This is a genomic window from Arthrobacter sp. NPDC056691 (assembly GCF_042791415.1).
GTDB lineage: Bacteria > Actinomycetota > Actinomycetes > Actinomycetales > Micrococcaceae > Arthrobacter.
Window position 1 is genome coordinate 1 of sequence record NZ_JBHTXX010000038.1, and the last position, 48,986, is coordinate 48,986.

The 48,986-nt window shown below is 67.3% G+C and carries 44 protein-coding genes; 20 read left to right on the forward strand and 24 right to left on the reverse strand.

Annotated elements, in window-relative coordinates; genetic code table 11:
* Positions 1 to 184: 184 nt before the first annotated feature.
* Both ACFRAU_RS22415 and ACFRAU_RS22420 read right to left on the reverse strand, forming a co-directional pair.
* The gene (locus ACFRAU_RS22415) at positions 185 to 832 is read right to left on the reverse strand and encodes a pentapeptide repeat-containing protein (protein ID WP_377996848.1); all 648 of its coding nucleotides are present in this window, start codon (positions 830 to 832) and stop codon (positions 185 to 187) included.
* A 41-nt stretch (positions 833 to 873) separates the two neighbouring features.
* Positions 874 to 1,332 carry an SRPBCC family protein gene (locus ACFRAU_RS22420; RefSeq protein ID WP_378001544.1) on the reverse strand — a complete coding sequence of 153 codons (459 nt, stop codon included), beginning with the start codon at positions 1,330 to 1,332 and terminating at the stop codon, positions 874 to 876.
* A gap of 137 nt (positions 1,333 to 1,469) precedes the next feature.
* Here ACFRAU_RS22420 and ACFRAU_RS22425 point away from each other — a divergent pair, with 137 nt between their 5' ends.
* Together ACFRAU_RS22425 and ACFRAU_RS22430 are read left to right on the forward strand one after the other, a co-directional pair.
* Positions 1,470 to 1,646 (forward strand): CsbD family protein, encoded by a 177-nt coding sequence (locus ACFRAU_RS22425; RefSeq protein WP_003797692.1) that lies wholly within the window; start codon positions 1,470 to 1,472, stop codon positions 1,644 to 1,646.
* A gap of 113 nt (positions 1,647 to 1,759) precedes the next feature.
* The gene (locus tag ACFRAU_RS22430) at positions 1,760 to 2,500 is read left to right on the forward strand and encodes a dienelactone hydrolase family protein (RefSeq protein ID WP_378001545.1); all 741 of its coding nucleotides are present in this window, start codon (positions 1,760 to 1,762) and stop codon (positions 2,498 to 2,500) included.
* Positions 2,501 to 2,614: 114 nt separating this feature from the next.
* On the opposite strand, the gene ACFRAU_RS22435 is transcribed toward ACFRAU_RS22430, so the two are convergent.
* A complete protein-coding gene (locus ACFRAU_RS22435; RefSeq protein WP_378001546.1) occupies positions 2,615 to 4,078 on the reverse strand; it encodes an amino acid permease in 1,464 nt (487 codons plus the stop codon).
* Positions 4,079 to 4,501: 423 nt separating this feature from the next.
* Between ACFRAU_RS22435 and ACFRAU_RS22440 the strand changes: the two genes are divergently transcribed.
* Together ACFRAU_RS22440 and ACFRAU_RS22445 are read left to right on the forward strand one after the other, a co-directional pair.
* A complete protein-coding gene (locus ACFRAU_RS22440; RefSeq protein ID WP_378001547.1) occupies positions 4,502 to 4,969 on the forward strand; it encodes a hypothetical protein in 468 nt (155 codons plus the stop codon).
* Positions 4,966 to 6,978 carry a hypothetical protein gene (locus ACFRAU_RS22445; protein ID WP_378001548.1) on the forward strand — a complete coding sequence of 671 codons (2,013 nt, stop codon included), beginning with the start codon at positions 4,966 to 4,968 and terminating at the stop codon, positions 6,976 to 6,978. The genes ACFRAU_RS22440 and ACFRAU_RS22445 overlap by 4 nt, the downstream gene beginning before the upstream one ends.
* A 166-nt stretch (positions 6,979 to 7,144) precedes the next feature.
* On the opposite strand, the gene ACFRAU_RS22450 is transcribed toward ACFRAU_RS22445, so the two are convergent.
* Complete coding sequence (locus ACFRAU_RS22450; RefSeq protein WP_378001549.1) at positions 7,145 to 8,941, reverse strand: ABC-F family ATP-binding cassette domain-containing protein; 1,797 nt, start codon at positions 8,939 to 8,941, stop codon at positions 7,145 to 7,147.
* Positions 8,942 to 9,231: 290 nt separating this feature from the next.
* Here ACFRAU_RS22450 and ACFRAU_RS22455 point away from each other — a divergent pair, with 290 nt between their 5' ends.
* The 5 genes from ACFRAU_RS22455 to ACFRAU_RS22475 all read left to right on the forward strand — a co-directional run bounded on the left by ACFRAU_RS22455 (position 9,232) and on the right by ACFRAU_RS22475 (position 13,745).
* On the forward strand, positions 9,232 to 9,996 hold the full coding sequence (locus tag ACFRAU_RS22455) for a CPBP family intramembrane glutamic endopeptidase (RefSeq protein WP_378001550.1): 765 nt from the start codon (positions 9,232 to 9,234) through the stop codon (positions 9,994 to 9,996).
* Between the two features lie 131 nt (positions 9,997 to 10,127).
* Positions 10,128 to 10,568, forward strand: a complete 441-nt coding sequence (locus ACFRAU_RS22460) for a VOC family protein (RefSeq protein WP_378001551.1) — start codon at positions 10,128 to 10,130, stop codon at positions 10,566 to 10,568.
* A gap of 21 nt (positions 10,569 to 10,589) precedes the next feature.
* The gene (locus tag ACFRAU_RS22465) at positions 10,590 to 11,543 is read left to right on the forward strand and encodes a 1,4-dihydroxy-2-naphthoyl-CoA synthase (RefSeq protein WP_378001552.1); all 954 of its coding nucleotides are present in this window, start codon (positions 10,590 to 10,592) and stop codon (positions 11,541 to 11,543) included.
* Positions 11,544 to 11,603: 60 nt separating this feature from the next.
* Positions 11,604 to 12,773, forward strand: a complete 1,170-nt coding sequence (locus tag ACFRAU_RS22470; protein WP_378001553.1) for an AMP-binding protein — start codon at positions 11,604 to 11,606, stop codon at positions 12,771 to 12,773.
* 90 nt (positions 12,774 to 12,863) lie between these two features.
* Positions 12,864 to 13,745, forward strand: a complete 882-nt coding sequence (locus tag ACFRAU_RS22475; protein WP_377996746.1) for a 1,4-dihydroxy-2-naphthoate polyprenyltransferase — start codon at positions 12,864 to 12,866, stop codon at positions 13,743 to 13,745.
* Between the two features lie 16 nt (positions 13,746 to 13,761).
* Here ACFRAU_RS22475 and ACFRAU_RS22480 read toward each other — a convergent pair whose 3' ends face one another.
* Positions 13,762 to 14,085, reverse strand: a complete 324-nt coding sequence (locus ACFRAU_RS22480) for a DUF4229 domain-containing protein (protein WP_377996747.1) — start codon at positions 14,083 to 14,085, stop codon at positions 13,762 to 13,764.
* Between the two features lie 231 nt (positions 14,086 to 14,316).
* On the opposite strand from ACFRAU_RS22480, the gene ACFRAU_RS22485 reads away from it, so the two are divergent.
* Together ACFRAU_RS22485 and ACFRAU_RS22490 are read left to right on the forward strand one after the other, a co-directional pair.
* A complete protein-coding gene (locus ACFRAU_RS22485) occupies positions 14,317 to 14,832 on the forward strand; it encodes a PLD nuclease N-terminal domain-containing protein (protein WP_377996748.1) in 516 nt (171 codons plus the stop codon).
* Between the two features lie 192 nt (positions 14,833 to 15,024).
* On the forward strand, positions 15,025 to 16,014 hold the full coding sequence (locus ACFRAU_RS22490) for a hypothetical protein (RefSeq protein ID WP_378001554.1): 990 nt from the start codon (positions 15,025 to 15,027) through the stop codon (positions 16,012 to 16,014).
* A 101-nt stretch (positions 16,015 to 16,115) separates the two neighbouring features.
* Here ACFRAU_RS22490 and ccsB read toward each other — a convergent pair whose 3' ends face one another.
* Genes ccsB through ACFRAU_RS22515 form a run of 5 tightly spaced genes read right to left on the reverse strand, consistent with a single transcriptional unit; the run spans position 16,116 to position 21,030 of the window.
* Positions 16,116 to 17,213 (reverse strand): c-type cytochrome biogenesis protein CcsB, encoded by a 1,098-nt coding sequence (ccsB, locus tag ACFRAU_RS22495; protein ID WP_378001555.1) that lies wholly within the window; start codon positions 17,211 to 17,213, stop codon positions 16,116 to 16,118.
* Positions 17,213 to 18,988 (reverse strand): cytochrome c biogenesis protein ResB, encoded by a 1,776-nt coding sequence (locus tag ACFRAU_RS22500; protein WP_378001556.1) that lies wholly within the window; start codon positions 18,986 to 18,988, stop codon positions 17,213 to 17,215. Before ACFRAU_RS22500 ends, ccsB begins: the two co-directional genes overlap by 1 nt.
* A complete protein-coding gene (locus tag ACFRAU_RS22505; protein WP_378001557.1) occupies positions 18,988 to 19,743 on the reverse strand; it encodes a cytochrome c biogenesis CcdA family protein in 756 nt (251 codons plus the stop codon). Before ACFRAU_RS22505 ends, ACFRAU_RS22500 begins: the two co-directional genes overlap by 1 nt.
* 6 nt (positions 19,744 to 19,749) lie before the next feature.
* Positions 19,750 to 20,361, reverse strand: a complete 612-nt coding sequence (locus ACFRAU_RS22510; protein ID WP_378001558.1) for a TlpA family protein disulfide reductase — start codon at positions 20,359 to 20,361, stop codon at positions 19,750 to 19,752.
* A 3-nt stretch (positions 20,362 to 20,364) separates the two neighbouring features.
* On the reverse strand, positions 20,365 to 21,030 hold the full coding sequence (locus ACFRAU_RS22515; protein WP_378001559.1) for a histidine phosphatase family protein: 666 nt from the start codon (positions 21,028 to 21,030) through the stop codon (positions 20,365 to 20,367).
* Between the two features lie 197 nt (positions 21,031 to 21,227).
* On the opposite strand from ACFRAU_RS22515, the gene ACFRAU_RS22520 reads away from it, so the two are divergent.
* From ACFRAU_RS22520 to ACFRAU_RS22530, 3 genes are all read left to right on the forward strand, one after another.
* Entirely contained in the window at positions 21,228 to 21,776 is a 549-nt protein-coding gene (locus ACFRAU_RS22520) for a YceI family protein (RefSeq protein ID WP_378001560.1), read from the forward strand.
* A 129-nt stretch (positions 21,777 to 21,905) separates the two neighbouring features.
* A complete protein-coding gene (locus tag ACFRAU_RS22525) occupies positions 21,906 to 22,553 on the forward strand; it encodes a hypothetical protein (protein ID WP_378001561.1) in 648 nt (215 codons plus the stop codon).
* 204 nt (positions 22,554 to 22,757) lie between these two features.
* A complete protein-coding gene (locus ACFRAU_RS22530; RefSeq protein ID WP_378001562.1) occupies positions 22,758 to 23,657 on the forward strand; it encodes a hypothetical protein in 900 nt (299 codons plus the stop codon).
* Positions 23,658 to 23,710: 53 nt separating this feature from the next.
* Here the strand turns inward: ACFRAU_RS22530 and ACFRAU_RS22535 are convergent, their stop codons facing one another.
* Positions 23,711 to 24,406: a redox-sensing transcriptional repressor Rex gene (locus tag ACFRAU_RS22535; protein ID WP_377996758.1), complete on the reverse strand. Its 696-nt coding sequence runs from the start codon at positions 24,404 to 24,406 to the stop codon at positions 23,711 to 23,713.
* Between the two features lie 86 nt (positions 24,407 to 24,492).
* Positions 24,493 to 24,750: a glutaredoxin family protein gene (locus ACFRAU_RS22540; protein WP_378001563.1), complete on the reverse strand. Its 258-nt coding sequence runs from the start codon at positions 24,748 to 24,750 to the stop codon at positions 24,493 to 24,495.
* Between the two features lie 81 nt (positions 24,751 to 24,831).
* On the opposite strand from ACFRAU_RS22540, the gene ACFRAU_RS22545 reads away from it, so the two are divergent.
* The gene (locus ACFRAU_RS22545) at positions 24,832 to 25,650 is read left to right on the forward strand and encodes an HAD family hydrolase (RefSeq protein WP_377996760.1); all 819 of its coding nucleotides are present in this window, start codon (positions 24,832 to 24,834) and stop codon (positions 25,648 to 25,650) included.
* A gap of 155 nt (positions 25,651 to 25,805) precedes the next feature.
* Here the strand turns inward: ACFRAU_RS22545 and ACFRAU_RS22550 are convergent, their stop codons facing one another.
* The 8 genes from ACFRAU_RS22550 to ACFRAU_RS22585 form a co-directional block, all read right to left on the reverse strand.
* Complete coding sequence (locus tag ACFRAU_RS22550) at positions 25,806 to 25,904, reverse strand: 30S ribosomal protein bS22 (protein ID WP_003792170.1); 99 nt, start codon at positions 25,902 to 25,904, stop codon at positions 25,806 to 25,808.
* A 220-nt stretch (positions 25,905 to 26,124) separates the two neighbouring features.
* Positions 26,125 to 26,337 (reverse strand): helix-turn-helix domain-containing protein, encoded by a 213-nt coding sequence (locus ACFRAU_RS22555; RefSeq protein ID WP_003797758.1) that lies wholly within the window; start codon positions 26,335 to 26,337, stop codon positions 26,125 to 26,127.
* A gap of 95 nt (positions 26,338 to 26,432) precedes the next feature.
* Positions 26,433 to 27,569 carry a 3-deoxy-7-phosphoheptulonate synthase gene (locus ACFRAU_RS22560; protein ID WP_378001564.1) on the reverse strand — a complete coding sequence of 379 codons (1,137 nt, stop codon included), beginning with the start codon at positions 27,567 to 27,569 and terminating at the stop codon, positions 26,433 to 26,435.
* 338 nt (positions 27,570 to 27,907) lie between these two features.
* Entirely contained in the window at positions 27,908 to 29,215 is a 1,308-nt protein-coding gene (locus ACFRAU_RS22565) for an MFS transporter (protein ID WP_378001565.1), read from the reverse strand.
* Positions 29,216 to 29,305: 90 nt separating this feature from the next.
* Positions 29,306 to 30,802, reverse strand: coding sequence for a rhamnulokinase family protein (locus tag ACFRAU_RS22570; RefSeq protein ID WP_378001566.1), 1,497 nt, complete (start codon positions 30,800 to 30,802; stop codon positions 29,306 to 29,308).
* Entirely contained in the window at positions 30,799 to 32,838 is a 2,040-nt protein-coding gene (locus ACFRAU_RS22575) for a bifunctional aldolase/short-chain dehydrogenase (protein ID WP_378001567.1), read from the reverse strand. The genes ACFRAU_RS22570 and ACFRAU_RS22575 overlap by 4 nt, the downstream gene beginning before the upstream one ends.
* Before the next feature lie 5 nt (positions 32,839 to 32,843).
* Positions 32,844 to 34,010, reverse strand: a complete 1,167-nt coding sequence (gene rhaI / locus ACFRAU_RS22580) for an L-rhamnose isomerase (protein WP_378001568.1) — start codon at positions 34,008 to 34,010, stop codon at positions 32,844 to 32,846.
* A 61-nt stretch (positions 34,011 to 34,071) separates the two neighbouring features.
* Positions 34,072 to 34,440: an L-rhamnose mutarotase gene (locus ACFRAU_RS22585; protein ID WP_378001569.1), complete on the reverse strand. Its 369-nt coding sequence runs from the start codon at positions 34,438 to 34,440 to the stop codon at positions 34,072 to 34,074.
* Positions 34,441 to 34,620: 180 nt separating this feature from the next.
* Here ACFRAU_RS22585 and ACFRAU_RS22590 point away from each other — a divergent pair, with 180 nt between their 5' ends.
* Positions 34,621 to 35,646 carry a LacI family DNA-binding transcriptional regulator gene (locus ACFRAU_RS22590; protein ID WP_378001570.1) on the forward strand — a complete coding sequence of 342 codons (1,026 nt, stop codon included), beginning with the start codon at positions 34,621 to 34,623 and terminating at the stop codon, positions 35,644 to 35,646.
* Between the two features lie 55 nt (positions 35,647 to 35,701).
* Here the strand turns inward: ACFRAU_RS22590 and ACFRAU_RS22595 are convergent, their stop codons facing one another.
* Entirely contained in the window at positions 35,702 to 36,364 is a 663-nt protein-coding gene (locus ACFRAU_RS22595) for a rhamnogalacturonan acetylesterase (protein WP_378001571.1), read from the reverse strand.
* Positions 36,365 to 36,585: 221 nt separating this feature from the next.
* Between ACFRAU_RS22595 and ACFRAU_RS22600 the strand changes: the two genes are divergently transcribed.
* Both ACFRAU_RS22600 and ACFRAU_RS22605 read left to right on the forward strand, forming a co-directional pair.
* Positions 36,586 to 38,622, forward strand: coding sequence for a DUF6807 family protein (locus tag ACFRAU_RS22600; RefSeq protein WP_378001572.1), 2,037 nt, complete (start codon positions 36,586 to 36,588; stop codon positions 38,620 to 38,622).
* A 29-nt stretch (positions 38,623 to 38,651) separates the two neighbouring features.
* Positions 38,652 to 40,667: a beta-galactosidase gene (locus tag ACFRAU_RS22605; protein ID WP_378001573.1), complete on the forward strand. Its 2,016-nt coding sequence runs from the start codon at positions 38,652 to 38,654 to the stop codon at positions 40,665 to 40,667.
* A gap of 166 nt (positions 40,668 to 40,833) precedes the next feature.
* Here the strand turns inward: ACFRAU_RS22605 and ACFRAU_RS22610 are convergent, their stop codons facing one another.
* The 3 genes from ACFRAU_RS22610 to ACFRAU_RS22620 all read right to left on the reverse strand — a co-directional run bounded on the left by ACFRAU_RS22610 (position 40,834) and on the right by ACFRAU_RS22620 (position 44,227).
* Complete coding sequence (locus ACFRAU_RS22610) at positions 40,834 to 42,180, reverse strand: ABC transporter substrate-binding protein (RefSeq protein ID WP_378001574.1); 1,347 nt, start codon at positions 42,178 to 42,180, stop codon at positions 40,834 to 40,836.
* Between the two features lie 138 nt (positions 42,181 to 42,318).
* Positions 42,319 to 43,290: a carbohydrate ABC transporter permease gene (locus ACFRAU_RS22615; RefSeq protein ID WP_378001575.1), complete on the reverse strand. Its 972-nt coding sequence runs from the start codon at positions 43,288 to 43,290 to the stop codon at positions 42,319 to 42,321.
* Complete coding sequence (locus tag ACFRAU_RS22620) at positions 43,283 to 44,227, reverse strand: carbohydrate ABC transporter permease (RefSeq protein WP_378001576.1); 945 nt, start codon at positions 44,225 to 44,227, stop codon at positions 43,283 to 43,285. Before ACFRAU_RS22620 ends, ACFRAU_RS22615 begins: the two co-directional genes overlap by 8 nt.
* Before the next feature lie 1,408 nt (positions 44,228 to 45,635).
* Between ACFRAU_RS22620 and ACFRAU_RS22625 the strand changes: the two genes are divergently transcribed.
* Entirely contained in the window at positions 45,636 to 47,804 is a 2,169-nt protein-coding gene (locus ACFRAU_RS22625) for a DUF6807 family protein (RefSeq protein WP_378001578.1), read from the forward strand.
* On the forward strand, positions 47,801 to 48,937 hold the full coding sequence (locus ACFRAU_RS22630) for a M24 family metallopeptidase (RefSeq protein ID WP_378001577.1): 1,137 nt from the start codon (positions 47,801 to 47,803) through the stop codon (positions 48,935 to 48,937). Before ACFRAU_RS22625 ends, ACFRAU_RS22630 begins: the two co-directional genes overlap by 4 nt.
* Positions 48,938 to 48,986 lie beyond the last annotated feature (49 nt).

Sequence of the window (48,986 nt, forward strand, 5' to 3'; positions counted from 1 at the left end):
CCACCACACCAGCCCCACCCAGCCACGCCGGAATCAACCTACCCGAAACAACCAAACAACCAGCCCAGTGACTCCACACAGCTTGACAACCTGCGCTGTCGTGGGTTAGAGCGCCTCGAAGTCGTGACAAGTGGACAAAAACTCCTCAGCCCCGGAGCAGGGGTGCCTCATCGGCTTAGGCCCGTCAGGCCACCACGACACCCAAATGCGCCGCCAGCAGCGGGGCCAGGAGCCCGAGCTGGTATTCGTCGATCACGACGCCGGCAAGACTGCCCAGGCCGCTGATGCTCCGGAAGTCGGTGCCGCGCAGGTCGAAGTCCTTCAGCTTGGCGCCGGTGAGGTCCAGGCTTCCGATGGTGCAGTTTTTCAGCGCCACCCGGGCGGCGGTGGCGGAGCCGAGGTCCAGTTCGCTGATGATGCAGTCACTGATCTGCACGTCCGCCAGACGCGATCCCCGCAGGTTCAGGTAGTCGATCTTGCCGCCATCGATCCGCACCGACTGCCAGCCGCCCTCGTACAGCTCCGCCGACCCCCACCTGGGGTTGCTGAAGACGACGTCGTGCATCGTGGACCGGGCGGCGTTGAGGACAGGGGCAAAGGCCTCCTCGACAACGCAGTCCCGGAAGGTGGCGCCCCGCAACTGGGCTTCATTGAAGGAGACGCCGGCGAATTCACATTCGGCGAAGGTGATGCCGCTGAGCTCCAGCCCGTCGGCGGCAGCGCGGCTGTACCGCACGCCGTCGTACCGGTCGGCACGCCTGAAGTCCGGCGCGTCGTCATCCCTGAGCCCGTCCAGGGTGACCGGCGCCAGCCTCGGCGGGGTAACCTTCAATGCCGCACCCTGCCGGGGTTTGCCCGCAGACCTTCCCGCCACTAGAGCTGCTCCGCTTTCGCCGCGATCTCGGCCAGATCCTTCGCCAGCGCCTTGCGCGTCAGGTTCATGCCCATCCGTCCAAACAGTGCGAGCATCAGCCGGCTGAATACGGTGGGCCTGAGGACGTCCGCGCCGAAGGTCATGGTCAGGTCAGTCCCGCCGCCGCTCTCTTCCAGCGTGAAGCGGGACGTGTAGTCGGCTCCCCCCTGCAACGCTTTGACCGTAGTGCTGTGCGGCGGATCCGCCTGGGACACCCACATTTCCACGGTTTCGCGCCGGCCCATCATGGACCGCGTCTCCTTCCAGCGGGTCCCTTCGCCGTACGGCCCCTCGCTGACCATCTGGATGGACTCGACCCCGGACAGCGTGGCGGCGGACCCCGGAACATCCGAAATCACCTGCCACACCTTCTCCGGACTGGCGTTGACGTGCTGACTCAGGCTGATGCTGTGATCCATCCTTCGAGCCTAACCGCGGCACCGACATTCTGGGCGCCACAGAAAACGTGGGACCGGGGCTTGAAATAGTAAGCATGCTTCGTGTTAGGCTGAAATGGCTTTGTCAGATCAACCGGCAACGGAAGGTGGTTCCCACCATGGGCATCGGAGACAAGATCCAGAACGCTGCAGAGGACTTCGGCGGCAAGGCGAAGGAAGCCGCCGGCAACGCCACGGACAATGACCGCCTGAAGGCAGAAGGCCAGAAGGACCAGGTGGTGGCCGACGCCAAGAAGGTCGGCGAAGACGTCAAGGACGAATTCAAGCGGGATTAGTACACCACGCTCAACGGCGACGCCGGACTCCCTTGGGGGGAGCCCGGCGTCGCCGTTTTTGCGTCAAGCTCGGGCCTGCCACCCCGCACGGCGGACCGTGCAAGACTGTGCCCATGACGTACGCAGATCTGGGCGGGCCAGGCGAGTCAGCCGGCGGCTCCAAGAACCTTCGCGGCTACCTCGCCACACCGTCCGGGCCGGGCCCCTTTCCCGGCGTCGTGATGATCCACGAGGCGTTCGGCCTTAACGACCAGATCCGCCGCCACGCCGACCGGCTGGCGGCGGCCGGTTATCTCACCCTCGCCGTCGATCTCTACAGCGACGGCGGCCCGCGCCGCTGCCTCGTTGGAACCATGAAATCCATGATCACCGGCGAAGGGCGGGTCTTCGCCGACATCGCTGCGGCGCGGTCCTGGCTGCAGGCATCGCCCGTTTGCACCGGCAGGACGGGTGTCATCGGCTTCTGCATGGGCGGCGGGTTCGCGCTGCTGGCAGCCAACGACGGCTTCGACGCCGCCTCCGTGAACTACGGCCGCCTCCCCCGCGACCTCGAGCCGGCGCTCCGCGGCGCCTGCCCGCTCGTCGCGAACTACGGCGCCAGGGACCGCACCCTGCGGGGCGCCGCCGCCAGGCTGGAAGCCGCCCTGGATGCGGTGGACGTTGAACACGACGTCAGGGAGTTCCCGACGGCGGGGCACTCCTTCCTGAACGACCAGGAGGAAGGCCCACGGGCCCTTCGCCCGCTGACGCGCGTGATGGGGATCGGCCCGGATCCGGCCGCCGCCCCGGAGGCGTGGCGCCGGATCGAGGAGCATTTCGCGAAACACCTGAGATCCCCATCGATTGCTCCATAAACGCCCTTTTGGGCGCTCAAAAGGGCGTCTGCGGAGCAATCGATGGAAAGAACGACGGCGGCGGGCCGCCTTTCGCAAAAGGTGACCCGCCGCCGTCGTGATCAAAACTGGAACCTAGTTGAAGAGATGGCTCTTCGGCTCGTTGTTCTTGACCTTCTGCCAGCCCAGCCACAGCACCACGGCGAAGAACGGGATGCTGGCCAGGGTCCAGAGGCCCAGCAGGAAGACGTCGCCCGTGGCCTTGTCCGTCATGGTGTCGAAGCCGATCAGCACGGTGATGGCCAGCAGCGCCACGAGTCCGGCCCAGCTGGTCCACGGCGAACCCGGCATGGGCAGGCTGGAGACGGTGCCCTTCTTCTCGCGCAGCGCGATCTGGCTGGCAAAGATGGAGCCCCAGGTGAAGATGACGCCGATCGAGGCGGTGTTCAGCGCGAGATCGAAGGCGTGCGAACCGCCCAGCCAGATATTGAGCAGGATGCCCACGAGGTAGACGGCGGCGATGGCCAGGATGGCGGCGTACGGCACGTGGCGGCTGGACATCCTGGTCAGCCACTGCGGGGCGTGGCCGTTGTTGGCCATGGTGCGGAAGATCCGGCCAATCGAGTACAGGCCGGAGTTGCAGGAGGACAGCGCGGCGGTGATGACGATCATGTTCATGACGTCACCCATCCACGGCAGCCCCATCTGGCCGAACACGGTGACGAACGGCGAGATGCCGGCCTTGTACTGGTCCGAGGGCAGCAGCATGGCCAGCAGGGTCACGGAACCCACGTAGAACACCACGATGCGGATCACGACGGCGCGGATCGCCTTGGGCACTTCACGTTCCGGGTTTTCCATCTCGCCGGCGGTGATGCCCACGAGTTCGATGGCGTTGTAGGCGAAGATGACGGCGTTGAGCACCAGGATCATCACCAGGGCGCCCTTGGGGAACATGCCGCCGTCGCCGGCGAAGAGGTTGACCGGCGACGCATGGCCGGCGCCCACCTTGGCGTTGGTGACCACCATGAAGGTGCCCACGGCCAGGAAGATCAGGATGGCGGCCACCTTGAGGCAGGACGCCCAGAATTCGAATTCGCCGAACGCCTTGACGCTGAGCAGGTTAACGGCCACCAGCAGCACCAGCGCTGCGATGGCGGAGAGCTCCACGGGGACATTGGGGAAGAAGAACTGGAAGTAGAGGCCGATCGCGATCAGCTCAGCGATGCCGGTCATGGCCCAGTTGATGAAGTACATCCAGCCGGACAGGTAGGCGCCCTTCTTGCCGAACAGCTCGCCGGCGTAGCTCACGAAGGAGCCGGAGGTCTGGCGGTACATGATGAGCTCGCCGAGCGCGCGCATCAGCAGGTAGGCGATGACGCCGGCGATGGCGTAGGAGAAGATCAGGGCGGGGCCCGTGGAAGCCAGCCGGCCGCCGGCTCCCATGAAGAGGCCCACGCCGATGGCGCCGCCCATCGCGATCATGGTGACGTGGCGCCGGCTCAGGGTCTTCTTGTAGCCCTCGGCGCTGAGGGTCGAGTCGACGGCGGCGGATGGAGCCGTCGGGCTCATAAGTTCTGTGGGGGTACTTTGAGGCACAACTGTTCCTTGCAGGTCGGGGGTTGCCTTTGGGTAGGGCACTGCCGGTTCCGGAACCTGGAGTTTTTGTACAGATAATTCGGCTTTTAGCCCCTTTTGAGGACGGTATCTGTACAAAAACTCGTAGAGCATCGAAGGTTCGCACGGCCCATCCATCGTACAAGATTTCCGGGCTGCCCCGTGACGCGGGCAACATTCCGCGGCGTCCGGCCCTGCCTTTCCCGGCGTCCGGCAGCGTCCGGAGACCGGCCTGATACGGCCCTCACCTGCGGCAACGAAACAGTAATCGAATGGAGAAAAGGCTCCCTCAAGAGCCCGGATTGCGGCTACTCTGAGCACCATGGCCGGGGATTCGTTTCCGGCCATGGTGTCCGCACCGTCTCATGCGGAGGCCGGCACTCGCGCCATTCTTCAGGGGGGACTATGAGAAAGAGAGTTCTACTGCTGCCCGCGGCCTTGCTGCTGGCAGCCTCGGGGTGTTCCGGCGGGGGCACAGCCCCTCCCGGACCGGGCGCGTCACCATCGGCAACCAGTACGACGGCGGTGTCCCAGCCGCCGTCGGAATCCCCACCACCCACGACGGCCCCATCCCTGCCCACCGATGTGTCCACATCGCTGAACGCGATCGACGCCCTGCAGGAGCACACCTGCGCGGCCGGTCCGGACGGCCAGTGGACGTTCAAGGGCACCCTGGTCAACTCCTCGGATAAAGCCAAGACCTACACAGTGGCCATTGCAGTCACCGTCGGCGCGGCTGTCCAGGGGCACACCCTGATCACCGAAACGGTCCAGGCAGGGAAATCGGCTGAAGTTTCTGCAAAGAACTTCGCCAAAACCACGGGCCAGGCCGGCACGTGCGAACCGGTTGTGTCGGTGGAGGATGCTTCGTGAAAAAACCAATACTTGCGGCTGCCCTGCTCCTGAGCCTGGCGGCCGGACCACTCGCGTCTTCTCCTGCCCTCGCCGTCGGCTCCGGGACGCCGCCCAGCCAGGCAACTGACTCTTCCTCCCCCGCAGCCGAAACCACAGGCGCCACTGCGGACACCACCGGCCCGGCCACTGCCCCCGCTGCTGACCCGGTACCCGATCCCGTTACTGACCCAGGCACCGATCCGGCAACCGGCCCGGCAACGGGGGCGGTGACTGACCCGGCCACCGCTCCGGTGACGGACCCCGCGGCCCCGGAGCCGCCGTCGGACCCGTCTGTAACTGGTCCCGCTGTCACAGATCCGTCTGTAACTGGTCCCGCTGTCACAGATCCTGCCCTCACGGATCCGGCGCCTGGCCCCGACCCCGAATTTGTCACCGCCGGCGGCATCGGCGCCAAGTGGCGGAGCCTTGGCGGGGCGGGCGGCGTACTCGGCGAGCCGACGGCAAACGAGCAGTGCTCGGCCGGCCTCTGCGTGCAGACCTTCACCGGCGGCTCGATCTACTGGACGTCCAAGTCGGGCGCCCATCCGGTCCTGCTGTCCTCCGGGCGCACCGGTCCGCAGTGGACAGCGGGCGGCGGCCTCGCGGCCTTCGGCTACCCCATCGGCGACGAAATCGCCCTGGGGGTACGGTCCCTGCAGAAGTTCTCCACCGGCAAGGTGATCATCTGGACCGGCACCCGGTTCCTCAACTTCTCCACCGGGACGGGCATCGGCAGCCGCTGGGCAGCGTCGGGCGCCGAGTCCGTGCTGGGCCTGCCGTCGGCCGGTGAAACCTGCGGCCTGAAAAACGGGGGCTGCTCGCAGGCATTCGACAACGGCACCATCTACTGGTCGCCGCAGATCGGAGGCCAGGTGATCCGGGGCGGCGTGGGCTCCCGCTGGCGCGCCGCCGGTGCGCAGAACGGCGTCTTGGGCTACCCCACCACCACAGAAGCCTGCGGCCAGGTTGCAGGCGGCTGCCTCCAGCGGTTCCAGGGCGGCAGCATCTACTGGTCGCCCGCCACAGGCGCCTGGATCACGCGCGGCGGCATCGGCACCAGGTACATCCTGACCGGCGGCAACCGGAGTTCCCTGGGCTATCCCGTGGCCAACGAGGCCTGCGGGCAGGCGGCCGGCGGGTGCATCCAGCGGTTCCAGGGCGGCGCCATCTACTGGTCTCCGCTGACCCCGGCCTGGATTGTCCGGGCAGGCATCGCCCAGCGGTACGCCACCAACGGCGGCGCCGGCGGCTGGCTGGGCTACCCGACGGCGAACGAACGGTGCGCCGGCGACCAGTGCATCCAGTCATTCCAGCGCGGCTTCATCGGCTACACCAAAGCTGGTGGCACCCGGCCATACGGAATCACCGAGTGCCAGAAGCTGAACAACGGGCGGTCCCGGTACTCCACCTACGGCGCCAACCGGGTGCTGCTCACATTCACCCAGGGCTACGGCCAGTCGTATGCCACCAACGTCTACTGCGTCCGGATGGCCGGAACGTACGTCCAGGACTGGCGGACGGACGGTTACGTGGGCGCCTCCGGTTTCAAGGCGCCGGGTGTCCCGTCGGGGCCCACCCGCTACCTGTACTCACCCACGGGCTCGTACTCGGTGACGGAGGCCTTCGGCCTGGGCAACCCCGGAACGGCGCTCCCCTACCGCACCCTCAACGCCCGCTCCCGCTGGGGCGGCAACCCCTGGACCGCGACGTACAACAAGTACTTCGAGTCCTCCTCGTGGGTGGGCTGGGACGAGAACATGTGGTACTTCGCCACCCGCGCCACGCATGACTACCGCCAGGGCGTGGTGGTCAACTACAACCGTCCCAACATCGTGCAGGACGCCGGCTTCGCCATCTTCCTGCACATGAACAAGGTCCCGACGGCGGGCTGCATCTCGCTGGACGACTGGGCCGTGGTGGATTACATCAGGAAGTCCACGCCCGGCGACCGGATCATCATGGGAACGTACAGCGCCCTGTTCCGGTAGGTCCTGGGTTCCCCGTTCCGCCTGCGGCGCACACGGCGGACGCGAAAACCCAGGCCCGGCAACCCGCCGGGCCTGGGTTTTCTCTTTGCTTGCACAGGCCTGGGGACGGCGCATGCTTGTCCGCCGCGGGGGCTCAGCCGGGCCCGCTGGGGCTGCTTCGCGAGGCTCAGGCGGGCAGCGCCACCTCCTCCAGCGTGCCGTCCGCCATCGTGTACCTGAGCCATGTCCCCGAAGCACCTTCGTGGGCCCGGACCCGTGACCGGCCCGCGCAGCCGTCGAACCACTCGCCCAGGGCCCGGTCGTGGCTGACCATCACGACTGTTCCGCCGAACTCCGCGAGCGCCGATTCCAGCTCCTCCACCAACGCGGGAGCCAGATGGTTGCTGGGTTCGTCGAGGAGCATGATGTCCTTGTGGCCGAGCAGCAGCCGCGCGAGTGCCAGCCTGCGCTGCTGGCCTGCCGACAGGGCACCCACGGGAACATGGAATTCGCTGGTGCGGAAGAGGCCCAGCCGCAGCAGCGCCTCGGCGTGGTCGTCGATGTTCCCGCCAAGCCCTGCGGCGAAGGCCGGCAGCAGCCGCATGGACGGGTGCTCGGGCAGCTCCAGCTCCTGCTGCAGGTAGCCGATCCGGCCGTGGCGCACCACCTGTCCCGCGGCCGGCTCGAGAGTTCCCGCCAGAACAGAGAGCAGCGTGGACTTCCCGGCACCGTTGGGCCCGGTGATGAGGATTTTCTGCCCTCGGTCCACGCGGAACTCGGGAACGTCCAGCCGGCCGGGCACCCGGGTGTTGCGGGCGTGAAGGACCCCATCGGCGGCCTCCTCGCGTCCGCTCCCGGTACTCCCGCCAGCGCTCCCGCCGGATCCTAGGGCGGCCCCCGGGGCGGCCCCTCGCCCGGCGTCGAACCCGCCGTCGAGCTTGCCGTTCGCGCCGCCGTCGAGCCCGGCGTCGAGCTTCAGCCGTTCTGGCGGGCGCTCCACGGGGTTGTCCTCCAGGCGGCGCAGCCGCTCCTGTGCATTCCGAATCTTGCTGGCAGCGGCGCGCTCCCAGGTTCCGGTCTTGAAGTCGAAGGCCGCCTTGTCGTTGTCCCGCCGGCGGGCATAGCCCATCCGGCCGGCCACGGTGTCCGCCTGCCGCCGCTCGGCCGCCATGGCGTCGATCCAGCCGTGGTACTGCTGCACCCAGCGCTGGCGTTCTGACCGCTTCTCCTTCAGGTAGCCGTCATAGCCGTTGCCGTAGCGGTTCACCGTGCGGCGCTCGGCGTCGACCTCGATGACGGCGGCTGCGACCTTCCGCAGCAGCACGCGGTCGTGCGAGACCACCACCACGGCTCCCCGGTGCGCTGCGAGGCGGCCTTCCAGCCATGCTGTGCCGCTGGCGTCCAGGTGGTTCGTGGGCTCATCCAGGAGCAGGATGTCCGCGGGATCGGCCAGCAGACAGGCCAGCGCGACGCGCTCCTGCTCCCCGCCGGACAGCGACCCCAGCGTCCGGCCGCGGTCCAGGCCACCCAGGCCCAGCCGGTCCAGCGCCGCCTCCACGCGGGACTCCGCGGCGTAGCCCTCGCGCAGCTGGTACTGGGTCTGCAGGTTCCCGTAGGCCTCCAGCTCGGCCGGCCCGGCCGATGCCAGGCCGGCCTCAAGCCGTTCCAGCTCAGCTTCCATTTCCCGGAGTGCCCGGAGCGCATCATCGATGGCGTCGGCCACGGTCAGCCGTGCGGAAAGTCCGGACGTCTGCGCCAGGTAGCCCACCCGGCCATGCCGCTGGGCCGTGCCTTCGGCGGGCGGCTCGATACCCGCGAGGATCCGCAGCAGCGTGGATTTGCCCGCACCGTTCTCGCCCACGACGGCGGCGTGTTCCCCCGCGGCGATCACCAGTTCGACGCCGGTGAAGAGTTCGCGGTCCCCGTAGCCGTGGGATACACCGGACAGATACAGCTGTTCGGTACGGAAATGTGGGTCAGTCATGGGAAGTCCTCGCAGTCCAAATGGCGGCCCCGGAGACCGGTGCACACGTCTCGGTGCATTCCTCTACAGGGCCTTGTCTGTGGCCAGGTCAACACCGAATGCCTTGGCGCGAAGCTGCGGGCGGGCAAAAGGCGGGTCGACAGATCCAGGTAACGGATACAGGCCGGAACATGGTCGACGCCGGACAATGCCGGCGTCGTGGTTAGGACTTCATGGGTCAAGCCTGCCCGCGGGCGGCCGGCCCCGTCAAGCTTCGCACCGCCGTCGGGCAAGCGCACTACGCTGGAGGCATGGTGAATACCAGACGCATGCTCCCTGCTCCGCGGCCGGATCTCTACCGGTTTTCGCCGCTGGACCTCACCGCCGTGGGGCTTTATGTGGCCGTGGCCGCGTTCTTCGCGCTGGCCGGGGAACTGATCCTGCCGCTACTCCGGGCACTGGCCCCGACGCCGGCCGTCGCCTCCTACGGCGTGAACCTCCTGTTCTACGGCTGCGTCGGCGTCCTGGCACTGTTTGCCGCCCGCGCGGTGGTGTCCCGGGACCTCAAGGTGCTTGCCACCCGGCCCTGGTTTACGCTCGCGATGGTGCCGCTGGCCGTCGTCGCCATGATGATTGTCACCGCCGTCCTGGTGGCCGTGGGTGGCACCACGCAGACATCCGTAAACCAGGCCGAGCTGCAGGCGCTCATGCGGCAGGTGCCGGCCTGGCTGATGGTGCCGCTGATTGTCGTGGTGGGCCCGTTCGTCGAGGAGTATGTGTTCCGGCACCTGCTGATCGGCAAACTGAGCCGGCGGGTCAACATCTGGGTCTGTTGCGGGCTGTCCGTGGTCCTCTTCGCCGCCCTGCATATCGTGGGCCAGGAAGCGCTCACGCTCCCCGCGCTCATGCCGTACCTGGCGATGGGCGGCACGCTGGTGTTTGTCTACATGTGGACGGGGCGGAACCTGATGTTCTCCTACTTCGTCCATGCCGCCAAGAACCTGCTGGCCGCGGTCTTCCTGTACACCATCCCGCCGGAGCTCCTGGACCAGCTGCAGCGGGCGGCGCAAGGCTAGCCCGGCCCGCCGTCCGGCCCATCGAGATGACAGATCGCGGCAGTGTTGGCCAGTGGGACTGCCGCGAACTGCCACCTCGTCGCGGGCCCTGCCCCTATCCGGGGGCGGCGCCGCCGTCGTAGCTTGGTGCCATGGGACTCAACATTCAGATCGCCATCGACTGCAAGCACCCGCACGACCTCGCCGACTGGTGGGCCGAAACACTGGACTGGTCCGTGGAGCCCCAGGACGAGGGCTTCATCCGGTCCATGATCAGCCAGGGCTTCGCCACGGAAGACCAAACCATGACGCACAACGGCAAGCTCGTGTGGAAGGACGGCGCGGCGATCCGGCCCACCGAGGAACTCGACGCCAAGGCACCGGAACGGCGGCTGCTGTTCCAGACCGTGCCGGAGCAGAAGACCATCAAGAACCGGGTGCACTGGGACGTCCGCCTCGATGGCCGGGACAAGGACGATGTCCGGGCCGAACTGGAAGCCCGCGGCGCCACCTTCCTCTGGACAGCCAGCCAAGGGCCCCACGAATGGCACACCATGGCGGACCCCGAAGGCAACGAGTTCTGCATCAGCTGAGCCGATTACTAGACTTGGACGGTGAGCAACGAATTCCCCGCCAAGGTGTCCGACGTCTTTGACCCGTCCCGCTGGCGCACTGTGTCCGGCTTCGACGACTTCCAGGACATGACGTACCACCGGCAGGTGGAGCGCTCCGAGGACGGCACAGTGGTGCGGGACCTGCCCACCGTCCGGATCGCCTTCAACCGCCCCGAGGTCCGCAACGCCTTCCGCCCGGGGACCGTGGACGAGCTTTACCGTGCCATGGACCACGCCCGGATGACGCCGGACGTGGCCACCGTGCTGCTCACCGGCAACGGCCCTTCCCCCAAGGACGGCGGCCACTCGTTCTGCTCCGGCGGGGACCAGCGGATCCGCGGGCGCGACGGGTACCGCTATGCCGACGGCGAAACCCAGGAGACCATCGATCCCGCCCGCGCCGGCAGGCTCCACATCCTGGAGGTCCAGCGGCTCATGCGGACCATGCCCAAGGTGGTCATCGCCGTCGTCAACGGCTGGGCGGCCGGCGGCGGGCATTCCCTGCACGTGGTTTCCGACCTGACCATCGCCTCGCGCCAGTTTGGGAAGTTCAAGCAGACGGATGCCACCGTGGGCAGTTTCGACGCCGGCTACGGCTCGGCGCTGCTGGCCCGGCAGATCGGCCAGAAGGCCGCCCGGGAAATCTTCTTCCTCGCCCGTGAATATTCCGCTGAGGACATGGTTCGGATGGGAGCCGTGAACGAGGCCGTTGACCACGAGCGCCTCGAGGAGGTGGCCCTGGAGTACGCCGCGGACATCGCCCGGCAGTCCCCGCAGGCCATCCGGATGCTCAAGTTCGCCTTCAACCTCGCCGACGACGGCCTGGCCGGCCAGCAGGTGTTCGCCGGCGAAGCCACCCGGCTGGCATATATGACGGACGAGGCCGTGGAGGGCAAGGAAGCCTTCCTGCAAAAGCGCGACCCCGACTGGTCCCGGTTCCCGTACTACTTCTAAGCCCGTACTCGTCGGAAGGCACCCCATGCTCCCCAGGCCCGCGCATCCCAGGCGCACGCAATGAATATCGAGCCCGCCCTCAAGGCGCTGGCGGCCGCCCTCCACGGTGAGGGTCCCGCCGTCGAACTCTCCGCCGGCCCCGACGGCGATCCGGTGGTGAGGCCGGTCCGGACGCCAGGGTTCGAGGACGCCGTAGTGGTGGTCCGCACGTCCGGGTCCACCGGGGCGCCCAAGGCCACCGTCCTGACGGTGGACGCGCTGGCGGCGTCGTCGATGGCCACCGCGTTCGCGCTCAAGGGCGAAGGGCAGTGGCTCCTGGCGCTGCCGCTGCAGTACGTGGCCGGCGTGCAGGTGCTGGTGCGGTCGCTGTTTGCGGGCACCCGGCCCTGGGCGATGGACCTGTCCGCGGGCTTTACCGCCGATGCCTTCACCGCGGCCGCGCTGGAGCTGACGGACAAGATCCGCTTCACGTCGCTGGTGCCCACGCAGCTGCAGCGCCTGCTCGCTGAACCGTCGGCGGACACGCTTGCCGTGCTGCGCCGCTTCAACGGCATCCTGCTCGGCGGCGCCCCGGCCTCGGCCGAGCTCCTCGAGTCCGCGCGCGACGCCGGCCTCCGGGTGGTCACCACGTACGGCGCGGCGGAAACCTGTGGCGGCTGCGTATACGACGGCTATCCACTCGAAGGCGTGGCCCTGCGGCTCGCCGAAGACGGCAGGATCCACCTGGGCGGGGCCACCCTCGCGGCGGGATACCTGGACGCGCCGGGGCCGACGGCCGAGGCCTTCGTCGAGGAGGACGGCGGCCGCTGGTACCGGACCAACGACCTCGGCACCCTGGACGCCGACGGCCGGCTCACCGTGCTGGGCCGCGCCGACGACGTCATCATCACCGGCGGCGTCAAGGTCTCCGCCGCGCACGTGCAGGCTGAGCTGGAAAAGTCCGACGGCGTGACGGCGGCTTTCGTGGCCGGCGTCGAGTCCGCGAAATGGGGCCAGGCCGTGGCGGCCTATGTGGCCGTGTCCGGCACCGCGTCCGGTACGTCCGGCGGCGCTGGTGCCGGTGGTGCTGCGCGGGACGGGGCGGCGTGGGCCGAGGAATGGCACCGCACGCTGGGGCTGCTGGCCCCCAAAACCGTCCTTCCGGCCGGCGAGCTGATCATGCTGCCCAACGGCAAGCCGGACAGGCTGGCCATGATTGAACGCCTCAACGCGCTCCATCAGGGAAAATAGAATGTCCTGCCGCGCCGCTGCGGCTTCCGCGTGCCCAGCGCACGCCACGCATTTTTGAACGTATCACCGACCCAACACGAGGTACTCACCGTGGCAACAGCCGCACAATGGATCCAAGGCGCCCGGCTCCGCACCCTGCCGGCCGCGATCGCCCCTGTCCTGATCGGCTCGGCGGCGGCCTATGAGATGGGCTCCTTCCGCCCGCTCAATGCAGTCCTGGCGGCCCTCGTGGCGCTGCTGCTGCAGGTCGGCGTCAACTACGCGAACGACTACTCCGACGGGATCCGCGGGACGGACGAGAACCGCGTCGGGCCGCTGCGGCTGGTCGGCTCCGGTGCCGCCCGCCCCGAACATGTGAAGTATGCCGCGTTCGGTGCCTTCGGCCTGGCCATGCTCGTGGGACTGGGGCTGGTCCTCATCACCCAGACGTGGTGGCTGCTGCTGGTGGGCGTGGGCTGCGTGATGGCGGCCTGGGGCTACACCGGCGGAAAGAACCCATACGGCTACATGGGCCTGGGCGACGTCTTCGTGTTCGTGTTCTTCGGGCTCGTGGCCACGCTCGGCACCACCTACACGCAGGCGGGGCAGATCGGCCTGCCTGCCGTGATTGGCGCGATCGGCACGGGCCTCATCGCGTGCGCCCTGCTCATGGCCAACAACGTCCGGGACATCCCGTCGGACATCCAGGCCGGGAAGAAGACCCTGGCGGTGCGGCTGGGCGACAAACACGCCCGCGAGAGCTACGTCCTGATGCTGGCCGTTGCCATCCTGCTCGTGGTTATTTTGGCTCCCACACGGCCGTGGATGCTGATTGTGCTGCTGCTGATCCCGGCCTGCCTGATGCCGGCCTGGCTCATGATCAACGGGCGGAAGCGCAAGAGCCTCATCCCGGTCCTGAAGCAGACAGGCCTCATCAACCTCGGCTATGCCGTGCTGTTCTCGCTGGGACTCGTTCTGAGCGCCGGATTGTAGGCAGCGGGCTGTAAGCCTAGGCGTCCCCGGCGCGGGGTTCGCGCTTCTTGACGTCGTTGCGGATGGTGACGTCCGGATGCGTGTCGACCAGGTGGTCCTCGGCCCGGGCATCATCGATCTCCCCGGCGCTGCGGATCGGCTTGGCGCGGCCGGAGAAACGGGCGTGCAGTGACGCGGTCGCGGCATCGCGCTGCCTCTGGAAGAAGAGGTAGCTGATGGCGAAGGAAATTAGCCCCGCACAGACGACGGCCAGAAACCACCCCAGCTGCAGGAGGACGAACAGCACAAACAGGGGCAGGAAGATCGCAAACCGGATCAGGGAGTATTTCAGAAAAGCCACTATCCAAGTTTAGCCGTCCTGCCTGAACGTATCCTGCCGGTGCCATGGACCCTCCGCGCCCTTGGCCTTCCGGCCGTTTCGGGGCACCTTGCCTGGCGCGTTAACCGGGGCAGCGCCTGTTGCCTGGGGCAGCTCCGGCGACATCTGCGGCTCGGGTTCGGCGTTTTGCTGGCGCCTGACTGTGGGCATACTGTAATCTCCGCCGGGGCGCACGGCGGCTAGACTGATTGCATGCCTCGTGTTGCCATCGCAGTCGCCATTCTCGCCATCTACGTCTACGGACTGGTGGACGTGATCCGGACTGACAGGCATCTCACCCGCGGGTTTTCCAAGACAACCTGGATCATCATGGTTGCCCTCCTCCCGCTCATTGGCGCCGCGCTGTGGTTCCTGATCGGCCGACCCCGCGCATCGGCAGTGGCCCAGCCTGTCTACCAGCACCACCCCACCGCCCCTGACGACGACCCCGACTTCCTGCGCAACCTCGAGCAGCGCCGCCGCCAGGCCGAGGCGGAACGCCTCCGCAAGCTGAGGGACGACGCCGCCCGGAAGAACCAGTCCGACGGCGGTCCCCACCGCACGGGCGCTGCGGGCACGAGTAGCACTGGCACGGGCGGCACGGGCGCAGCTCCCGGCACCGGCAGCGGCAGTTCAAGCGCCAGCGGCCCGGCCGCGGGTGAGCCGGGTCCACGCAAGCCGGGCACCGCAGGCGAGGCCAACGCCGAAGGCAATCCCGAGGCGAAGTAGCCCCCAAGGCACTCACCCGTCGACTTACCAAAAACGGCCGCTTCGAACCACCACTGAGCGGCCCTTTTTGGCAAAACGCCCGAGCAACACGATGCCAACACGGCGAAGCGGACACCGCCCACTATTCCTCCACATCGGACCTAAATTGTGGACAACGGAATGCATGCCCGCTCCGGGCAGCAGAATGCTCCTATGCCGCGTCCACGCCCCCTTCCTCCCGCCCTGCAGGCACAGCCGTTCACCATCCGCCAGGCCACTGCAGCCGGCCTGACCCGCAGGCGTGCCCGCGCCCTCGACCTGGCAATTCCGTGCCACGGCGTACGCGCGCCAGCGGCCGTGGAGATCACGCTCCTTGTTCGCGCACGGGGTCTTGCACTCGCGACCGGAGCCGTCGTCAGTCACCTCTCCGCCGCTGCGCTCTGGGGTTTCCCTCTGCCTCTGCGTTTCGAGGACCATGCCGTGATCCATCTGACCAGCCGAGACGGCGCCAGGGCCGTGAGGCGGAAGAACGTCTGCGGCCACCGGTTTGCGCTCCCGGACGAGGAAATCGTCGATGGCCGTTACGTGGCCTGCACGTCACCGCTCCGGACGTGGTTCGATCTGGCCGGAATCCTCTCCCTGCAGGAACTCATCATTGCCGGCGATTTCCTGTTGCAACGCAGGGCTCCCCTCGCCACGCCGGGGGCATTGGATGCTTTCCTCGCTGGTAAGCAGGGCAGGGCTGGGTACGCCAAGGCAACGAAGGCCCGGGCTCTCATCCGCGCGAACACCGATTCACCGAAGGAGACCGAGCTGCGGCTTCTGCTGATAGGTGCAGGGCTCCCCGAGCCAGCCATCAACGTACCCATGTTCAACGAGACAGGCGGCTGGGCGCAGGACCCCGACATGTCCTACGAAGAGTTCATGATTGCCATCCAGTACGACGGCGGCCACCACGCCACCCCGGCCCAGCGGAGGAGCGACATCTACCGTGACGAAAACGCCAGGGGACTCGGCTGGCTCGTCCTGGTTCTGACGCAGTTGGACTTGAACCCCTTGGTACCGGGCATGGAGCCCAGCGCCATCACCAAGGTGCGCAGGGCCTTAACGAGCCGTGGCTGGAAGCCTGCACGCCAGTCCACGTTCCGTCCCACCGCGCCACGTCACGCGAGACCCGACGACGGCCGCGCGTTCACCGTCTAACCAGAAAGGGCCGCCCAGCAAGCGTGCCAGGCGGCCCTTTTTGGTCAATCAACGAACCCGCAGGTAAGCGACTGCGCCTCCGAGGAACGCCCCAGGAACCCCTACAGCCCCGAGTAGGAGTGCAGTCCGTTGAAGAACTGGTTCACGATGGTGAAGTTGAAGACCACGCAGAGGTAGCCCACGATCGACAGCCAGGCCGCGCGGGTTCCCGTCCAGCCGCGGGTGGCACGGGCGTGCAGGTAGCCGGCGTACACCACCCAGATCACGAAGGTCCAGACTTCCTTGGTGTCCCAGCCCCAGAACCGCCCCCAGGCCTTCTCAGCCCAGATGGCGCCGAACATGAGGGTGAAGGTCCAGCCGATGAAAGCGATCGCATTGATGCGGTAGGACAGGTTCTCGAGGCTCAGCGCGGACGGCACCAGGCGCATGAAGCCCAGCTTGTCGGCACCTCCGGCGGCGATGGTTCTCTGCCGGTGCGACTGCACCAGCTGCAGCGCGGACATGGCAAACGTCAGGGTGAACAGCGCCGAGGACAGCACTGCGATGGACACATGGATGACCAGCCAGTAGCTCTGCAGCGCGGGCACCAGGTGGCCGACGGGCGTCCAGAACGCCACGGAGGCGGCCACCAGCATGATGATCACCAGGCCCACCACAAACGTGCCCAGGAAGCGCAGATCGCGGCGGACCAGCACCAGCAGGAACACCGCCGCGACCAGGAACGCTCCGGTGGTGAGGAACTCGTACATGTTGCCCCACGGCACGCGCCCGGCGCCCACCGCGCGGGTCAGCACGGCGGCGGCGTGGATCGCGGCGCCCAGGACGGTCAGTGCCACAGCCACACGTGCCGGTGCGCGGCGCTCACCGTAGCGCATGCTGTCGTCGGCGGTCTGCCCTGCGGCACCGGCGCCGGAAGAGTACGACGACGGCCGCTCGGCACGGTCTGCCGGTCCGGACAGGCGGTCCCCGCCGCTGCCCGCGGTCCGCGACGGGGCTGCCGACGCTCCCGCCGCCACCGGCACCTTGGCCGGCGCAGCCGGTGTAACGGAAGCAGCGGCCTTGAGGTCGATCGCCTTCAGGGCCTTGCTGCTCTTGGCCAAATCCCACGCGAACGCGATGAAGGCGACGGTGTAGGTGCCGGCCGCAAGCAGCATGAAGAGCTCGCTGTACTGGCCCATGGTCTCGTTGATGGGAAACATTACTGGTCCTTCTTCGGCTCGGGCGAGCCTGCTGGTGAGGAGTTGGAAGGTGCTGTTTCGGGATCGTCGGCGTCCAGGTTCCACGTGCGCGACAGGAGGCCGCGCAGCGTTGCCGCCTCGCCGGCCAGCCGGTGGTCCTCGCCGCGGGCCAGGAGGCCGTACTCCACCATGGTCCTGCCGTCCTCGTGGGTGCCTGTGCGGACCCAGGCGCGGCGCCGATTCACGTACAGCGAGACGATGAGTCCGGCCACCGCAAGCAGCGCGAAGATCAGCGCGGAGAGCTGCCCGGGGTTGTGGTGGATGTCCACACCCACGTACTTCTTCACGCCGTCGAACGTGATGGAACCCTTGCTCTCAGGCAGCGTGTAGGTGTTGCCCGGCGCGAGGGTGATGCCGCCGGCCTTGAGGTTCCGGCTGTTGAGTTCCTTGAGGTTCTTGACGTCGAGCTCAAAGACGTTCTGCGGGGCGCCCTTGTCCAGGCCAAGGTCGCCGTAGAAGGAGTTCAGGCTCAGCTGCGGGTTGATGAGGTCGGGGTCGCCGCTGAAGGAGATGCCCTTATCGGTCACCAGCGCCGTGGGCAGGAAGAAGCCGACGAACCCCAACTGGTCGGGCTTCGCGTCGGGCACCTTGATCACCACGGACGAGTAGTAGTTCTGCCCCTGCAGCTTGGCCACCACAGGACCCTGGAAGGCCACGTTGCCCTTGCCATCGCGTACCGTGACCACCGGGGCGTAGCCGTTGCCCGTCAGGTAGATGCTGGTGCCGCCGAGGTTGACCGGGTCGTTGACCTTGAGGACTTCCTTCTTGGCCGGAGCCAAGGGGTTGTCCTTGGTGGTGACGTCCGCCGTGAAGTCGATGGGCTGGCCGTACTTGCCCTGGGATTCACGGTCGAAGGTGGCCTGGAACTTATCCAGCTGGATCGAGTAGGGCTGGAGCTGGCTGCTCTGGAAGTTGGTGCCGGGGTTGAACTGGTCGTAGCCCACCAGGGTGTTCACGAAGGTGTCACCCTCCACCAGGATGCGCTGGCCGCTGTACCCGAACAGCCCGCCGATGGCCACGGACACCAGCACGCCGATCAGCGAGGTGTGGAAGACAAGGTTTCCCACTTCCTTCAGGAAGCCGCGCTCGGCCCCCAAAGACGGCCGCGCGCCGTCGTCGTGCCTTACCTCAACGCGGTATCCGCGTTTCTTCAGCAGCGCCGCTGCGTCCTCAATGGCGTCCGACGCCGGGATGCCGGCGTCCGCGGGCAGCACCAGGGTGCCGTACTCGGGCAGGCGGGACAGGCGCTTCGGGGTGCGCGGCGGCTGCGACCGCATGGCCTTGTAGTGGGCGATGGCGCGGGGCACCACGCAGCCGATCAGCGAGATGAACAGCAGGATGTAGATGGCCGAGAACCAGGCCGAGGAGTAGACGTCGTACAGCTGAAGCGAGTCCAGCAGCTTTCCGTAGTCCGGGTGGTCCTTGATGTACTGCGTGACCACTGAAGGGTTCGCGGGCCGTTGCGGGAACAGCGACCCGGGGACTGCGGCCACCGCGAGGAGCAGCAACAGAAACAGTGCCGTTCGCATGCTGGTCAGCTGGGTCCAGGCCCAGCGGAACATGCCGACGAAACCCAGGGACGGGAGGGCGGCCCCGGCCTTGGCGGCCTTCACGGCGTCCTTGGCCTTCTGCCCCTCAGGCGCCGCGGCGTCCTTGGCAGCGTCGGTCTGGGCAGGCCCGGGCTGCGGGGCGTCCTCTGCCGGGGAATTCTCGGTTGACTTCACACGCTCGCTCATCAGATCGGCAACTTCACATCGGTTTGGAACCAGTACTGCAATTCGGTGACCCAGGTTCCCCACAGACCCGTGGCCATCAGGATGCCCAGGGCAATCAGGACACCCCCGCCGGTGCGCTGGATGGCCAGCCGGTGCTTCCGGAAGAAGGACATCACGCCCGCGCCGCGGCGCACCGCGAGGGCGATCAGCAGGAACGGAATGCCCAGCCCAAGGCTATAGACGAAGGCCAGGAACGCGCCCTTCGCGGCGGACGACCCGCCGGAGAGGCTCAGCAGCTGGACGGCGGAATAGGTGGGGCCGATGCAGGGCGCCCAGCCGAGGCCGAACGTGATGCCCAGCAGCGGCGCGCCCCAGAGGCCCGCCGGCGGTTTCGCGTGGATCTTCGCGTCGCGCTGGAACCAGGAGAATCCGCCCATGAACACCACGCCCATCAGGATCACCAGGACGCCCAGGACCTGCGTGATCCAGGAGTTCTGCCCGCCCGAGATCAGGGAGCCCAGCTGCCCGAACGCACCGCCGAGCAGCACGAAGATCACCGAGAAACCGAGAACGAACAAGCCAATGCCCGCCAGCATCCGGCCGCGCTTCTGCTTCTGCAGGTCCACCCCCGTGAGCCCGGTGACGTAGCCCAGGTAGCCGGGAACCAGGGGCAGCACGCAGGGCGAGAGGAAGGACACGAGACCTGCCAGCAGCGCCACGGGAATGGCGAGCAGCAGCGAACCGTTCAGGATGGCTTCGGCGAAGGGGCTGTTCACGGGAAGTTACTCTGCCACGGCAGACTGGATGAGAGCTTTGAGTGTGCCCTTCTCGATCTCCCCCAGCACACGCGACGCCACCCGGCCCTGTTTGTCCACCACGAGCGTCGTAGGGACGGCGCCCGGGGGCACCAGGCCGGACACGGCCAGCAGCACGCTGCCGTCCTTGTCGTCGAAGCTCGGGTACGTCAGGCCGAAAGTCTTGTCGAAGGCATCAGCCGTGGCCTTCTCATCCCGCAGGTTCACACCGAAGAACTGCACGCCCTTGCCCTTGAACTCCTGGTGCAGGGCTTCCAGGGACGGCGCCTCCACCCGGCAGGGTGCGCAGGCGGCGAACCAGAAGTTCAGCACGGTGACCTTGCCCAGGAAGTCCTTGGGGGTCACAGCGGTGCCGTCAAAAAGCTTGCCCTGGATTTGGATGGCGGACTTGCGGTCCGCTGCGGTGAATTCGGTCACCGAGCCGTCGCCGGCCACGTAGTTCTTGTTGTCCCCGGCCTTGGCCTGCTTGGCCAGGGCGTCCTCCTGGGCGCAGGCGGACAGGCCCAGCGTGATCGCCGTGAGGGCCAGGCCGCCGGCGGCGAGGACGCTGCGGCGGGAACTCTTGGGTGTTTCAGTCATGACTTAGGCTCCGGGGGTGCTCGAGGCACCGGGAAGAAGGGCGGCCGCGGGTTCGCTGTACTCCACGCGCAGCAGGGCGCCGTCGTCGCCGAAAACCAGGGAGGTGAGGGAGGTCAGCGTGCATTCGCGTTTCCGCGGATCGTGCCACAGGGGCTTGCCTTCGGCGCTGAGCCGGGTGGCCCAGATGGGCAGCTGGTGGCAGACCAGGATGGCCTCGGCTCCGTCGCCGCCCAGTTCGAGGGCCTTGGCACGGGCCTCCCGGACGGCCTCGGTCACGCGGGCTGCCTGCTGTTTGTAGGGTTCACCCCAGGACGGCCGGAACGGGTTGACCAGGTGCGGCCAATGTTTAGGCTTCCGCAGTTCCGCCTTGGTGACCTTAAGGCCCTCAAAGTAGTTCTCGGCCTCGATGATGCGGGCATCCGTGTGGATGTCCAGCCCCAGCGCTTCCGAGGTGGGCTGCGCGGTTTCCTGGGCACGGGTGAGCGGCGACGCCACCAGATACACAATGTTGGCGCCCTGGGAGACGCGTTCGCGGAAGTGCTCGGCGAGCGTCTGAGCCATCTGCCGGCCAAGTTCGGAGAGGTGGAATTCAGGCAGCCTGCCGTACAGGACACCTTCGGGGTTGTGGACCTCGCCGTGGCGGAGCAAATGGACAGTGGCTTGGGGCATGTCTACCAGTTTCTCAAAGGGCAGGGGTAATGACGAAATCTTCTACATCAAGTAGAACTCAAAAATTTTTCAGAAAGTTCCCGACCGGTGGAATAAAAGATGCAAATGCATGTTTATACTGGATGCAGCAGTTAGTTGAGACTTCAACAAAAGCTTCAACGATCACCCGGTACACCACTGATACAAGGAGAAGCACCATGGCACTTTCCACCGAGCTCACCCGCGGCACCTGGACCCTCGACAACTCCCACAGCGAAATCGCGTTCACCGTCCGCCACGCCGGCATCAGCAAGGTCCGCGGCCAGTTCAAGGACGCCGCCGCCACCCTGAACCTCGCCGACGACGTCACGGCCAGCAAGATCCAGGCCACCATCCAGACCGCCAGCTTCGACTCCGGAGACGCCAACCGCGACGGCCACGTCCGCGGCGAAGACTTCTTCGACGTCGAGAAGTTCCCGGAGATCTCCTTCGTCTCCAACGGCCTCGTTGCCAGCGGCGACGGCTACGAACTCCAGGGCGACCTGACCATCAAGGGAGTCACCCGGCCTGTCTTCCTCGAGACCGAGTTCAACGGCGTCGCAGTGGACCCCTTCGGCAACACCCGCGCCGGTGTTTCCGCCGAGACCACCATCAGCCGCAAGGACTTCGGCCTGACCTGGAACGCCGTGCTGGAAGCTGGCGGCGTCCTGGTCAGCGACAAGGTTGCCATCAACCTCGAACTGGCCTTCATCGCACCTTCAGCCTAGGTTTCAGCGCGGTTCCCGCAGCCACAGTGAGTGGCAGCGAAACGCCCCGTCCGCGGACTTTCCGCAGGCGGGGCGTTCGGCGTTCCGGACCTCTGGAATTGGCAGAATCCCGGGCTTAAAGTGAGTGCCATGAGCACCCCCAGCGATGAACCGGACCCCCGTGATCCCGGGGCCGAGCGGCCGTCCGGCCAGTTCCCGGCCCGGCCGGGCAGTCCGACGCCGGGACCGCAGTTCCCGGGGCAGGAACCGGCCCAGCAGTACCCCGGTCAGCAGCCGAACGCCGGTGGCGGCCGGTTCGCTTTCGAGATGCCGGCGGACCGTCCCCGGACCTTTGGCGAGGTGTTGCCTCGGGGCGGCTTGTCCGGCCTCTTCGACGTGACGGGCCTGCCCACGGAGCTCAAGGTGTCCTACTGGATCTGGGTGATCGGCGGCCTGCTGGGGCTGCTTGGCGGCGTGATCGGCCTTTTCGGTGTGCTGGTGCTCTTTGCGATCCTTCCCGGCGTGGCCATCCTGGTGTTCCTGCTCGTGCTGGTGGCTCTGGCGGTGGCGGCCGCGGAGATCGTGCTGGCCCTGAAGCTAAAGGAAGGCAAGGAGTGGGCGCGACTGGCCCTGACTATTGTGGCAGGGGTGTCGTTGCTGCTGGCCATCGTCAGCTCGAGTTTTCCCGCGGGCCAGGACGGGAACTGGCTGGGATTCCTGGTCAGTCTCGTGGCCACCGCGCTGATGTGGGTGCCCAATTCGCAGAACTGGTTCGCTGCGGCACGGGGCCGCCCCTGATCGGCGTCCGGCAGGGCCGCTGGTTACTGGCCGGACCATCCCCTGCCGGGCAACGTTTCCGCAGGTTGGCGCGGCTTTGGAATACCTCTCCGGAATGATCCACGGCACACGGGCTGAGGGGTACGGTGGGAAGTGAACCATGCTGGGGAGGGCAGGCGTCTGAACCGGTAGCCGATTCAGACGTCACTACGCAAAGGACCGCTCATGAGCAATCCTCCAGTCCCGCACTCCAATGACCCCGGCTCCAACGAGCCGGGCTCTAACGAACCGGGCAACGGTTCCCAGCCGAGCAACGGGCAGCCCCGCTACGGCCAGGAAGCGCCCCAGTACGGGCAGAACACTCCGCAGTACGGGCAGAACGCTCCGCAGTACGGCCAGAACGCACCCCAGTACGGCCAGAACCCGCCGCAGTACGGACAGGCCGGACAGGGCGGGGCACCGCAGTACGGACAGTCCCCGTACGGTCAGAACGCGCCCCAGTATGGACAGGCACAGTACGGGCAGCCGCAGTATGGTCAATCCCAGTCCGGCCAGTCGCCCTACGGCCAGAGTCCCTATGGCCAGTCCCCCTACGGGCAGTACCCGTCCGAACAGGTGCAGGCAGCAAGCCAAGGCGTGCGCCCACCACAGGTGGACTTGGCATTCTGGCTCATAATAGCCGCAGGTGTACTTTCGGGCCTGAGTGCTCTTGTCTTAGCCTTCACTGGCCGGGACACCTTCATGGCAATGATGGAAGAAGAAGCGGCACGGCAGGGCCAAGCACTTCCACCCGGATCCACGGAGATGCTGCAAAGCACGGTAGTTGCAGGCAGCATTATCGGAGCCATCGTTACTCTCGGCCTGTATGCCCTGGTGGCGTTTCCAGTTCGAAAGGGCAAGAACTGGGCGAGGATTCTCGGCACGGTCTTCGCAGCCATCTCCCTGTTCGGACTCTTCGGCGGCTCGTTTGCACTCGGGCCGGTCTACGGCATCATCCAAATCCTGGTGATTCTCCTGGGCGCAGCAGGCATCGTTCTGCTCTACCTTCCTGCCAACTCGCCGTACTTCCAGAAGCCGCAGCCGTTCGCCAACCCGTACTCCCAGCCGGGCCCCTACGGCCGCTAGCCACAGGCCGGGCACCAAACCGCCAACGGGCGCGGATTCCTGGAACGCCGGAGTTACTCCGGCTGACCGGGGGTCTGCGCCCGTTGCGCGTGGTACGCCAGGATCTGCAGCTCGGTGGCCATGTCCACCTTTCTCAGCGTCACGCCGTCGGGCACCTGGAGCATCACCGGAGCAAAGCTGAGGATGCTCCGCACGCCGACGTTCACCACCCGGTCGCACACGCTTTGCGCCACGGCGGCCGGCAGGGCCAGCACCACCATGTTGGTCCCGGTCCGCTCCAGGACGGTTTCCAGGTCCGCAACGTCGCTGACCCGCAGCCAGCCCACCTCGTTGCCCACCACCATCTGGTCGGCGTCGAAGATGGCAACCACGTCAAAGCCCCTGGATTCGAAACCGCCGTAGCGGGCCAACGCCTTGCCCAGGTTACCGGCGCCCACAATCGCGACTTTCCAGTCATGCGTCAGCCCGAGTGCGGCGGCGATGTGGCGGCTCAGGTACTGCACCTCGTAGCCCACCCCGCGGGTGCCGTACGAACCCACATGGGACAGGTCCTTGCGGAGCGTCGAGGAGCTGACCCCGGAAAGCTCAGCCAGTGACTCGGAGGACACCCGTTCGGTGCCTTCGGACAGCAACGAGTTCAGGGCGCGCAGATAGATCGTCAGCCGGGCCACGGCTGCCGGCGGAATCTGCTTTCCGGCGGCCCCGGTAGGCCCGGGCAGGGACTGGGGTGGTGAATCGAGCGAAGTCACTATCTGCTCCGTTGCGTCGCGTTGTGAGTCCACTCTAGATCCCCATCAGTTATGTCAACAAAGCCACTGCCATTGTTCGAAATTGGCTAATCCCCCGCGATGGCACGGCGCAGGACACGCTCCAGGCGCGCCTCGTCGATCTTCCAGAAGTCGCGCTGGATCCCGTCCACCAGCACCACGGGGATCTCCTCGGCGTAGCGGTCGCGCAGCTCGTCGTCGGCGTCCAACTGCCGCTCCGACCACGAAAGTCCCAGCCCGGCAGTCACCCGCCCGATGGCGTCGCGCGCCGCGGCGCACAGGTGACAGTCAGCTTTGGTGAGGAGAACGACGTCGGGGTTTGCCATGCTTCAACCGTATCGCCGTTCCCGGCGCCGGGCGACGGGCGCCGTCCGGCGTGGGGTACGGCATTGACTAGACTCAGTGGCATGCCCGAGGAGAAGTACGTCGCTGTGGCCCACCGTCCGGTTGCGAAGCAGCAACACGGCGAGGCAGCATTCTTCGACGTCGACAACACCCTCATGCGCGGCGCCAGCCTGTTCCACGTGGCCAGGAAAATGCACCAGCGCGGAGCCTTCACAATTGCCCAGGCGGCGGGCATGGCGTGGAAGCAGCTCAAGTTCGTGCTCCGGGGTGAGAACCTCAATGACGTCCACGCCGTCCGGGACTCCGCGCTGAGGCTCGCCGCCGGCATCACGGAAGAGGACATCAAGGCGCTGGGCGAAGAGGTCTACGACGAGATGATCGCCTCGCGGATCTGGCCCGGCGCAAAAGCCCTGGCCGAGCAGCACCTGCGGGTGGGCCGGAAGGTCTGGCTCGTCACGGCGACGCCGATCGAGGTGGCCACGGTGATTTCCACGCGGCTGGGACTCACCGGCGCCCTGGGAACCGTCGGCGAGACCAAGGACGGCTTCTACACGGGCAGGCTCGTCGGGGACATCCTGCACGGCGCCGCCAAGGCCGTGGCGGTCCAGGGCATCGCGGACGGGCACGGGCTGGATCTGAAGCGGTGCTGGGCGTACAGCGACTCCTACAACGACATCCCGCTGCTGACGATGGTGGGCCATCCCGTGGCGATCAACCCGGACGCCCGCCTGCGCAAGCACGCGAGGGAACACAACTGGCCGGTCTACGACTTCCGCTCAGGCCGCCGGGCAGCCACCCTCGGCCTCAAGGCAGCCACAGCCGGCGGAGCGGTCTACGGCCTGTGGCGGGGCTACACCCGGTTCCGGGGCCCGCGCGCCTGACGCGCTTCTTGCCGCGCGACGCGCAGATTGCCCCACGATCCGGTAATTCCCGGTGCCCCAGGCCTTTTGCGCGTCGCCAGTCAGCTTGCGCGTCGCGGGACGCAAAAATGCCCGCACCCTCGAAAGGGAACGGGCATTGACGCGTAGAGCGGACTCTACTTCTTATTGCGGCGCTGGTGGCGGGTCTTACGAAGCAACTTGCGGTGCTTCTTCTTGGCCATACGCTTGCGACGCTTCTTAATAACTGAACCCACGAAAGTTCCTTACAAACTAGATGCAGTACCTGTCTGATGGAAAAGGTCCGTGGACTGAGCAACAGACTGAACAACTGACAGATTCTTACAATGACGTAAAACGTTCCTTAACAGCGTACCGCTTATCCGGAGCATCCCCTGACCAGCACAGCCCCGTGGCGTGCAGCGGCCCCCAAGGCGGCTGCAGCAACCACGGATCGGTGCGGTCAGTCGGGTCCCGTCAGGCGGTGCCCGTGTGACCGTCAACGACAGCACCCTTGAGGTACTGTTCGACGGCGGTCTCCGGGACCCGGTAGGAGCGGCCGAACCTGACGGCGGGCATCTCCCCCGAATGGACAAGGCGGTACACGGTCATTTTGGAGACACGCATTACCTCAGCCACCTCGGCCACGGTCAAGAACTTGGCGTTCGAGAAGTTCGACTCTGCGGACATACCCATATTCCTTTGCTCTCAGCAACGACGCCGGTCTATCAGCGGTGCGCCGACGCTGAGCCATCGAACAACCGTGTTCTAGTTACTCTAGATGCTCACGTGGCCATTGTGAAAGCCCGCCGTTTCCGCGACGACGCCGCCAGTTGCTCGAGGACAGACGCCGTCACATCCCACTCCATGCACGCATCCGTGACGCTCTGGCCGTAGACCAGGTCCGACCGTCCGCCGGCATGTTCGGCCACGTCGAGGTTCTGCGCGCCGCCCACGAGGAAGCTCTCCAGCATGACGCCGGCGATCGCTCCCGCGGCCGTTCCCGCGTCCTCGAGCTGGGCGCCGATCTCGAGGGCCACCTCGGCCTGGCGGTGGTGGCTCTTGCCGCTGTTGGCGTGGCTGGCGTCCACGATCAGCCTCGGGTTGAGGTTCTTGGCGGCGAGCTTGGCGGAGGCCGCCTCGACGTCGGCGGCGGAGTAGTTGGGGCCCTTCCGGCCGCCGCGGAGGATCACGTGGGTGTCGGGGTTGCCTGCGGTGGACACCAGCGCGGCCCGGCCGTCGCCGTCGATGCCGAGGAAAGCCTGCGCTGCGGCGGCGGCGCTGCAGGCGTCGACCGCCACCTGGAGGTCGCCGTCGGTCCCGTTCTTGAAGCCGATGGGCATGGAGAGCCCCGAGGCCAGCTGGCGGTGGATCTGGCTTTCCGTGGTCCGCGCGCCGATGGCGCCCCAGGAAATCAGGTCGGCCATGTACTGCGGGCTGATGGGCTCGAGGAACTCGGTGGCGGTGGGGAGACCCAGGGCGGTGACCTGCTGCAGGAAGCTGCGGGCCGCGCGAAGGCCGCCGGCGATGTCGTGGCTGCCGTCCAGGTGCGGGTCGTTGATGAGGCCCTTCCAGCCCACGGTGGTCCGCGGCTTTTCGAAGTAGGCGCGCAGGACGATGAGCAGGTCTTCCTTGTGCTTCTCGGCCTGGCTTACCAGCCGGCGGGCGTATTCCAGGCCGGCCTTGGGGTCGTGGATGGAGCACGGGCCGACTATCACCAGCAGGCGGTCGTCCACGCCGTCCATGATGGCCCGGACTTCATCGCGGCCACGTTCGACGACGTCGGCCGCCTTCGCGTCCAGCGGCAGTTCCGCCATCATTTCCTGCGGTGTGGGCAGGGCGGTGATCTCGCTGACCCTCAGGTTCGACGTCGACGGGCGTTTCGACGACGGCTGCTGGGTTTCGGTGGCTGTTGCGCTCATTTTCGGGGTCCTGTTCCGGATGGGAGCGGGCCCCTGATCAGAACCCGCCGTAGAAATGGCGAAGGGCAGAGAATGATCTCTGCCCTGTTGGCTCTGAAGGAAAGTTGGATGCGTGTCAGTTAGACGCGGGCCCCTCCAGAGCCAACGAAAAATACGCATACCAACGGTTAGTCATGGAAACGACCATAAACCCGCCCTGACGGATCGCCAAATCTGCCGCGTCACATTCGGACCGCGCGTCAACCCACCTCGGCGGAAACGCGAACGTACACTTGTGGCCCTTGGGAAGCGTTTCCCATGGGCCACAAGTGTACGTTCGCGCTTGTCTGGCGCCGGGGTTAAGCCGTGGTTTGTTCCACCGACTGCTTGGCCGGTTCGCCGTAGCGTTCCTGCTCGATCTGTTCCAGGCTCTTGCCCCGGGTGTCCGGCGCCCAGACAATGCCGATGATCATGGCAGCCACCAAAGCCCCGATCATGATGGCACCGACAAAGGGCACGCCCTGCTCGGCGAGCAGCGTCGGGAACCAGTAGCTCAGCAGGCCGACAACGATGCGGGCAACGAAAAAGAGCACCCCCTGCGCACTGGCCCTGTAGCGGGTCGCGAACATTTCGGCCGCCCACAGGGCGTAGAAGGCCTGGGCGCCGATGCCGGCCGAAATCCCCCAGAGTGCCGCGAAAAGAATCAACACCGGCATGGTCACGTGGACAAAGACCAGCAGGACCCAGGCGGCAAGGCCCAGCACTGCGCCGATCCCGTACAGCAGGCGGCGGTCAACGCGGTCGCCGTACTTCATGAAACCGAAGTACGTCGCCACCACCGTAAGCGTCCACAGCAGCACCTGCAGCAGGTTCTGCTCAGCGGACGATCCAACCCCGGAGGACTCGTAGACCCGCGGCATGAAGATGCCCATCTGCCCGGCAACAAGGTTCCAGAGGGCGTAGACGCCCACGAGGAAAAGGATGGCTTTCAGGTTGGTGGCATTGGTCAGCAACTCGCGGTAGTTGCGCCGCTTGACGCCGGATGCCTCCTCCAGCAGGCGCGCTTCGTTCGACTTCTTCCAGGTGTGGGACTCGGAAAGCCGGCGCCGGATCCACCAGGTGATGAGGGCAATGACGAACAGGTGCGCGAAGACCAGGCGGCTACCCAGCAACCCCAGCGGAACGACGACGGTGGCAAGGAGGAAGACCAGTGCCGGAGCCAGCGACCACGCAAACTGCGCGGTGCCCACGTGCCGTGCCCGCTGTTCAGAGGGCGCCTCCTCCGCGATGTAGGTCCAGGCGACGGGCACGCCGGCTCCCACTGCGATCCCGGTGAGGATCACGCCCACGACGAGCATCCACGGGGCCACGGCAAAAATCACCAGCACCGTGCCGGTCATGTACAGGATGAGGTCGTAGGTGTAGATGAACTTGCGGCCGTAGCGGTCACCCAAAGGGCCGCCGATCATCGCGCCGACGGCGGCGCCGAAGGCGTTGGCGCTGAGGGCCGCGATGAGCCCGACGACAAGGTTGCTGAAGCCGAAATACTCCTGCCACAGCGTCAGGCTCGTCGCCAGGGCGATGATGGATCCGGCCTCGATGTAGTTGGACATGGACACAGCAACAGTGGCTTTCCAGCCGCCGATCTGCGGGGTGTGGTTGGTCATACTGAATCTTTCTCTGGCGACGCCGTCGGCGCCGGGCAGCCGCGTTGGGGCCGCCCTGCTTTGATACGTTTCAAGAACTCCGCAGAATCGTCAACTCGCCGGGGCGTGTGAGGTGAGGTCGAGGGGTTCGTAGCGGCTCAGGCTCGTTCCGGCACCGACAATCCTGCGAAGTTGCGGCAAACCGCCGCCCGCCACACCGGCTGCCCGGGCCTGGACCAGCACGTTGCCGAGGGCTGTCGCCTCGACCGGGCCGGCGATGACGCGCTTGCCGGTGGCCTGCGCGGTGAGATGGCACAGCAGCGCATTCTGAGAGCCGCCGCCGACGATGTGCACCACGTGGGCGGCAACACCGGCGAGGCGTTCGGCGTCGGCAATGGTCCGCGCGTACGCGGCGGCGAGGCTGTCCAGGATGCAGCGGACGATCGCTGCCGGATCGTCCGGGAGGACTGCTCCGGTGTTGCGGGCTGCGGCGCGGATCCGGTCCGGCATATTGTCCGGGGCGATGAAAGCGGGATCGTCGGGATTGATCCGGGGCCCGCCGGGCGGGAGCGCCGCGGCCGCGTCGAGAAGGTCGCCGATCGCAGGCCGGTAGCCGTCTTCGGCCCAGGTGCGCTGGCATTCGCTGAGCAGCCAGAGGCCACCGACGTTGCGCAGGTACCGGGTGGTGCCGTCCACGCCGCGCTCATTGGTGAAGTTCGCCGCGCGGCTGGCGTCGGTGAGCACAGGATGCTGCAGCTCCAGCCCCACGAGGGACCAGGTGCCGGAGGAAATGTACGCGAAGTTTTCCTGCTCCGCGGGCACGGCAGCGACGGCCGAGGCGGTGTCGTGCGAGCCGACGGCCACCACCTTCGTTGCTGCGGGCAGCCCGGTCCGTTCCGCGATTCCGGGCAGCAGGGTTCCCAGCGTTTCGCCCGGCTGGATCAGCGGCGGGAACAGATCCCCGGGCAGGCCCAGGGGCCCGAACAGTTCGCTGGCCCACTCCCCCGCGACAGCGTCGAACAGCCCGGTGGTGGAGGCATTGGTGGCCTCGGTACGGCGCTGGCCGGTGAGCAGGAACGCGATCAGGTCCGGGATCAGCAGGGCCTGCAGCCCGTTCAGGTCCGGTTCGGTGGCGAGCTGGTAAAGGGTGTTGAACTGCAGGAACTGCAGACCCGTGGTGGCGTAAAGCCGTTTCGGGTCCAGTTTCGCGTGCACCCGGGCGACGGCGGCGCGGCTGCGCTCGTCCCGGTAGCTGTACGGCTGCGCGGCCAGTTCGCCGGCACTGGTGACCAGGCCGTAGTCCACCGCCCACGTGTCGATGCCGATGCTCGTAATGCTCTCCCCCCGCTCCGCTGCCGCTTTACCGGCGGCAGCCAGGCCGGTGAGCACCTCGGCGAACAGGGCGCCGAAGTCCCAGCGGAGGCCGCCGTCGGACTCCACAACACCATTGGGGAAACGGTGCACGACGTCGAGCGTGGCCCGCGCCGGTCCGCCGTCGCCGTGTATCCGTCCCAGGATCACGCGCCCCGAGGAGGCGCCGATGTCGACGGCGGCGAACAGGCCGCCGTCGACATCAGCTTGTGCACCGGGTGCAGGTGCGTTGCTCACCGGAGGAACGCTGCCGCGACGCCGGCGTCCACGGGGATGTGCAGGCCGGTGGTGTGCGAGAGTTCGTTGCTGGTGAGCACGGCCGCGGCGTTGGCGACGTGTTCGGGCAGGACCTCGCGCTTGAGCAGGGTGCGCTGGGCGTAGTACTCGCCCAGTTTTTCCTCGTCCACGCCGTAAACCGCGGCGCGCTTGGCGCCCCAGCCGCCGGCGAAGATCCCGGAGCCGCGGACGACGCCGTCGGGGTTGATGCCGTTGACCCGGATCCCGTGCTCGCCCAGCTCGGCGGCGAGCAGCCGGACCTGGTGGGCCTGGTCGGCCTTGGTGGCGGAGTAGGCGATGTTGTTCGGGCCGGCGAACACGGAGTTCTTGGAGGAGATGTAGATGATGTCCCCGCCCAGGCCCTGGCCGATCATGACCTTCGCGGCGGCCTTGGCCACCAGGAAGGAGCCCTTCGCCATGACGTTGTGCTGCAGGTCCCAGTCCTTCTCGGTGGTCTCCAGCAGCGGCTTGGAGATGGACAGGCCGGCGTTGTTGACCACCAGGTCCACGCCGCCGAAGGCCAGCACGGCTTGGTCGATCGCGGCCGCGACCTGGGCCTCATTGGTGACGTCGGCCTGGACGCCGACGGCGACATCCGGCCCGCCAAGCTCTTCGGCGACCTTCTGTGCGTTTTCCAGGTTCAGGTCCGCGATGACCACGCAGGCGCCCTCCGCGGCGAGGCGGGTGGCGATGGCCTTGCCGATGCCCGAGGCGGCGCCGGTGACCAGTGCGATGCGGGTCGCGTGCGACTTGGGCCTGGGCATCCGGGCGAGCTTGGCTTCCTCCAGGGCCCAGTACTCGATCCGGAACTTCTCGGCCTCATCGATCGGGGCGTAAGTGGAGATCTCCTCGGCGCCGCGCATCACGTTGATCGCGTTCAGGTAGAACTCCCCGGCCACACGGGCGGTCTGCTTGTTGGCGCCGTAGGAGAACATGCCCACGCCCGGGACCAGCACGATCGCCGGGTCGGCGCCCCGCAGGGCGGGTGAGTCGGCGTCCGCGTGGCGGTCGTAGTAGGCCTGGTAGTCCTCCCGGTACGCGGCGTGGAGTTCCTTGAGCCGGGCCACGGAGTCCTCGGTGGAGGCGTCCGCGGGCAGGTCCAGGATCAGCGGCTTGACCTTGGTGCGCAGGAAGTGGTCCGGGCAGGACGTGCCCAGCGCGCCGAGGCGGGGGTGCTCGGCGGCTTCGAGGAATTCCAGCACGGCGGGGTCGTCGCTGAAGTGGCCCACCTGCGGCTTGTCCGCGGAGGCCAGGCCGCGGATCACCGGGGCCAGCGCGGCGGCCTTCGCTTTGCGCTCGGCCTCGGCCAGCGGTCCGTAGCCGGGGAGTTTCGCGCCGAACGGTTCGGCCCGGCCGTTCTCGGAGATGTACTTCTCCGCTTCGGCGATGATCCAGAGCGAGTTGGCTTCTGCTTCCTCGGACGTGGCGCCCCAGGCGGTGATGCCGTGCCCGCCCAGGATGGTGCCGATGGCCTGCGGGTTGGCGTCCTTGATCGCGGCGATGTCCAGGCCCAGCTGGAAACCCGGCCGGCGCCACGGCACCCAGACCACCTTGTCGCCGAAGATCTTCGTGGTGAGCGCCTCTCCGTCGGCGGCGGTGGCGATGGCGATGCCCGAGTCCGGGTGCAGGTGGTCCACGTGGGCGGCGTCCACCAGGCCGTGCATGGCCGTGTCGATCGACGGGGCGGCGCCGCCCTTGCCATGCAGGCAGTAATCGAATGCCGCGACCATCTCGTCCTCGCGCTCCACGCCCGGGTACACGTTCTTCAAAGCCTGCAGCCGGTCCAGCCGCAACACCGCCAGGTTTTCCGCTTTCAGGGTGCCCAGGTCACCGCCGGAGCCCTTCACCCAGAGCAGCTGGACGTCCTCGCCCGTGACCGGGTCCTTCTCCGTGCCCTTGGCGGAGGTGTTGCCGCCGGCGAAGTTGGTGTTCCGCTTGTCCGCACCCAGGCGGTTGGAACGCGCGATCAGGTCTTCAACAGTCTTGTTCTGTGCCATTTTCCTTATGCGCCCCATCCGGCTTGCTGGCCGCCCACGCGGTCCTCGTTGATCTGTTTCTGGTAGCCGCTGGCCTTGTACGCGGCCATCGGGTCCGCGGGCAGCCCGCGGGATTCGCGCCACTCGGCCAGGACCGGCCGGACGTCGGTGTAGAACGCGTCGTTGAACACGGCATTCGCGGCCAGCACGTCACCGGCGCGCTGGGCTTCACCCAGGGCGGCGGTGTCAATCAGAAGCGCCCGCGCGGTCATTTCCTGCACGTTCAGCACCGAGCGGATCTGGCCCGGAATCTTCTCCTCCAGGTTGTGGCACTGGTCCAGCATCAAGGCCACACCGGAGTCCGCACCGAGGCCGCCGCCGCGGATCACCTCGTGCATGATCCGGAACAGCTGGAACGGGTCCGCGGCGCCCACGATCAGGTCATCGTCCGCGTAGAAGCGCGAGTTGAAGTCGAACGAGCCCAGTTTGCCCAGGCGCAGCAGCTGCATGACGATGAACTCGATGTTGGTGCCGGGCGCGTGGTGGCCGGTGTCCAGGCAGACGAACGCCTTCTCGCCCAGCGCCAGGGTCTGCGCGTACGAAGTGCCCCAGTCCGGAACGTCCGTGTGGTAGAAAGCCGGCTCGAAGAACTTGTACTCCAGCACCAGGCGCTGGTCCTCGCCCAGGCGCGCGTAGATCTCCTGCAGCGACTCGGCCAGCCGGTCCTGGCGGCCGCGCATGTCATCCTGGCCCGGGTAGTTGGTGCCGTCCGCGAGCCAGATCTTCAGGTCCCGCGACCCGGTGGCGTGCATGATGTCAATGCACTCGAAGTGGTGGTCAATCGCACGGCGCCGGACGGCGTCGTCCGAGGACGTCAGCGAACCGAACCTGTACTCGTCATCCTGGAACGTGTTCGAGTTGATCGTGCCCAGCCCCACACCCAGGCCGGCCGCGTACTCCTTCAGCGCAGCGTAGTCATCCACCTTGTCCCACGGGATGTGCAGCGCCACCGTGGGTGCCAGGCCGGTGAGCTCGTGGACCTTGGCGGCGTCCGCCAGTTTCTCCTGGACGGTGCGCGGGGTACCGGGCGTGCCGAACACCTTGAACCTGGTGCCCGAGTTGCCGTAGGCCCACGACGGGACCTCAATCGCAAGCTCCGAAAGCCGGCCCAGTGCCGATGCTGTGTTGTTCATGATCTTTCTTTCGTCAGTGTTTGGCAGTGAAAGTTTTTGGAAGACTCAGTGCTCGGAAGATCTAGTGCCCGACGGCGGCGGCGCCAGCGCTGCTGCCGGCGGCGGCCGCCAGCTGCTCCTCGAGGTTGAACACCTCATCGAGGACCCGGAAGCCCTCGTCGGGCGGAACATCGCTGTCCCTGAAGAGCGTGGCCATTTCGGCCTGCCAGCGGGCGTTGACGTCGGTGAGTGCCATCCGGGCCCGCACCGCGTCAAAGTCGTCGCATTCGAGGTAACCGATTAGCAGTCCGTCGCCGTCCAGGAAGAGCGAGTAGTTGTTCCAGCCCGCGTCCTTGAGCGCGGCCAGCATCTCCGGCCAGACGGCGGCGTGACGCCGCCGGTACTCCCCCAGCAGCTCCGGCTGGACGGAGGATCGGAAACAAACCCTCATGTTGTACTCCTGTGGACGTGTTGGGTGCGGCGGAAGCAGCGGAAACCAATTCGTTCGGCATTTAAACATTCCTCCCGTTGAATCGTTTCATTGGTACGATTCAAAGTACTCTGGGAGCAAGAAGGGTGTCAAGCGTTTTCACCCGAACGGGCAAATCGATCTTTCGGAGGATCAGCAGAAATGTCGCGGGCAGCCAGCATCAAGGACGTCGCCAACCACGCGCAGGTTGCGGTGGGAACGGTCTCCAACGTCCTCAACAATCCCGACCGCGTCTCCAAGCGCACCAAGGACAGGGTGCTGCAGGCCATCGACGAGCTCGGTTTTGTCCGCAACGACGCCGCCCGGCAGCTGCGGGCAGGGCACAGCCGGACCATCGGCGTCGTGGTCCTGGATGTCGGCAACCCGTTCTTCACCTCGCTGGTCCGGGCCGCCGAGGATGCGGCGGCAGTGAACGGCAGCGCCGTGCTGCTGGGCGACAGCGGCCACGACGCGAACCGGGAATCCCACTACATCGACCTCTTCCAGGAACAGCGGGTCCAGGGCCTGCTGATCTCGCCGGTGGGGGACGTGGCCGACCGGCTGGATGCGCTGCGGCAGCGCGGCGTTCCCACGGTCCTGGTGGACCGGCTGGCCGACGAGGACCGCTTCAGTTCCGTCTCGGTCGATGACGACGCCGGCGGTTACCTTGCCGCCCGGCACCTCCTCGACCTCGGGCGGAGGAAGTTGGCCTTCGTGGGCGGGCCGCTGTCCATCCGCCAGGTGTCTGACCGCCTCCTCGGCGCCCGCCGCGCCGTGGACGGGGTGGACGGCGCAACGCTGGAGGTGCTCGACTCCGACGGCCAGTCCGTGCTCGCCGGACGCGGCGTGGGCAACGGCCTCGTCGGCCGGGGCGCCGGGGACATGCCTGACGGCGTCTTCTGTGCCAATGATCTGCTGGCGCTCGGCGTGATGCAGTCGCTGACCATGATGAACGGTGTCCACATTCCGGATGACGTGGCCCTGATCGGCTACGACGACATCGACTTCGCGGCGTCCGCCGTCGTGCCGCTCTCCTCCATCCGCCAGCCCACCGACGCGATCGGCAGGACCGCCATTGAGCTACTGACGGAGGAACTGGACGCGCAGCACCCCCGGCACCGCGCCGTCGTCTTCACACCCGAGCTGGTAGTCCGGCAAAGCACTGCGGGCGCCGAGGCGCCCCACTGACCCGGCACTCGGCACCCGGCATCGGGCTAAACGGCCGCCCCGCTGGCGGCCCGATTTAGAAGACGGCCAGGTCCGGTTCCGGCTTGAAGCCCAGCACTTCGACGCGGGCGGCCACAAACGCGGCGATGCGCCGGGCACCCCGCTCATGGAAGTGGGTGTCGTCCAGCAACCCGCCAGCCCAGTGCGCATGCTCGCCGGGACCAAAGTGGAAGAACAGCTCCCTGGACCCCTCCTCGCCAAGCTCGGCATACAGGGCGCGGGTCCAGGAGTTGAGGTCCACCACATCGAGGCCCAGTTCGGCGCCCAGCTCACGGACCACGGCGGGGTACTCCCCCAGGGTCTCCTCGAGGCGGCCATCACTGAAGTGCCGGCGCTCCACCGAGGTGCACAGGATGGGCGTGGCCCCCTTGGCCCGGACCTCCGCCACCATCCGGCGGAGATTGTCCGCATAGCCGCTCCGGGCGGACAGGTGCCCGCGCTTCTGGTCGTTGTGGCCGAACTGGACGAGCACCACGTCGCCGCTGACCGCCTGGTGCAACAGTTCAGACCACAGCCCCTCCTCCCGGAAGGACTCGGTGGTGGCCCCTCCCTTGGCGAAGTTGTGGACGGCAGCCCATGAGAAGACCTCCGGGGCAAGGTGGGCTCCCCAACCGCTCATCGGATACTCATAGGTGGGGCAATTGGCCACGGTCGAATCTCCGGCCAGCAAAATCTTCATCGCTTTCCTTCCGCATCGGTTCCTGATGATGATCATCCGACAGCAGCCCGCCGGTCAAGCAATTTTTGAAACGTTACAGGCATTCATCCATGGAGTACACTAGGCAGCAGAAGAAGGCGGGAAAGCGCTTGCCGCGCTGGGTGAACAGCTCTGCGCGGACATGCTTCCGGCAACGGTTGACGATGGCGTCGCGCAGCACCGCAGCGCCGGACAGGAGCACCATGGGCACAAAAGATGAGGGACCCGCGGACGCAGCAACCCGTCACCACGGGGCTCCGGCCCGGATCGCCCTGATCGGCGTCCACGGCTTCGGTGCCCACCATCTGAAGAACCTCGAACGGCTGACCAAGGCCGGCATGGTGGAACTCGTGGCCGTCGCGGACCCGAATCCGCCGTCCCCGGGGGCGTTGCCGGATACGACGGCGGTCCACCCCGACCTGCAGTCCCTCCTGGCCGGCAACCACAGTCCTGACGTGGTCATCGTGGCCACGCCCATCCAGACCCACGCGCCGCTGGCCCTGGCCACGCTGGCCGCCGGCGCAGACCTCTACCTGGAGAAACCGCCGGTGGCGTCGCTGGCCGACTTCCGGCAGTTGCAGGAAGCCGCCGAGGCATCCGGCCGTAGCGTGCAGATCGGGTTCCAGAGCCTCGGATCACAGGCGCTGGCGGCCGTCGACAGGCTCCTCAAGGACGGCACCATCGGCACGCTGCAGGGCGTCGGCGCCACCGGGCGCTGGGTGCGGGACCGCGCCTACTACAAGCGCTCCCGGTGGGCGGGCAAGCGCAGCATGGACGGGGTGGACGTGGTGGACGGTGTGGCCACCAATCCCCTGGCCCATGCCATCGCCACCGCCCTGCGGATCGCGGGTGCCCGCACCGTGGACGATGTGGCCTCCGTGGAGACGGACCTCTACCGCGCGAACGACATCGAGTCCGACGATACGTCAGTCATTCGGATCCGCACCGCCGCCGGGCTGCCGATCACCTGTGCCCTGACGCTCTGCGCGGCGGAGTCGGCGGAGCCGTACATCACCCTGCAGGGCACGGAGGGAACGGCTGTTTTCCACTACACGGAGGACCGACTGCACGTCAGCAACGCGGACGGAGAATACTCGCAGGAGTTCGGCCGCGACGACCTGACCGAAAACCTGCTGGACCACCTGGCCGCGGGCACCGAACTCACCAGCGCCCTCAACGACTCCGGCGCATTCATGCTGGTGCTGGAGGCTGTCCGCACGGCCGAGCCGCCGGCGCCGGTCAGCGCCGGTCACGTGCGCTGGGTGGGCGACGGCGATGCCGCCCATGCCGTCATCCCGGGCGTTGAGGATGCACTGGAGCGGGCCATCGGCGCGCACGCCACCTTCAGCGAACTGGCCCTGCCGTGGGCCCGGCCGGCCGATCCCGCCGAGGCCCGGAACCTGTTCGACGGCGGCAGGCCGCTGGCGGTGCAGCGGACCGGCGCCCGCCTCAACGCGGCGTTGTCACCGCGCCCCTACTTGCACCCCGTCGCCACCCTCGGCGGAACCGTGGTGACGGACCATCTGCCCGCCGACCATCCGTGGCATCTCGGCGCCGGCTTCGCGCTCCAGGATGTCAACGGCACCAACTTCTGGGGCGGCAGGACGTACACGCGCGACGCTGGCGCGTACGTGTCCCGGCCGGACCACGGCCGGATCGAACTGCTCCCCGCCACTGCAGACGAACCGGACACCCGGCAGCTCCGCTGGCTCGGCACGGCCGGACAGCCCCTCCTGGCCGAGCGGCGGACCCTGACCGGCGAAACTGTCGGCGAGCGGGTATGGCGCCTGGACCTGGGCACGGAACTGACCGCCGTCGTCGACGTTTCACTGGGCAGCCCCGGCTCCAACGGCGCCGCGGGCAGCGGCTACGGCGGCTTCTTCTGGCGCCTCCCGGCCTGCAGCGGCGCCCGCATCTTCACGTCCGACGCCGAGGGGGAACCGGCCGTTCACGGTTGCGTTGCGCCGTGGCTGGCGTGGACTGCCTCCTTCGGCGAGGTCCCCGGCATCCGGTCCGGGCAACCCGCGACCCTCGTGTTCAGGGCGCCGGCCGAGGCGGCCGACCCGTGGTTTGTCCGCTGCTCCGGATACCCCGCCGTCGGGTCGGCCCTGGCCTGGGACAGGCCGGTGGCGCTGGCCGCCGGGGAATCGCTCCGGCGCAGCCTGAGCGTGTGGGTGTGCGACGGCGAACTGGCGCCGGCCGCCGTCGAATCCCTGGTGGCGTCCGGCACCACCGGCTAGGCTGACCAACGTCGCGAAAAGGAGCCCCTATGCCCGAGCCAGAAGCCTCTTCTCAACAGCCCGCCTGGAACAGCGGCCCCGGCCTGGCGTTCGGCGGTGACTACAACCCCGAACAGTGGCCGGCAGAGGTCCGGCTTGAGGACATCGGCCTCATGAAGGAGGCCGGGGTGACCCTCCTCAGCGTCGCCATCTTTTCCTGGGCACTCCTGGAGCCGCGCGAAGGGGAGTACGACTTTGCCTGGCTCGACGAGGTGCTGGACAACCTGGACGGCGCAGGCATCAAGGTGGCCCTCGCCACGGCCACGGCCGCTCCCCCGGCCTGGCTGGTCCGGAAATATCCGGAAATCCTGCCGGTGACGGCGGAGGGCACCGTCCTGGAGCGCGGCTCCCGGCGGCACTACTCGCCGTCGTCCGCTGTTTACCGGCGGTATGCCACGGGCATCACGCGGAAGCTGGCCGAACGGTACAGGGACCATCCGGCGCTGGCGCTGTGGCACGTGGACAACGAGCTGGGCTGCCACGTCTCGGAGTTTTATGGCGAGGAGGACGCCGCGGCGTTCCGGCGCTGGCTGGAGCGGCAGTACGGCAGCATCGCGGCGCTGAACGAAGCGTGGGGCACGGCCTTCTGGTCGCAGCACTATGCCACGTTCGAGGAGATCATTCCGCCGCGGGCCGCCCCCACCACCCTCAACCCGGCGCAGCGGCTGGACTTCCAGCGGTTCAGTTCCTGGGCGCTGATGGACTATTACCGGAGCCTGCTGGCGGTGATCCGGGAAGTGACCCCCGAGGTTCCGGCCACCACCAACCTCATGGTTTCCAGCGCTACCAAGTCGATGGACTACTTTGACTGGGCGAAGGATCTGGACGTGGTGGCCAACGACCACTACCTGGCGGCAGCGGACCCGGAGCGGGAGATCGAACTGGCGTTCAGCGCCGATCTCACCCGCGGCGTCGCGGGCAACAGGCCGTGGATCCTGATGGAACACTCGACGTCGGCCGTGAACTGGCAGCCGCGCAACCAGCCCAAGATGCCCGGCGAAATGCTCCGCAACTCCCTGGCGCACGTGGCCCGCGGCGCCGACGCCGTCATGTTCTTCCAGTGGCGGCAAAGCGTTGCCGGCGCCGAGAAGTTCCATTCGGCGATGGTGCCCCACGGCGGCCGCGAAACCCGGGTGTGGCGCGAGGTGGTGGCTCTGGGCGAAGCCCTCGGCAAACTCGGGGCAGTCAAGGGCTCCACGGTGGAATCCCGGGTGGCCATCGTGTTCGACTACGAAGCATGGTGGGCCAGCGAACTGGACTCCCACCCCAGCGAGGATGTGAAGTACCTCGACCTGATCCGGGAATTCCACCGCTCGCTGTTCCTGCGGGGCGTCGGCGTGGACTTCGTCCATCCCACCTCGGACCTCTCAGGCTATGACCTGGTCCTGGTGTGCACGCTCTACTGCGTCACCGATTTCGCCGCGGCCAACATCGCTTCTGCGGCCGAAGCCGGGGCCACCGTGCTGGTCAGCTACTTCAGCGGCATCGTTGACGAACGCGACCACATCCGGCTGGGCGGCTATCCGGGCGCCTTCCGGGAACTGCTGGGCATCCGGACCGAGGAGTTCCACCCGCTGCTCAAGGGCGGGGAGGTGACTCTGAGCAACGGCACTGCCGGCCGGGTCTGGAGCGAGCACGTGCACCTTGCCGGGGCCGAGTCTGTGGCAACCTTCACCGGGTACCCGCTCTCCGGGGTGCCTGCGCTGACCCGAAGGACCGCGGGCCGCGGCGCCGCCTGGTACCTGGCCACGCTGCCCGACCGCGACGGCATCGAACGCCTCCTGGACCGGCTCCTGGCCGAAGCGGGAGTGGCGGCGTCCGCGGAGGCCGCTGCCGGCGTCGAACTTACCCGGCGGGTGACGGCGGACGGGCGCCGCTTCCTCTTCGCCATCAACCACGGCCGGGATGACGCGGCTGTGGAGGCCGACGGCGAGGAGCTCTTGGGCGGCGGACGTTTCGGCGGGCTTGTCCCCGGCGGCGCCGTGGCCGTAATCGCCGAGGACTAACCCTGCTCTGGAGTTTGCGCCCAGGAGCGTGGAGTTTTTGTCCAGATAATGGCCGCAAAAGGCCCCCTAAATCACGATACGTGGGCAAAAACTCCCCGCCCCGGGCGCCAAAAACCCCGGGCCCTCTCCTTTGGGAGACGGCCCGGGGTTTCCTTGCGCGGTGGAGCTAGCTGCTGATCGCGGACTTCATCTCGTCCACGGCCTTCGTGCCGGCATCCTGCGTGGAGAGCCTGTTGAACAGCACCTCGGAGGTGTAGCGCTTGATGATCTCCTGGATGGCGCCGGCGCCCTTCGGCGGCGGCGCCGGGGCCTCGCCGAGTTCGCCCTTGATCTGGTCAATGAACTTGACCACCTTGACGTCGGCGGGGGTCAGCTTGGACTGGATTGCCGCCCGGACCTCCGAGTTGGGGTAGACGCCGCGGTCCGCCAGGAGGGCCTGGCCGGCCTTCTTGTCGTTGGCCAGGAAGTTGATGAACTTGGCCGTCTCTTCGGGGTGCTTGGTGCGGGATGATGCGGACCAGAACTGGGAAGCCTTGTACCAGAGCTGGGTGTCGGCCGCCTTGCCCGTCTTAGAGGGGAACCTGAGCACCTGCAGCTCACCCCCGGCCGCCTTCTCCAGCGCCGGGAGCTGGTTGGACCACCAGAAGGCCAGCCCGTTCTTGCCGGTGGCCAGGCCGCTCTGGTCGAGCGGGGCCGCCTCGGCCTCGACCACTTCGGAGGCCGAAGGGACGGCCTTCTTCTCGCTCAGCTGCTTGAGGAAGTCCCACCAGCCGGCGATGTCCGACGGTTCGAAACCGAGCTTGCCGTCGGAGGTGTAGAGGGATTTGCCGTTCTGCCGCAGCCACACGCCGAGGGAGGCCTCGTCGGTGCCGTAGGCGGCGGCGCCGTAGGTTCCCTTGGGGGACTTGGCGGTCACTTCGGCCGAGATGCGCTCGAAGTCCTCCCAGGTCCAGGTCTTGTCATCCGGCAGCGCCACACCGGCCGCCTTGAACACCGCCGGGTTGGCCAGGATGGTTGCTGCGTTGATGCCTGCCGCGATGCCGGTCAGGCCCTTTTCGTTCTTGCCGGCATTCAGGGCCGCCTCGTCCAGCTTGGAGGTGTCGACGCTGTACTTGGATAGGTCCAGCAGCGCCCCTCGCGAGGAGTACTCAGTGATGTATTTCTCGTCCATCTGGATGATGTCCGGCGCGTCATTCGCGGCAACCTGGGTGGCGAGCTTGTCCCAGTAGCCGCTCCAGTCGCCATACTCGGCCTTGATCTTGATGTTCGGGTTCTGCGCCTCAAACGCTGCGATGGCGGCCTGGGTGACCTGGGCGCGCTTGTCGCCGCCCCACCAGGAGAACCGCAGTTCAACCTTGCCGTCTGCGCTGGACTGGGCAGGTCCGCCGCAGGCGCTCAGGGCGAGGACGGCTGCGGCTGCGGCAGCCACGGCCGCGGTGGCACGGAGGCGGCGTTTTGGTTTTGCGGGGGCGCCGGATGCGGCTGCCGATGCGGGCCGGGGAAAGAGTGGCACTGGGAAACTCCGATCTTCTTTGATCCTGGAAGCGGATAGCGCTCTGGGAAACAGAACTTTGGGGATAAAAGGCGGGAAAGCGCATTCCTTGGTGCTTAGCTTATAAGTACAAAGCTTGTATTACAAGAGCAATGTTGACTATTTGATGCCGGTGGTGGCGATGCCCTTGATGAGGAACCGCTGGCCGAAGAGGAACACCAGGAAGACGGGCAGCAGGGACACGATGGACATCGCGAACAGTGAGCCCCAACTGGTGGCCGACTGCGAGTCGACGAAGGCGCGCAGCGCCACGGGCACGGTGAACATGTCCGGGTCCGTGAGGTAGATCAGGGCCCCGAAGAAGTCGTTCCAGGTCCAGATGAAGGTGAAGATCGTGGTGGTAGCCAGCGCCGGCACCATCAGGGGCAGGATGACCCGCAGGAAGATGCGGGGGTGGCCGGCGCCGTCGATCCGGGCGGCCTCGTCGAGTTCCTTGGGGATGCCGCGGATGAACTGGACCATGAGGAACACGAAGAACGCGTCCGTGGCCAGGAGCTTGGGCACAATCAGCGGCCAGAAGGTGTTAACCCAGCCGATCTGGGAGAACAGGATGTACTGCGGCACGATGATCACGTGGAACGGCAGCATGATGGTCAGGAGCATGATGCCGAAGAACAGCTTCTTGCCGCTGAACTGCAGCCGGGCGAAGGCGTAGGCGGCCATGGAGCACGAGATCAGGTTGCCCAGGATGGAGCCGATCACCACGACGGCCGAGTTGAGCATGTAGTGGCCGAACGGATGGCTCAGGGCGGACCAGCCGTCCGTGTAGTTGCTCATGTCCAGGCTGTTGAGCCACAAACCGGGCTCGCGGAAGATGAGGTCGTTGGGCCGCAGCGAGGACACCACCATCCACAGCAGCGGATAGATCATGATCCCGCCGGTGATGATCAGCAGCGCGTGCTTGGCGAGCGCCTTGAGGCGCGCGCTGCGGCTGAAGGCCAGGGTGCCGCGTGATTCCCGCGGCCGGCGGGCGTTCCCGCGGATCCTGATTCCACCGGTCCTCTTGCCGGGAAGTTTTCCGCTCTTGCCCGGACCCTGCTCCGGGGCCGGCAGCGTCTGAAGTTTAGTCATCGTAGAACACCCAATACTTTGAAGCGATGAAATTGACGGCGGTGAAGGCACCGATGATCACGAGGAGGAACCAGGCCATGGCCGAGGCGTACCCCATGTCGAACTGGCCGAAGCCTTTTTGGTAGAGGTACAGCGTGAAGAACATGGTGGAATCCGAGGGTCCGCCGTTGCCGCCCGAAACGATGAAGGCCTGCGTGAAGGACTGGAAGGAGCCGATGATCTGCAGCACCAGGTTGAAGAAGATGATGGGGCTGAGCATGGGGAGCGTGATCCGCCAGAACTTCTGGAGCGTAGTCGCACCGTCCACCTCCGCCGCCTCGTAGTACATGTTGGGAATCTGGCGCAGCCCGGCGAGGAAGATGATCATGGGGCTGCCGAAGGTCCAGACGTGCAGCAGGATGATGGTGCCGAGCGACGTGCTGGGATCCGAGATCCAGCCGGGTCCGGTGATGCCGAACATCGCCAGCACCTGGTTGACCAGGCCGGTGGTGCCAAAGATCTGCTTCCACAGGATGGCCACGGCGACCGACCCGCCAAGGAGGGAGGGGAGGTAGAACACCGAGCGGTAGAAGGGCAGTCCACGCAGCCCCTTGTCGAGCACCAGCGCGATCAGCAGTGCGACTGCCAGCTGAAGCGGAACACCCACCAGTACATAGGTGAAGGTCACGCGCAGCGAGTTGTGCAGCCGGGCGTCGCCGAGCATCCGGGTGAAGTTGTCCAGCCCCGTCCATTCCGGCGGCTGCAGGAGGTTGTAGTCGGTGAATGCCAGGTAGAGCGACATGAGCATGGGGCCCACCGTGATGACCACGAGCCCAATGAGCCACGGCAGGAGGAAGATGTACGCCGCCTTGTTGTCGCGCCGGTTGGCCCGCTTTTCCTCCGCGGTCATCGGCCCCTTGCGCCGGGACATCGACGACAGTTCGCTGATGGCGCTCACTGGCTCCTCCCGACGTCGCCGGGGGCGCCGGGCGTCCCCGCGTGCTGCTGTGCGGCCATGTGGTCTCCTTTGGTCATCGTGGCCTTCCACGGATTGGTACTTGCCTAAGGGTTTCTGGAGGCAACGGGTGCCGCCAAATCATGTTCCCCATGCGGCCTGAAGGTGACTCAGGCAACGGCGTCTCCGTACCAAAGTAAACGGTTTCTTGACCGGTGTACACCCCTTTGCTAATTTTTGAGAAAGCGTTTTCTGACTAGGCAGCGCTGGCTAGCGCCGCTGGGCGCGAACTGCGAAAGGCAGGACAAGGATGTTTGCAGATGCCCGGACCAGCGATGGCCGGCCGAGCGATGCGCGGCCGAGCGCCATCGGTGGGTATGAGGACTGGCCCGGCTTCATGGCTGCGGCGCCGCGCTTCCGCGCTGCAGACAGCCGGAGCCAGGAGCTGGCCGATGTCCTGGGCGTTCCCCAGGTCCCGGCCGGGCCCGCCGTCACCGTTGATTGGGAGGAAACGCACGACGGCGTGACCACCTCCCGTGTGAGCTGGCAGCTGGGCTTTGGCCCGCGCACCACGGCCTGGTTCATCCGCCCGGCGCACGCCGCCGGTCCACTGCCGGGCGTCCTGGCGCTGCACTGCCACGCCGGCGTCAAGTCCACCGGCGCCGCAAGGCTAGTGGACGGCCCGGCGACCGAAAGCGGCCCGGACCCGCTCCGGAACCTGCTGTATGAGGGGCGGGCCTTCGCCACCTGGCTGGCCTCGCAGGGTTTCGCCGTGCTCGCACACGACACGTTCTCCTGGGGCAGCCGAGGCTTCGACCTGGGCACGCCTCCCGTCCGGACGGCCGCAGCGGTCGCCGGCCGGAGGGCACTGTGGCGGGAGGCCGGCGTCGAACCCTCCGCGCCGGAACTGTACGACGCCGCGGCGGCTGCGCACGAGGAGACTGTAGCCAAGGCCGCCGGACTCCTCGGCACCAGCTTCGCCGGCATGGTGGCGCACGACGACCTCGCGGCGCTGGACGTGCTCGCCCGGCTTCCCGGGGTGGACGCCGGGAGGCTCGGCTGCGCCGGTTTCTCCGGCGGGGGCGGCAGGTCCCTGATCCTGGCGGCCCTCAGCCCGCTGATCCGCAGCCATGTCGTGACCTGCATGATGACCACCTTCGGCTCCCTTTTTCCCGCGCACCTCGACGCCCATTCGTGGCTGCTCCAGACGCCCGGGCTCCCCCGGCTGGGAGACTGGCCCGATCTCTCCGCGCGCTCGATGGCCGACAGCCTGCTGGTCCAGTACGCGTCGGCCGATGAGCTGTTCCCCGACCAGGGAATGTACGACGCCGATGCCCGCCTGAGTGCCCTCCATCCGGCCGGGCGGTACACCGGGAGCTTTTGGCCGGGCGGCCATGTGTTCACCCGGGGAATGCAGGAGGAGGCGGCCGCCTTCCTCGCGGCTGGCCTTCAGGCTGCGCCTGCAGTTCAGGCCGCGCCGGTACTTCAGGCCGCCCCGGCGGCCGCTGCCCTTCCCCGCATCGCGCTGGTGGGGGTACACGGCTACGGTGCCCGTCATCTGGACAATCTCCGGCGACTGGAGGAGCGTCAGCTGGCCCGGCTTGTCGCCGTCGCCGATCCGCGTCCCCCGGCCGACGGGACGCTGGATTGCTCGGTGCAGGCCTTCGGCACCCTGGATGAACTGCTGGCGGCGGGCACCGCGCCGGATGTCGTCATCCTGGCGACGCCCATCCAGACCCACGCCCCGCTGGCCCTGGCCGCCATTGCCGCCGGTGCCGACGTCTACGTGGAGAAGCCGCCCATGGCCTCCCTCGCCCAGTACGACGAAGTGCTGGCGGCGGCCGAGGCGGCTGGCCGGCTGGTCCAGGTCGGGTTCCAGAGCCTCGGCTCGGAAGCGCTGCCGGAGATCGCCGCACTGGTGGAGTCGGGCGCACTCGGCCGCATCCGCGGGATCGGCGCCACGGGGGCGTGGGTGCGGAGCGTCGGCTACTTCAAGCGCTCACGCTGGGCCGGACGACGGAGCCTGGACGGTACCGACGTCGTGGACGGGGTGGCCACGAACGCCCTGGCCCACGCGGTCGCGACCGGGCTTCGGATCGCCGGCGCGGCGCTATCTGACGACGTTGTGTCGGTGGAAACCGACCTGTACCGGGCCCACACCACGGAGAGCGACGACACGTCGGTGATCCGGGTCCGCACGTCGGCCGGACGGGTTCTGCTGTGTGCCCTGACCCTGTGCGCGGCCGAACAGTTCCCGCCGTCCATCACGGTCTTGGGCACGCTCGGCAAGGCAGAGTTCTTCTACACCGAGGACAGGCTGGTCCTGGAAACCGCCGATGGCATCACCACGCGGACGTTCGGGCGGACGGACCTGCTGGAGAATCTCTTGGCCGCCCGCGCGGCCGGCAACGGTACGGCAGACAGGGCCCACGACGGCGGGGCAGCCGGGCTGCTCAGCCCGCTCTCCGCCGCCGGACCCTACATGACCGTCCTCGAGGCGGTCCGCACCGCGGAGCCGCCGCGGGAGATTCCGGCAGGCAATATTGCCTGGGAAGGCGAGGGCGACGACGCCCATCCCGTGGTGCACGGCATCGAGGCAGCCCTGCAACGGGCAGTACTCTCGCAGTCCACGTTCGCCGAGCTCGGGCTGCCCTGGGCCAGATCTGACAAGGCCAGTTCCGACAAGGCCTGGTCTGACAAGGCGCGGCCGGAACCGGCCTGCGCCTCACTGGCAGTGGACGGCCGCCCCGTCGCGTGGTTGCAGGACGGAAGCCGCATCATGCCGACGTCGTCGCCCCGCCCCTACCTGCATCCTGTGACCACTCTCGCGGGCACGGTTGTCAGCGATCACCTGCCCGCGGACCATGTCTGGCATCTGGGGGCCGGCGTCGCTATTCAGGACGTGGCGGGCGTGAACTTCTGGGGCGGCCGCACCTACACGCGCCAGGCCGGTGGTTACGTGTGGCGGGACGACCACGGCCGCATTGACATCACGGACATGGCCGGGTCCCCGGGCGCCCTGGACCAGACACTGCGCTGGGTTGGCCCCGACGGCACCCCGGTGCTGTCCGAGCAGCGGCGCTGGCGGTATGACGCCGTCGGCCCGTCCTTGTGGAAGCTGAGCCTCGACTTTGAGCTTTCGCCAACGGGACCGGAACCGGTGGCGCTGGGCAGCCCTGGCTCCAACGGCCGGGAAAACGGCGGCTACGGCGGCTTCTTCTGGCGGCTGCCGCCCACCAATCTTGCGCTGATCCGGACGGCCGAGGCCGAAGGCGAGGAAGCCGTGCACGGCACCGTTGCCCCGTGGCTGGCCTGGAGTGGACTGTTCGGGGCCGGCGAATCGTCCGAAGCGGGTGCAGAGGCCACCCTGGTGTTCCTCGCTTCCCCGCAGGCGCCGGATCCGTGGTTCGTGCGTCTATCCGGCTACCCGGGGGTCGGGCTCTCGCTCGCCTGGGACAGTCCGCTCCTCGCATCCCGGGACAACCCGGTCCGTCGCACCGTCACGGTACTGGTTGCCGACGGAATCCTGAGCACAGCAGACATTGAACAACTCACCGAATCTTTGGGGGAAACCACATGAACGTTCCAGCACCCGCAACCGCACCGGCCGGATTCGCACCCGCTGCAACCGAAGAGCACGCAACCGCACAGCCCGGCAACCCGGACGACAGGGCCACCAAACGGCAACGGGTCCTGGAGATTCTGGACGCCAAGGGACATGATTCCATGCTCCTGACCAGCCACACCGCCCTCACGTGGTACCTGGACGGCAGCCGCATGCACATCAGCCTGGCCGGCGATCCGATCGCCGCGCTCCTCGTGGACCGTTCAGGGGAACATCTGATCACCTTCAATAACGAGGCGGAACGCCTCGCCGCCGAGGAGCTGCCGCCCGGCGTCGAACTTCACATGGTGCCCTGGCACGGACAGCTCACCGACGCCGTTGGTGCACTCGCCGGGCCCGGCGAGCCGCTGGCGGAGGCGGCCGTGGCCGCGGAACTGCGGGCGGCGCGGCAGCCGATGCTGCCCGGTGAGAGCGCGCGGTACGCGCGGCTGTGCGCGGATGCAGCACGCGCCATGACCGACGTCCTTTCGCGGGCGACGCCGGAGACCACCGAGTTCGAGGTCGCGTCCGCCCTGGCAGCGCGGATTGTCGCGGCCGGCGCCGAGCCCCTGGTCCTGCTCTGCAGCGGCAGTTCGCGCAGCGCGTTCCGGCACCCGCTCGCCACCCACGCACCGCTGGGCCGCCGCGCCATGGCCGTGGTCTGCGCCCGGCGGCACGGCCTGGTGGCCAACGTCACCAGGTGGGTGCGGTTCGACGTCGGCACCCCCGAAGAACTGGACGCTGAAGAGCGCATCGCGGCGGTTGAGGCGGATATTTTCGCCGCCACCGTTCCGGGCGCCACGCTCGGCGGCATCTTTGCGGAAATCCAGGCAGCGTACGCCCGGCATGGCTTCGGCGCCGACCAGTGGACCTTGCACCATCAGGGCGGACCCGCCGGCTACGCGGGCCGCGATCCCCGCGCCACCGCCGCCACGGGCGACGTCGTGGTGCCCAACCAGACCTTCACGTGGAATCCGTCCGGGCCCGGCGTCAAGATCGAGGACACCGTGCAGCTGACGGTGGCGGGAACCACCGTCCTCACGCTCGACCCGAGGTGGCCGGCGTCGGACGTCAACGGACTCCCGCGCCCGCTGACGCTGCAGCTGTAGCCCGGGCTGACCCAACCCAGTAGCAGCACAGGGCGTTCCCAGACCTGGG

Excerpts from the sequence above, each read along its gene's own strand:
- ACFRAU_RS22525 (WP_378001561.1), top strand. The coding sequence starts at position 21,906 with ATGAGCACCCCCAGCGATGAACCGGACCCCCGTGATCCCGGGGCCGAG.
- ACFRAU_RS22615 (WP_378001575.1), bottom strand. The coding sequence starts at position 43,290 with ATGACTAAACTTCAGACGCTGCCGGCCCCGGAGCAGGGTCCGGGCAAG.
- ACFRAU_RS22630 (WP_378001577.1), top strand. The coding sequence starts at position 47,801 with ATGAACGTTCCAGCACCCGCAACCGCACCGGCCGGATTCGCACCCGCT.
- ACFRAU_RS22460 (WP_378001551.1), top strand. The coding sequence starts at position 10,128 with ATGGGACTCAACATTCAGATCGCCATCGACTGCAAGCACCCGCACGAC.
- ACFRAU_RS22490 (WP_378001554.1), top strand. The coding sequence starts at position 15,025 with ATGCCGCGTCCACGCCCCCTTCCTCCCGCCCTGCAGGCACAGCCGTTC.
- rhaI (WP_378001568.1), bottom strand. The coding sequence starts at position 34,010 with ATGAACAACACAGCATCGGCACTGGGCCGGCTTTCGGAGCTTGCGATT.
- ACFRAU_RS22565 (WP_378001565.1), bottom strand. The coding sequence starts at position 29,215 with ATGACCAACCACACCCCGCAGATCGGCGGCTGGAAAGCCACTGTTGCT.
- ACFRAU_RS22515 (WP_378001559.1), bottom strand. The coding sequence starts at position 21,030 with ATGCCCCAAGCCACTGTCCATTTGCTCCGCCACGGCGAGGTCCACAAC.
- ACFRAU_RS22425 (WP_003797692.1), top strand. The coding sequence starts at position 1,470 with ATGGGCATCGGAGACAAGATCCAGAACGCTGCAGAGGACTTCGGCGGC.
- ACFRAU_RS22430 (WP_378001545.1), top strand. The coding sequence starts at position 1,760 with ATGACGTACGCAGATCTGGGCGGGCCAGGCGAGTCAGCCGGCGGCTCC.
- ACFRAU_RS22455 (WP_378001550.1), top strand. The coding sequence starts at position 9,232 with ATGGTGAATACCAGACGCATGCTCCCTGCTCCGCGGCCGGATCTCTAC.
- ACFRAU_RS22575 (WP_378001567.1), bottom strand. The coding sequence starts at position 32,838 with ATGGCACAGAACAAGACTGTTGAAGACCTGATCGCGCGTTCCAACCGC.
- ACFRAU_RS22500 (WP_378001556.1), bottom strand. The coding sequence starts at position 18,988 with ATGAGCGAGCGTGTGAAGTCAACCGAGAATTCCCCGGCAGAGGACGCC.
- ACFRAU_RS22595 (WP_378001571.1), bottom strand. The coding sequence starts at position 36,364 with ATGAAGATTTTGCTGGCCGGAGATTCGACCGTGGCCAATTGCCCCACC.
- ACFRAU_RS22545 (WP_377996760.1), top strand. The coding sequence starts at position 24,832 with ATGCCCGAGGAGAAGTACGTCGCTGTGGCCCACCGTCCGGTTGCGAAG.
- ACFRAU_RS22590 (WP_378001570.1), top strand. The coding sequence starts at position 34,621 with ATGTCGCGGGCAGCCAGCATCAAGGACGTCGCCAACCACGCGCAGGTT.
- ACFRAU_RS22420 (WP_378001544.1), bottom strand. The coding sequence starts at position 1,332 with ATGGATCACAGCATCAGCCTGAGTCAGCACGTCAACGCCAGTCCGGAG.
- ACFRAU_RS22530 (WP_378001562.1), top strand. The coding sequence starts at position 22,758 with ATGAGCAATCCTCCAGTCCCGCACTCCAATGACCCCGGCTCCAACGAG.
- ACFRAU_RS22625 (WP_378001578.1), top strand. The coding sequence starts at position 45,636 with ATGCAGGAGGAGGCGGCCGCCTTCCTCGCGGCTGGCCTTCAGGCTGCG.
- ACFRAU_RS22470 (WP_378001553.1), top strand. The coding sequence starts at position 11,604 with ATGAATATCGAGCCCGCCCTCAAGGCGCTGGCGGCCGCCCTCCACGGT.
- ACFRAU_RS22540 (WP_378001563.1), bottom strand. The coding sequence starts at position 24,750 with ATGGCAAACCCCGACGTCGTTCTCCTCACCAAAGCTGACTGTCACCTG.
- ACFRAU_RS22585 (WP_378001569.1), bottom strand. The coding sequence starts at position 34,440 with ATGAGGGTTTGTTTCCGATCCTCCGTCCAGCCGGAGCTGCTGGGGGAG.
- ACFRAU_RS22450 (WP_378001549.1), bottom strand. The coding sequence starts at position 8,941 with ATGACTGACCCACATTTCCGTACCGAACAGCTGTATCTGTCCGGTGTA.
- ACFRAU_RS22605 (WP_378001573.1), top strand. The coding sequence starts at position 38,652 with ATGCCCGAGCCAGAAGCCTCTTCTCAACAGCCCGCCTGGAACAGCGGC.
- ACFRAU_RS22600 (WP_378001572.1), top strand. The coding sequence starts at position 36,586 with ATGGGCACAAAAGATGAGGGACCCGCGGACGCAGCAACCCGTCACCAC.
- ACFRAU_RS22510 (WP_378001558.1), bottom strand. The coding sequence starts at position 20,361 with ATGACTGAAACACCCAAGAGTTCCCGCCGCAGCGTCCTCGCCGCCGGC.
- ACFRAU_RS22555 (WP_003797758.1), bottom strand. The coding sequence starts at position 26,337 with ATGTCCGCAGAGTCGAACTTCTCGAACGCCAAGTTCTTGACCGTGGCC.
- ACFRAU_RS22485 (WP_377996748.1), top strand. The coding sequence starts at position 14,317 with ATGCCTCGTGTTGCCATCGCAGTCGCCATTCTCGCCATCTACGTCTAC.
- ACFRAU_RS22440 (WP_378001547.1), top strand. The coding sequence starts at position 4,502 with ATGAGAAAGAGAGTTCTACTGCTGCCCGCGGCCTTGCTGCTGGCAGCC.
- ACFRAU_RS22520 (WP_378001560.1), top strand. The coding sequence starts at position 21,228 with ATGGCACTTTCCACCGAGCTCACCCGCGGCACCTGGACCCTCGACAAC.
- ccsB (WP_378001555.1), bottom strand. The coding sequence starts at position 17,213 with ATGTTTCCCATCAACGAGACCATGGGCCAGTACAGCGAGCTCTTCATG.
- ACFRAU_RS22560 (WP_378001564.1), bottom strand. The coding sequence starts at position 27,569 with ATGAGCGCAACAGCCACCGAAACCCAGCAGCCGTCGTCGAAACGCCCG.